48 protein-coding genes (1 of these 48 running past the window's edge) are annotated in these 57,671 nt (G+C 46.1%); 24 read left to right on the top strand and 24 right to left on the bottom strand.

Going from position 1 to position 57,671, the window contains the following annotated elements; all coding sequences use genetic code 11:
• The 7 genes from P3T48_RS09930 to P3T48_RS09900 form a co-directional block, all read right to left on the bottom strand.
• Nucleotides 1-128: the 5' end (the start) of a CinA family protein gene (locus P3T48_RS09930; protein WP_022253095.1), read on the bottom strand. The gene continues 385 nt to the left of window position 1, outside the view; the window shows 128 of its 513 coding nt (coding positions 1-128); the start codon lies at nucleotides 126-128; the stop codon falls past the left edge of the window.
• A gap of 25 nt (nucleotides 129-153) precedes the next feature.
• On the bottom strand, nucleotides 154-1,179 hold the full coding sequence (tsaD, locus tag P3T48_RS09925) for a tRNA (adenosine(37)-N6)-threonylcarbamoyltransferase complex transferase subunit TsaD (RefSeq protein WP_022253096.1): 1,026 nt from the start codon (nucleotides 1,177-1,179) through the stop codon (nucleotides 154-156).
• Between the two features lie 6 nt (nucleotides 1,180-1,185).
• On the bottom strand, nucleotides 1,186-2,049 hold the full coding sequence (map, locus tag P3T48_RS09920) for a type I methionyl aminopeptidase (RefSeq protein WP_158462757.1): 864 nt from the start codon (nucleotides 2,047-2,049) through the stop codon (nucleotides 1,186-1,188).
• 107 nt (nucleotides 2,050-2,156) lie between these two features.
• Nucleotides 2,157-2,789: an HAD family hydrolase gene (locus tag P3T48_RS09915; protein ID WP_276506580.1), complete on the bottom strand. Its 633-nt coding sequence runs from the start codon at nucleotides 2,787-2,789 to the stop codon at nucleotides 2,157-2,159.
• 47 nt (nucleotides 2,790-2,836) lie between these two features.
• Nucleotides 2,837-5,623: a methionine synthase gene (gene metH / locus P3T48_RS09910; protein WP_276506579.1), complete on the bottom strand. Its 2,787-nt coding sequence runs from the start codon at nucleotides 5,621-5,623 to the stop codon at nucleotides 2,837-2,839.
• 69 nt (nucleotides 5,624-5,692) lie between these two features.
• Nucleotides 5,693-6,172, bottom strand: a complete 480-nt coding sequence (smpB, locus tag P3T48_RS09905) for an SsrA-binding protein SmpB (RefSeq protein WP_022253100.1) — start codon at nucleotides 6,170-6,172, stop codon at nucleotides 5,693-5,695.
• A 41-nt stretch (nucleotides 6,173-6,213) separates the two neighbouring features.
• Nucleotides 6,214-6,723 (bottom strand): DMP19 family protein, encoded by a 510-nt coding sequence (locus P3T48_RS09900; protein ID WP_158462759.1) that lies wholly within the window; start codon nucleotides 6,721-6,723, stop codon nucleotides 6,214-6,216.
• Between the two features lie 230 nt (nucleotides 6,724-6,953).
• Between P3T48_RS09900 and P3T48_RS09895 the strand changes: the two genes are divergently transcribed.
• Together P3T48_RS09895 and P3T48_RS09890 are read left to right on the top strand one after the other, a co-directional pair.
• On the top strand, nucleotides 6,954-7,655 hold the full coding sequence (locus P3T48_RS09895; RefSeq protein ID WP_158462760.1) for an iron-sulfur cluster assembly scaffold protein: 702 nt from the start codon (nucleotides 6,954-6,956) through the stop codon (nucleotides 7,653-7,655).
• Between the two features lie 15 nt (nucleotides 7,656-7,670).
• A complete protein-coding gene (locus tag P3T48_RS09890) occupies nucleotides 7,671-8,684 on the top strand; it encodes a GGGtGRT protein (RefSeq protein WP_118080037.1) in 1,014 nt (337 codons plus the stop codon).
• Nucleotides 8,685-8,824: 140 nt separating this feature from the next.
• Here the strand turns inward: P3T48_RS09890 and P3T48_RS09885 are convergent, their stop codons facing one another.
• The 3 genes from P3T48_RS09885 to P3T48_RS09875 form a co-directional block, all read right to left on the bottom strand.
• Entirely contained in the window at nucleotides 8,825-9,862 is a 1,038-nt protein-coding gene (locus tag P3T48_RS09885) for a glycosyltransferase (protein WP_276506578.1), read from the bottom strand.
• A gap of 112 nt (nucleotides 9,863-9,974) precedes the next feature.
• Nucleotides 9,975-11,483: an oligosaccharide flippase family protein gene (locus P3T48_RS09880; RefSeq protein ID WP_276506577.1), complete on the bottom strand. Its 1,509-nt coding sequence runs from the start codon at nucleotides 11,481-11,483 to the stop codon at nucleotides 9,975-9,977.
• 369 nt (nucleotides 11,484-11,852) lie between these two features.
• Entirely contained in the window at nucleotides 11,853-12,560 is a 708-nt protein-coding gene (locus P3T48_RS09875) for an SIMPL domain-containing protein (RefSeq protein WP_276506576.1), read from the bottom strand.
• A 244-nt stretch (nucleotides 12,561-12,804) separates the two neighbouring features.
• Here P3T48_RS09875 and P3T48_RS09870 point away from each other — a divergent pair, with 244 nt between their 5' ends.
• The 4 genes from P3T48_RS09870 (at nucleotide 12,805) to glyA (ending at nucleotide 16,451) form a co-directional block, all read left to right on the top strand.
• Entirely contained in the window at nucleotides 12,805-13,356 is a 552-nt protein-coding gene (locus P3T48_RS09870; RefSeq protein WP_276506575.1) for a nitroreductase family protein, read from the top strand.
• 200 nt (nucleotides 13,357-13,556) lie between these two features.
• A complete protein-coding gene (gene pyrB / locus P3T48_RS09865) occupies nucleotides 13,557-14,504 on the top strand; it encodes an aspartate carbamoyltransferase (protein WP_158462713.1) in 948 nt (315 codons plus the stop codon).
• A 16-nt stretch (nucleotides 14,505-14,520) separates the two neighbouring features.
• The gene (gene pyrI / locus P3T48_RS09860; protein WP_158462712.1) at nucleotides 14,521-14,985 is read left to right on the top strand and encodes an aspartate carbamoyltransferase regulatory subunit; all 465 of its coding nucleotides are present in this window, start codon (nucleotides 14,521-14,523) and stop codon (nucleotides 14,983-14,985) included.
• 185 nt (nucleotides 14,986-15,170) lie between these two features.
• On the top strand, nucleotides 15,171-16,451 hold the full coding sequence (glyA, locus tag P3T48_RS09855) for a serine hydroxymethyltransferase (RefSeq protein WP_217757767.1): 1,281 nt from the start codon (nucleotides 15,171-15,173) through the stop codon (nucleotides 16,449-16,451).
• Nucleotides 16,452-16,685: 234 nt separating this feature from the next.
• Here glyA and P3T48_RS09850 read toward each other — a convergent pair whose 3' ends face one another.
• From P3T48_RS09850 to rpsF, 5 genes are all read right to left on the bottom strand, one after another.
• On the bottom strand, nucleotides 16,686-18,917 hold the full coding sequence (locus tag P3T48_RS09850) for an alpha-amylase family glycosyl hydrolase (protein WP_276506613.1): 2,232 nt from the start codon (nucleotides 18,915-18,917) through the stop codon (nucleotides 16,686-16,688).
• Between the two features lie 20 nt (nucleotides 18,918-18,937).
• Nucleotides 18,938-19,825: an ACP S-malonyltransferase gene (gene fabD / locus P3T48_RS09845; protein ID WP_276506574.1), complete on the bottom strand. Its 888-nt coding sequence runs from the start codon at nucleotides 19,823-19,825 to the stop codon at nucleotides 18,938-18,940.
• A 209-nt stretch (nucleotides 19,826-20,034) separates the two neighbouring features.
• A complete protein-coding gene (gene rplI, locus P3T48_RS09840) occupies nucleotides 20,035-20,559 on the bottom strand; it encodes a 50S ribosomal protein L9 (RefSeq protein WP_158462709.1) in 525 nt (174 codons plus the stop codon).
• 19 nt (nucleotides 20,560-20,578) lie between these two features.
• Complete coding sequence (gene rpsR / locus P3T48_RS09835) at nucleotides 20,579-20,848, bottom strand: 30S ribosomal protein S18 (protein WP_158462708.1); 270 nt, start codon at nucleotides 20,846-20,848, stop codon at nucleotides 20,579-20,581.
• Between the two features lie 2 nt (nucleotides 20,849-20,850).
• Nucleotides 20,851-21,195, bottom strand: coding sequence for a 30S ribosomal protein S6 (rpsF, locus tag P3T48_RS09830; protein WP_022251931.1), 345 nt, complete (start codon nucleotides 21,193-21,195; stop codon nucleotides 20,851-20,853).
• 190 nt (nucleotides 21,196-21,385) lie between these two features.
• Between rpsF and P3T48_RS09825 the strand changes: the two genes are divergently transcribed.
• On the top strand, nucleotides 21,386-21,580 hold the full coding sequence (locus tag P3T48_RS09825; protein WP_217757771.1) for a hypothetical protein: 195 nt from the start codon (nucleotides 21,386-21,388) through the stop codon (nucleotides 21,578-21,580).
• 20 nt (nucleotides 21,581-21,600) lie between these two features.
• Here P3T48_RS09825 and rprY read toward each other — a convergent pair whose 3' ends face one another.
• The 3 genes from rprY to fusA2 form a co-directional block, all read right to left on the bottom strand.
• On the bottom strand, nucleotides 21,601-22,299 hold the full coding sequence (gene rprY, locus P3T48_RS09820; RefSeq protein ID WP_158462706.1) for a response regulator transcription factor RprY: 699 nt from the start codon (nucleotides 22,297-22,299) through the stop codon (nucleotides 21,601-21,603).
• Nucleotides 22,300-22,361: 62 nt separating this feature from the next.
• A complete protein-coding gene (locus P3T48_RS09815) occupies nucleotides 22,362-23,921 on the bottom strand; it encodes a sensor histidine kinase (RefSeq protein ID WP_217757772.1) in 1,560 nt (519 codons plus the stop codon).
• 233 nt (nucleotides 23,922-24,154) lie between these two features.
• A complete protein-coding gene (gene fusA2, locus P3T48_RS09810; protein ID WP_276506573.1) occupies nucleotides 24,155-26,317 on the bottom strand; it encodes an elongation factor G2 in 2,163 nt (720 codons plus the stop codon).
• A gap of 208 nt (nucleotides 26,318-26,525) precedes the next feature.
• Here fusA2 and hemW point away from each other — a divergent pair, with 208 nt between their 5' ends.
• Nucleotides 26,526-27,677: a radical SAM family heme chaperone HemW gene (gene hemW / locus P3T48_RS09805; protein ID WP_276506572.1), complete on the top strand. Its 1,152-nt coding sequence runs from the start codon at nucleotides 26,526-26,528 to the stop codon at nucleotides 27,675-27,677.
• Between the two features lie 35 nt (nucleotides 27,678-27,712).
• On the opposite strand, the gene P3T48_RS09800 is transcribed toward hemW, so the two are convergent.
• The 4 genes from P3T48_RS09800 to P3T48_RS09785 form a co-directional block, all read right to left on the bottom strand.
• Entirely contained in the window at nucleotides 27,713-28,099 is a 387-nt protein-coding gene (locus P3T48_RS09800; protein ID WP_022251937.1) for a hypothetical protein, read from the bottom strand.
• Nucleotides 28,100-28,256: 157 nt separating this feature from the next.
• The gene (gene pflA / locus P3T48_RS09795; protein ID WP_276506571.1) at nucleotides 28,257-28,988 is read right to left on the bottom strand and encodes a pyruvate formate-lyase-activating protein; all 732 of its coding nucleotides are present in this window, start codon (nucleotides 28,986-28,988) and stop codon (nucleotides 28,257-28,259) included.
• Nucleotides 28,989-29,435: 447 nt separating this feature from the next.
• On the bottom strand, nucleotides 29,436-31,682 hold the full coding sequence (gene pflB / locus P3T48_RS09790; RefSeq protein ID WP_276506570.1) for a formate C-acetyltransferase: 2,247 nt from the start codon (nucleotides 31,680-31,682) through the stop codon (nucleotides 29,436-29,438).
• A gap of 377 nt (nucleotides 31,683-32,059) precedes the next feature.
• Nucleotides 32,060-32,836 carry a DUF5715 family protein gene (locus tag P3T48_RS09785; RefSeq protein WP_276506569.1) on the bottom strand — a complete coding sequence of 259 codons (777 nt, stop codon included), beginning with the start codon at nucleotides 32,834-32,836 and terminating at the stop codon, nucleotides 32,060-32,062.
• 246 nt (nucleotides 32,837-33,082) lie between these two features.
• Here P3T48_RS09785 and P3T48_RS09780 point away from each other — a divergent pair, with 246 nt between their 5' ends.
• The 13 genes from P3T48_RS09780 (at nucleotide 33,083) to P3T48_RS09720 (ending at nucleotide 49,022) form a co-directional block, all read left to right on the top strand.
• Nucleotides 33,083-34,069, top strand: coding sequence for a PhoH family protein (locus tag P3T48_RS09780; RefSeq protein WP_158462698.1), 987 nt, complete (start codon nucleotides 33,083-33,085; stop codon nucleotides 34,067-34,069).
• 80 nt (nucleotides 34,070-34,149) lie between these two features.
• A complete protein-coding gene (locus P3T48_RS09775) occupies nucleotides 34,150-35,103 on the top strand; it encodes a phosphoribosylaminoimidazolesuccinocarboxamide synthase (RefSeq protein ID WP_217758413.1) in 954 nt (317 codons plus the stop codon).
• Nucleotides 35,104-35,209: 106 nt separating this feature from the next.
• Complete coding sequence (gene ubiE / locus P3T48_RS09770) at nucleotides 35,210-35,944, top strand: bifunctional demethylmenaquinone methyltransferase/2-methoxy-6-polyprenyl-1,4-benzoquinol methylase UbiE (RefSeq protein ID WP_276506568.1); 735 nt, start codon at nucleotides 35,210-35,212, stop codon at nucleotides 35,942-35,944.
• A gap of 41 nt (nucleotides 35,945-35,985) precedes the next feature.
• Nucleotides 35,986-36,729, top strand: a complete 744-nt coding sequence (locus tag P3T48_RS09765; protein WP_276506567.1) for a shikimate dehydrogenase family protein — start codon at nucleotides 35,986-35,988, stop codon at nucleotides 36,727-36,729.
• Nucleotides 36,730-36,807: 78 nt separating this feature from the next.
• Entirely contained in the window at nucleotides 36,808-37,956 is a 1,149-nt protein-coding gene (locus P3T48_RS09760; protein ID WP_443217186.1) for an AIR synthase-related protein, read from the top strand.
• Between the two features lie 14 nt (nucleotides 37,957-37,970).
• A complete protein-coding gene (gene prfA / locus P3T48_RS09755; RefSeq protein WP_158462695.1) occupies nucleotides 37,971-39,080 on the top strand; it encodes a peptide chain release factor 1 in 1,110 nt (369 codons plus the stop codon).
• 4 nt (nucleotides 39,081-39,084) lie between these two features.
• On the top strand, nucleotides 39,085-39,921 hold the full coding sequence (pyrF, locus tag P3T48_RS09750; RefSeq protein ID WP_217758415.1) for an orotidine-5'-phosphate decarboxylase: 837 nt from the start codon (nucleotides 39,085-39,087) through the stop codon (nucleotides 39,919-39,921).
• Between the two features lie 184 nt (nucleotides 39,922-40,105).
• Nucleotides 40,106-41,137 carry a UDP-3-O-(3-hydroxymyristoyl)glucosamine N-acyltransferase gene (gene lpxD / locus P3T48_RS09745; RefSeq protein ID WP_276506565.1) on the top strand — a complete coding sequence of 344 codons (1,032 nt, stop codon included), beginning with the start codon at nucleotides 40,106-40,108 and terminating at the stop codon, nucleotides 41,135-41,137.
• 106 nt (nucleotides 41,138-41,243) lie between these two features.
• Entirely contained in the window at nucleotides 41,244-42,626 is a 1,383-nt protein-coding gene (locus P3T48_RS09740) for a bifunctional UDP-3-O-[3-hydroxymyristoyl] N-acetylglucosamine deacetylase/3-hydroxyacyl-ACP dehydratase (protein ID WP_254880153.1), read from the top strand.
• A gap of 108 nt (nucleotides 42,627-42,734) precedes the next feature.
• Nucleotides 42,735-43,505, top strand: a complete 771-nt coding sequence (lpxA, locus tag P3T48_RS09735) for an acyl-ACP--UDP-N-acetylglucosamine O-acyltransferase (protein ID WP_022251529.1) — start codon at nucleotides 42,735-42,737, stop codon at nucleotides 43,503-43,505.
• Nucleotides 43,506-43,618: 113 nt separating this feature from the next.
• Nucleotides 43,619-44,527 (top strand): tRNA (adenosine(37)-N6)-dimethylallyltransferase MiaA, encoded by a 909-nt coding sequence (gene miaA / locus P3T48_RS09730; protein WP_276506564.1) that lies wholly within the window; start codon nucleotides 43,619-43,621, stop codon nucleotides 44,525-44,527.
• Between the two features lie 51 nt (nucleotides 44,528-44,578).
• Nucleotides 44,579-47,137: a transglycosylase domain-containing protein gene (locus tag P3T48_RS09725; RefSeq protein WP_276506563.1), complete on the top strand. Its 2,559-nt coding sequence runs from the start codon at nucleotides 44,579-44,581 to the stop codon at nucleotides 47,135-47,137.
• Nucleotides 47,138-47,243: 106 nt separating this feature from the next.
• Nucleotides 47,244-49,022 carry an AAA family ATPase gene (locus P3T48_RS09720; protein ID WP_276506562.1) on the top strand — a complete coding sequence of 593 codons (1,779 nt, stop codon included), beginning with the start codon at nucleotides 47,244-47,246 and terminating at the stop codon, nucleotides 49,020-49,022.
• A 56-nt stretch (nucleotides 49,023-49,078) separates the two neighbouring features.
• Here P3T48_RS09720 and P3T48_RS09715 read toward each other — a convergent pair whose 3' ends face one another.
• Nucleotides 49,079-49,969: a YitT family protein gene (locus P3T48_RS09715; RefSeq protein WP_022251525.1), complete on the bottom strand. Its 891-nt coding sequence runs from the start codon at nucleotides 49,967-49,969 to the stop codon at nucleotides 49,079-49,081.
• A gap of 38 nt (nucleotides 49,970-50,007) precedes the next feature.
• Nucleotides 50,008-51,228, bottom strand: a complete 1,221-nt coding sequence (locus P3T48_RS09710; protein WP_022251524.1) for an L-serine ammonia-lyase — start codon at nucleotides 51,226-51,228, stop codon at nucleotides 50,008-50,010.
• A gap of 477 nt (nucleotides 51,229-51,705) precedes the next feature.
• On the opposite strand from P3T48_RS09710, the gene P3T48_RS09705 reads away from it, so the two are divergent.
• The 3 genes from P3T48_RS09705 to P3T48_RS09695 all read left to right on the top strand — a co-directional run bounded on the left by P3T48_RS09705 (nucleotide 51,706) and on the right by P3T48_RS09695 (nucleotide 57,224).
• A complete protein-coding gene (locus tag P3T48_RS09705; RefSeq protein ID WP_276506561.1) occupies nucleotides 51,706-52,956 on the top strand; it encodes an ATP-binding protein in 1,251 nt (416 codons plus the stop codon).
• A 429-nt stretch (nucleotides 52,957-53,385) separates the two neighbouring features.
• Entirely contained in the window at nucleotides 53,386-55,131 is a 1,746-nt protein-coding gene (locus tag P3T48_RS09700) for a hypothetical protein (RefSeq protein WP_276506560.1), read from the top strand.
• Between the two features lie 851 nt (nucleotides 55,132-55,982).
• The gene (locus tag P3T48_RS09695) at nucleotides 55,983-57,224 is read left to right on the top strand and encodes an ATP-binding protein (RefSeq protein ID WP_276506559.1); all 1,242 of its coding nucleotides are present in this window, start codon (nucleotides 55,983-55,985) and stop codon (nucleotides 57,222-57,224) included.
• The last annotated feature ends 447 nt before the right edge of the window (nucleotides 57,225-57,671 follow it).

Genomic DNA, 57,671 nt, shown 5'->3' with positions numbered 1-57,671 from the left:
CCTGGCACAGAGATGATTGCCTCAGCGATTCTACCGCCAGTGCAACTCTCTGCCGTACCCAATGTTTTCTCACTATTATAGAGCAATTCAGAAATATTCTTGCTCAAAATTTTGCTTTCAAATTCCATTTATATCAGTGTTAAGTGTTTGCTGCTATTTGAATGTCACCTTAGAGTATGCAGGCAGGTCGATGCTGGCAAAATCGCCGTCACGATACTTGAATGTACCTACGCAGGCTATCATGGCTGCATTGTCCGTGGTATAGCTGAACTTAGGAATATAAATCGTCCAGCCGAAACGCTGAGCATGATCACGGAAGGCATTGCGCAAGCCGTTGTTGGCAGAAACTCCTCCCGCCACAGCCACGTATTTGATGCCTGTCTGTTTTACTGCCATACGCAACTTCTTCATCAGGATATCCACGATGGTGTACTCGATGCTGGCTGCCAGGTCGTACTTGTTCTTCTCGACGAAGTCGGGATCCTCTGCCACCCATTTGCGCAAGCTATAGAGGAAACTGGTCTTGAAACCAGAGAAACTGTAGTCCATACCCTGTATATGAGGCTCGGCAAAGGTGAAGGCCTTAGGATTTCCCTGTCGCGCATACTTGTCGACTACAGGTCCGCCGGGATAGCCCCACTCCAACACCTTAGCACACTTGTCTATCGCCTCGCCTGCCGCGTCGTCGATGGTCTGTCCCAACACCTGCATATCATTATAGGCATTCACCTTTACTATCTGCGAGTTTCCTCCACTCACCAAGAGACAGATGAAGGGGAATGGAGGCGCACTCTGGTCGTCGTCCGACTCCTTGATGAAGTGTGCCATGACATGTCCCTGCAGATGGTTGACATCAATGAGAGGGATATTAAGCGAGCGAGCAAAACCCTTGGCAAAGCTCACACCAACAAGCAACGAACCCATCAGACCTGGTCCACGTGTGAAAGCCACGGCACTGAGGTCTTCCTTCTTTATACCTGCACGCGCTATGGCCTGATCAACAACAGGCACCACGTTCTGCTGATGTGCACGCGAAGCCAACTCGGGCACTACGCCACCATAGGCTTTGTGCACCTCCTGTGAGGCTGTGACATTGCTCAACAGCACTCCATTCTTGAGCACAGCGGCTGAGGTATCGTCGCAACTGCTCTCTATACCTAATATATATATATCCTTCATAGTTCTTTAATGTGTAAGAATCTCCACACCTGTCTCGGTCATGACGAGTGTATGCTCCCACTGAGCCGATGGCTTCTCGTCGCCAGTGATAACTTCCCATCCGTATGGGTCGTCAGCATCAATAAACACCTTCCATGTACCCATGTTGATCATAGGCTCAATGGTGAACACCATACCAGGTACCAGAAGCATGCCTGTGCCCTTGTGTCCATAGTGCAACACCTCGGGCTCCTCGTGGAACTGAAGTCCCACACCATGTCCGCAGAGATCGCGCACTACACCATATCCATATTTCTTGCAATGATTCTCGATGGCATGACCGATGTCGCCCACAAAACTGTAAGGCTTAGCCACCTCCATACCTATCTCGAGACATTCCTTTGCCACGCGTACCAACTGTTCTTTCTCGGGAGTTGTCTTTCCACCAACGATAAACATACGGCTGGCATCGGCATAATATCCGTCAACGATGGTAGTCATATCCACATTCACGATATCACCCTCCTGGAGAACATCTTCCTCCTTTGGAATGCCATGGCACACCACCTCGTTGATGCTGGTGCACACACTCTTAGGGTAGCCCTCATAGTTGAGGCAGGCAGGAATGGCATCGTGGTCCTTGCAGTACTGCATACAGATATCATCTATCTCCTGGGTGTTCATACCCGGACGAATAGCCTCTGCCACAGCGTCGAGACAACCCGTATTCACTACTCCGCTCTTGCGGATGCCTTCTATCTGTTCTGGAGTCTTGATCAACTCGCGTGTAGGAACTAACTTTCCCTTACTCTCCCAATACATGACTTGCTTGTCGAGATCGGTAAGTGGCTGACCTGGCAGGCAATGCCATCTTTTCTTTTTGATTGCCATTTTCTTGTTTTTGTTATTTTCTTATTTTGCAAATGCAAAAGTACAATCTTTTTTTTAAATTGCCCAACATTTTGCCATAAAACTTACTTTCTTGACCTTCGAAGTCATTATCGTAAGCCGGCAGTCAGAAATTTGTATATCTCATCTGTCCAGTCGGCACCATTGGCAGGACAATAGGTATTTATCCCCAACTCGCTTGCTGCCGCACAGTTGCGTGGACCATCGTCGACGAAGAGTGTCTCTTCGGGAAGGATGTGCTCCTGAGCCAACACACGACGGAAGAACATCTCGTCGGGCTTCATACAGCCCATCTCATAACTGCGATACATAGAATCGAAATAATAATCGACAGAATGGCCATCGCCAGAGAACTCCGGACTCTCAGCCCAATCCATGACATAAGGATTGGTATTGGAGAGCATAACGACACGAAAACCCTTACGACGCAACTTCTTCAGGGCATCCAACTTATAGAACGGAAGCTCTTTCATATAGCCCAGCCAACAATGCCTCACCTCATCGAAGGTAAGTTCGCGACCACACATCTCGCCCAACTTTCGGCGAAATTCCTCCTCTCCTATCTTGCCTTCTTCCAAATCGCCAAAGAAGCCTTGCTGGCGATAGGGGTCGAGTACGCGGTCTACATCAGCGACTCCTAAGTCGCTAAAACGTTTCTTGGCTTCATCGCCGTCGAGGGTAGCGATCACGCCACCGAAGTCGAAAATAATTGTCTGTATCATTTATCCTGATATGTTATTGTTGTTTCAAAACTGCTGTTTCCTCTCTTTCAAAACAGGTTAAGCTTATTCTCGCGGGCTTCCTGCAGACTTCCCAAACGGGCCTGCTGCTCATGATATTTCTGTCTGAGCTGCTCGTATCGCCGCTTCAGTTCCGCCTCATAGGCTGCACCGTCTTTACCGAACAAACGGGCACAGATACCGGCATTCAGACTGGCATCCTTCACCCATACCACGGGGCCGTCGTACACGGGAGCTATCTTCAGAGCCACATGCATCTCGCTGGTAGTGGCTCCTCCCACCATGATGGGAAGCCGCAATCCTGCATTCTGCATCTGTTGAGCCACATGCACCATTTCCTCGAGCGAGGGAGTGATGAGTCCGCTCAGTCCGACGGCATCTGCTTTTTCCTCAACAGCTTTTCTTACTATCTGCTCGGCAGGCACCATCACCCCGAGATCTACCACATCGTAGTTGTTGCACGACATCACCACTGCCACGATATTCTTTCCGATATCATGTACGTCGCCTTTCACCGTTGCCAAGACCACCTTGCCAGCCTTCGACGATCCGCCTTCCTTCTCTGCCTCTATATGCGGCTGAAGTATAGACACGGCAGCCTTCATGGTACGGGCAGTCTTCACCACCTGTGGCAGGAACATCTTGCCCTCGCCAAAGAGTTCGCCCACCTCGTTCATGCCATCCATCAGCGGCCCTTCTATCACATTGACGGCATGAGGATATTTACCCAATGCCTCGTCGATATCGACCTGCAGGAAGTCGGATATGCCTTTGCGCAAGGCATACTTCAAGCGGTTCTCTACGCTGTCCTTTCTCCACTCTGGCGCAGCAGGCTTAGGTGCGGTTGCTCCCCCAGCCTTGGCAGCTTTTGCAGCATCGGCTTTCTCCTTGATCTCGGCAGCCAGTTCGATGAGGTCTTCGTAAGCGCCCTTACGGCGGTTGAGCACCACATCCTCGATGATGTCCAGCTGTTCCTTGGGAATCTTGTGATAGTCCATCCGCGCCTTGGCATTGACGATACCGAAGTCCATACCCTTCTGCTGAGCATAATGCAGGAACACAGAGTGGATAGCCTCACGTATATAGGTGTTTCCGCGGAAAGAGAACGACAGGTTGCTCACACCTCCGCTGACATGAGCTCCGGGCAGATGAGTTGTTATCCACTCGGTGGCCCGTATGAAGTCGACAGCGTAGTTGTCGTGCTCCTCCATACCTGTGGCAATGGCGAGCACGTTAGGATCGAAGATGATATCAAGCGGGTTCATCCCCACCTGATCCACCAATATATGGTAAGCCCTCTCGGCTATCTCTATTCTGCGCTCAAAGGTTGTGGCCTGTCCTACCTCGTCAAAGCACATCACTACACAGGCGGCTCCGTATCTGAGCACATCCTTGGCATGAGCGACAAACACTTCCTCGCCCTCCTTGAGCGATATGGAGTTGACGATACACTTGCCCTGACAACACTTCAGACCGTCAGTGATGACATCCCATTTGGACGAGTCGATCATGATAGGCACTTTGGCAATCTCGGGCTCGGCAGCTATCATATTGAGGAAATTCACCATCTCGGCCTTGGCATCAAGCAATCCGTCGTCCATATTGACGTCTACCACAGCGGCCCCGTCAGCTACTTGCTTGCGGGCTATACCGAGGGCTTCCTCATAACTCTTCTCATTGATAAGTCGCAGGAACTTCCGGCTTCCTGCCACATTGCACCGTTCACCCACATTGACAAAACGTGAGCTGTCTATCGGCGCATGTACATGATCATCCACCTGCAGCAGGTCGAGACCTGATAGCCACATATACTGTGGTCGCTGGGTTACGACATGAGGTTTCTTTCCCTCTGCCATCTGCGCATATCGGGCTATGAAATCGGGCGTAGTACCACAGCATCCACCAATGATATTGACCAGTCCTTCGTCGATAAACTCGGCAATCTGGGGCGCCATACTTTCAGGTGTCTCGTCGTAGGCACCCATCTCGTTGGGCAGTCCGGCATTGGGATGCGCACTAATATAATAAGGTGCAATCTTTCCCATACGCTCTATGAAAGGCTTCATCTGCGGGGCGCCGAAGGCACAGTTCATGCCTACCGAGAAGATAGGATAAGGCGACAGACTGGCAAGGAAAGCCTCTATCGTCTGTCCGCTGAGGGTTCTTCCTGCCAAGTCGCTAACGGTGAGACTCACCATCACAGGCAACTCCACGCCACGTTTCTTCATCATCGTGAAGGCTGCGTCTATCATTGCCTTGCAGTTGAGCGTATCGAAAACCGTCTCGATGAGGATCACATCCACCCCTCCCTCTATCAGGCCGTCTATCTGTTCGCAGCAGTCGTCGAAGAGTTCGTCGTAAGTGATGTCGCGCGCAGCAGGATTGCTCACATCAGGACTCATGGAACACGTCTTGTTGGTGGGTCCCACATCGCCTGCCACAAATCTTGGTTTATCGGGTGTAGAGAACTGATCTGCCTGTATCCTTGCCAACCTTGCGCCCTGGTAAGCCATCTCGCGGGCATAGTCCTCCAGATGATAGTCGGCTTGCGAGATACGCTGCGAAGAGAAGGTGTTGGCAGAGATGATGTCGGCTCCTGCCTCTAAATAGCGCCTGTATATGTCAGAGATGACATCAGGACGAGTCAGGTTCAGCACGTCATTATTGCCTTTCATCTGTCCGGGCACGTCGGCAAACCTCTCTCCCCTGAAGTCTTCCTCAGTAAGATTGTATTTCTGTATCTCCGTGCCCATGGCACCGTCGAGAATCAGTATTTTCCTGCCACATTGCTCCTTCAGTCTGTTGATATGCCCCATATATAATAATGTGTTACCCTCTTATACTATTGGATTTTTCACTTGTCGTTATTTACGCTTCACTAAATGTTAGAAGTGCTTGATAGCCCTGTCCATTTCTCTTCTGTCTTCCTTCTCCTTCAGGGTCTGACGCTTGTCATACTCCTTCTTACCCTTGCACAGAGCGATGTCGACCTTGGCACGGCCATGGTCGTCGATGAAGATGAGGGTAGGTACAATGGTGAAGCCTGGCTGTTTGGCATCTTCTTCCAGACGGCGCAACTCACGCTTGTTGAGAAGCAACTTGCGGTCACGACGTGCCTCATGGTTACCGAACGAACCATAGAAATAAGGTGAAATATTCATGCCCTTAGCCCACAGCTCTCCATTATAGAAATCGCAGTAACAGTCTACCAAAGAAGCTTTACCACCTCTTATCGACTTGATTTCTGTACCAGTGAGCACGATGCCAGCAGTATAGGTGTCGACAAAAAAATACTCAAACGACGCCTTCTTGTTTCTTATCTGCACAGGGCTCTTCTTGCGGAGCTCTTGTTCTTGCTTATTCATTATATCCTCTCCTTTTTCAAAAATATATTCACGCAGGCGCACTACTTCTCCTCCACGGTGGCGAAAAGTTCAATATGCTCGTCGATATAACAAGCCACCTGAGCAGTCCACTGCTCCTCGTTCTCAACGAAATCATCGTCGAAATCATCAAAGAACGGATACTTCTCATAGAGAGCCATGAACTCCTCGTCGCTCATGTCGCGCTCTATGTCCTCGTGGGCCAAGTTATAACACTTGTGGGCCTTGTTGATAAGTTTGTACAGTCCTGCGACCCCCCAGTTACGGAACGCCTTGTCGGTAGGATTCTTGAAGATAAAACCTCCATAACCATTGTGTATGAGCTGTACCATTCCTCCGTCCATCATCTCCTGATGCAGCACGTCCCATGCCAAGAGTGTAATCTGGTCACTGTTGAGCTCAGCCATGTTCTGCGCATTGAGCTCACCGCCCAAAGCGTTTCTGATGGCATCCACAAAAGCCTGCACAAACTCGTCCATACCTGCCTCTGCCGCTTTGCGCAGCACACTGTCATTTATCTTAACCTGCGTCATATAATCATTAAAAATTGCAATTTTCAGTTTGCAAAGATACACCAAAAAGCGCACAAACCAAAGAAAATCCGAAAAAATGAGTTTAAAGAGTTAAAAAGAATATATAATTTGCCCCTTTTCGTAAAAAAAATCGTACTTTTGTGGTCGGAATTCTGTGTCTTACGTCAGACATTCCGTCATAATGAATGTATTCAAACATTTTATATACTAATATAAAAAATTTAGCGAATATGATCTATTCTAAAGAAGTAGACAACATGTGCGTTGTCGCTAAGGGTCCTAACCACGGACCAGCTCCAATTCCTGAGGAGGGAAAATGGATTCAGGCAAAAGAGATCAAGGACATCTCTGGTTACACCCACGGTGTGGGTTGGTGTGCACCTCAGCAGGGTGCTTGTAAATTGTCACTCAACATCAAGGACGGTATCATCCAGGAGGCTCTCGTTGAGACTATCGGTTGTACTGGTATGACTCACTCAGCAGCTATGGCTTCTGAGATTCTTCCAGGTAAGACTATCCTTGAAGCATTGAACACCGACCTCGTTTGCGACGCTATCAACACAGCTATGCGCGAGCTCTTCCTCCAGATTGTTTACGGTCGTAGCCAGAGCGCTTTCTCTGAGGGCGGTCTTGTTATCGGCGCTGGTCTTGAGGACTTGGGTAAGGGTCTTCGTTCACAGACTGGTACTCTCTATGGTACAGTAGCTAAGGGTACACGTTACCTTGAGTTGACAGAGGGTTACATCACAAAGCAGTTCCTCGACAAGGACAGCCAGGTTTGTGGTTATGAGTATGTACACCTCGGCAAGATGATGGAGGCTATCAAGAACGGTATGGACGCCAACGAGGCTGTCAAGAAGTTCACTGGCAGCTATGGTCGTACAACTGCTGAGCAGGGTGTTGTTAAAGCAATTGATCCACGTAAAGAATAATAAGGAGATACAGATATGATTAGAAAAGTAAGTTACGAAAGTCAGGAACGTCGCGAAAAGCAAGTTCTTGCAGCTCTGAATGCTAACGGTATCAAGAGCTTGGAAGAGGCTAATCAAATCTGCGAGGACGCAGGTGTTGATCCTTATCAGATGTGTGAAGACACTCAGCGTATCTGCTTCGAGAACGCTAAGTGGGCGTATGTAGCCGGTGCTGCTATCGCCATCAAGAAAGGTGCCAAGACAGCTGCCGACGCTGCTGAGGCTATCGGTATCGGTCTGCAGGCTTTCTGCATCCCTGGTTCTGTTGCCGATGACCGTAAGGTAGGTCTCGGTCATGGTAACTTGGCTGCCCGTCTGCTCCGCGAGGAGACACAGTGCTTCGCTTTCTTGGCAGGTCACGAGTCTTTCGCTGCTGCTGAGGGTGCTATCAAGATCGCTGAGATGGCTAACAAGGTTCGTAAGAACCCATTGCGCGTTATCCTCAACGGTTTGGGTAAGGACGCTGCTCAGATTATCAGCCGTATCAACGGTTTCACATACGTACAGACCAAGTTCGACTACTACACAGGTGAGTTGAAGGTTGTTAACCGTATCGCTTACAGCGATGGCCCACGTGCTAAGGTTAACTGCTATGGTGCTGACGACGTACGTGAGGGTGTTGCTATCAACTGGAGCGAGGACGTAGACGTATCTATCACAGGTAACTCTACCAACCCTACACGTTTCCAGCACCCAGTAGCCGGTACTTATAAGAAGGAGCGTATTGCCGCTGGCAAGCCATATTTCTCAGTAGCTTCTGGTGGTGGTACAGGTCGTACTTTGCACCCAGACAACATGGCTGCTGGTCCTGCTTCATACGGTATGACTGATACTATGGGCCGTATGCACTCTGATGCTCAGTTTGCAGGTTCTTCTTCAGTTCCTGCTCACGTAGAGATGATGGGCTTCCTCGGTATGGGTAACAACCCAATGGTAGGTGCTACTGTAGCTATCGCCGTAGCTATCGACCTCGCTATCAACAAGAAGTAATTTCTTTGAGATAACAAAATAAATAAAGCCTTGGGATTCAATTTGAATTCCAAGGTTTTTTTTATTTAGCTTCTTTTCCGATATATTTTCCAAAGAGATTGCTCTGGGAAAATGACGCTTCCAGTTTATGAAGATATTTCTTATAGTTTTCCCGAAAACTTTTTTAATACGAAATAGAGATTTGCCTGAAGACGGAAGAGATGCCAGCAGATTGCTTCGGGAAGCAAGGAACTTCTGCAGGATAAAAAACCCAACTTGTTCTTATTATTCGGAAATATCATTCTGAAATCGATAGACTTCCAAGAGTTGCGGATGATTCGAAGTCCTTCCCTCCTATCCTCTTCCGGCAACTCGTGCGCATGCTGCCAATAAAAGAGGTAAACACCAACCACATTCTTCCAGCGTTCGTTCTCATAAACATCCAGCAGATGAGAAGAGACTTTCTGTCTGCGCAACTCCGCCATCATACTGGTGTTCGCCTTCAGATAATCGAAACGGCGAGATGAAACCTGATGAGTCACAGAGGCTGCATGCTGACGATAAAAATACTCTCCGCCACATGCCACCACCTTGCGAGAAGCAAGATAGTGAAGACGGGTGGTATTGTCATCACTGTAGGTGCGTGCTGAATCGTCGTACGGGAATTTCTGATGGATGGAAGTCTTTACCGCATAGACACCGTGAATCTTCCAGGTAAGACTCAGTTCGAAAGCCTGTTCGCCCGATAAGGCTATCGGGCTTGCTTCATCGGAAGATTCAGAAGATGAAGGTCCCGTTCCTTTCTTCTCAAAAACCGGCATAGGATACTCCTCTATCCTATCCGCTGAATAATAATAGCGACATCTGAAGAGAACACTATCTATGGTATCATCCTTCTCAAAGGCTGATACAATCTGCTGCAAGGCATCCTTTCCCAACCAATCATCACTATCCAGGAAACAAATATAGCTTCCCTGGGCACACTTTAATCCCTGGTTGCGGGCAAATGCCTGTCCATGATTCTCGGCAAGAGAAATTACTTCGATACGGGAGTCACGACGCGCATAGGATTCCAAAACTTTCAGGGAATCATCGGTAGAAGCATCATCCACGCAAATTACTTGAAAGTCACCCATGGTCTGGTTCAATAAGGAATCCAGACTCTGAGGCAAATATGGGGCAGTATTGTAAACCGCCATTAATATTGAAACCTTTACCGCCATATATCATCAAATCTTAAATTTCAGTTCTAACTTTTATACTTCTTCGCAAAAGACTCTGAAAAAAAATCTTCGCAAATCCTCCTTCCTATTATTTCTTCTTCAATTTACTCTTTACCTTGAGCACCAGACTGTTCCAAAGCTTGGTCTTGGAATGCAGAACCTTCAGGGAGAAGGCAAGACTGGCCAGACAAGCCAGACCGCCGATGCCCCAGCTCATGACCGGATTTTCAAGGCAAGAAGCCCAATAGATGAAAATGCCAAGAAGCATCTGTGCTGCGAAATAAACTACTACCTGACGGGATGGGCGGTAATGATAACGGTAATGCATGAACCCCAATACCACTACGAGATTGATAATGCCGAGTAAAAACAGGGCAATTCCCGTTCCCTCAAGAGACCAGAGTCTGAAACCCAAAATAACCAGAGCAATGAGCAGTACATCGTACAGCGCCTCCAGGAAGAGATAGGATTTCGAATCACCTTTCGAAAGCGTGATGTATTCTATCGGGAGGGTGATGGCACGGAAATACATCGCCATCAGCGCTATCTTCATCATGCCTACTACCGGCAGGAACTTGGCACTGAAAAGCAAATGAAGAATCAAGGGACTCGCCAGGATAAAGACGGAAAGCAATGGAGAAGCCAATAGTAACGAAACCTCTATCTGCTTATTAACCAAGGAATTAAGCTCAATACCAGTGCCTTCTATGGCTGAAAGACGAGGGAAATAATCAGTCTCCATTGCCTGAAAAACCATTCCGGCATAAGTCATGGTCATCATAAATCCCGTATTGTAAAATCCCACCATATCCAGTCCGCCAGTATAGCTTAGGTAGGAACGTACGGCAAACTCAGCCCCACTGCCCAGGATTCCTGCCAGGATGAAGGCAATGCCCAAGCGAACCATGCCGAGACCTTCGCCTAAGAGCAACTTGATGCGCGAAAACCTCATGGCGAAGAATGCAGGAAAAAGACGGAACGAATAGCAGCAGGTGAGCACCATCTGCAACAGAGCCACGAAAGCAATGGATGGAACAATGGCCGATTCTCCCCAGATGTAGAACAGCGGGATGGAGGTAATCAGCGCCCCTATCACACCATATACGGAAATTACCGCCAGCGATTTCAGGCGACGGGTTCCTTTGAGGATGGCCAATTCGCTTCCGGTTATCGCCATCATGGCAACCACTGGAGAAAGGAGGATAAAATGAAGTGTATGATCGCCCCAGGAAAAGGTAAAGCGATTGAGAAACGGACTGAAGATAATGCAAATCAGCATACCGAACAATGCTGTGAGGAAACTCCACAAGCGTACCAGACTTACGATGTGATTGAGTCTTTCCTCATCCCCATGTTCGTAAGCCTCCGAAACCTCGCGCACTGCACTCATGCTAAGCCCCAGGTTAGTAGAATCAGACACCAGTTTGATGCTGGAATTGAAAAGCGAAATCAATCCCATACCCTCCGGACAAAGGATGATGGCCACCAGTTTGTTGCGCACCACGCTCATGAGGATATTCAATCCCTGCACCCCGCCAAAGATGCCTGTATATTTTAGTATATGTGAATAACTATCGTCTTTCTTTTCTTTTATCATATATTAAAAACGCAATCGTCTCCGTTTTATTGCTTGAAAGAGAAGAACAATATAGAATCATTAGAGGGTGTGTCATAAGTCTGTGACGCACCCTCCTAATTTATTTTGTATGAAAAGTTTTAGCGGACAGCAATATTTTTTATAGCAATACGTCGATAACAAGAATCTTATGGCATTACGCCTGCGGAATCAATATTATCCAGAACTTAGGTATTGAATTACAACTAACTTTAATGAATGAAAAAAATAAACATAATGTACGCGCACGCATGTGTACATTCAAAATATAATATAAATGAGTCATCATTGATGACCAATGCCTGACATCAATGATGACTAAGGAAGGAAGCAACAGATGCTGTTGCTTCGTTAATCTTTCAGCGAATAGGTGACAGTAGTCACAACCCTTACCTTTTTAATATAAGGAGTATTCGAGTCGCGGTCGTCGATGGAGAACTGTCCCTGGTCTGCATTCATAATCTTGTCGATCTTACTCTTGCTGTTCTTGGCAAACTGCTCGGCGGTCTGCTCAGCATTCTCTATCGCCTCCTGCATCATCTTGGGCTTCATCTTGCGGAAAGCCACAAACTCATATTTCACAGGATTGTCGTAACCTCCATCCACAATGGCGATTCCCTTCTGGAGCAATTCCCCCTGACGGGCTATAAGACAGCGGACAAGCTTCACATTATTCGACGTAACAGTGATGATGGAAGTTATGTTGTAACGATAAGGATTCTTGTTTTCTCCATATCGCTCGGCATTCAGGTCGATCACCACAGGAGCATTGACATTGATCTCTTCTGCCTTCACGCCATTAGCCAACAGGAACTGGCGAATGGTACTCGTCGTATGGTTGATGGTCTGATACAACTGGGGCAGGTCATTGCCTATCTCCTTCGACAGGATAGGCCATGTCACCTTGTCGGCTTCCACCTCCTTTTCTGCCAAACCCTTAACCACTACTTTGCGGTCCTTACCTGCCAGACCCTCCAAGCCCGACTTGATACAAAATCCAAGCGCAATGATGCCGATGGCTAAGATTGCTGCTTGCTTGATACCTGCATTGACATTCATGTTTTCTTTGTTATTAAGTTTTACTTACTGTTTCCTAACGCCTCAAGAAGCTGCGACAGTTTTTGAGGCACTCACTTTATTTTCACAAAATTACACAAAACAACTGATATCCAAGTATTTTAATGTGTTATAATAATCTAAAATCTGCATCTTAGATGAAAACCATCAGAAAAAACAGCAGCAACCGCCTACTATATCGATTATTCTGTGTAACTTTGCAAAAGGAATTCTAAACACTGAGAAAATGAATCAAAAAGAAATATTCGACAATATCATGAGCCGTACTTCCGTGCGAAGCTTTCTCGACCAACCTGTTGAGTCGGAGAAAGTAGAGATGTTGTTGCATGCAGCCATGGCAGCACCCTCGGCTTGTAACAAACAGCCCTGGCACTTTGCTGTGATAGACGACAGGAAGTTACTCGATCAGATTCCTCATTTCAGTCCATATGCCAGCATGGCAAAGGAAGCTCCACTTGCCATTGTTGTCTGTGGCGACTTAAACAAAACCCTTGAAGGTACGGAACAGGAGTTCTGGATCCAGGACTGTTCTGCAGCTACAGAGAACCTCCTCCTGATGGCAAATGCCCTCGATCTGGGTGCTGTATGGACCGCCCTCTACCCTCTTGAGGAACGTTACAGGGGAATGCAAGAGCTGTTGGCACTGCCCAGCAACTTGATACCGCTGAACACTATCATTATCGGTTATCCCAAGAAGAAAACGGCAGCCAAAGACAAATGGGACGAAGCGAATATCTCGCTGAACGGATACAACCATCAGCCCAAATCATTTCTATAAGAATCTAACAACATTACGTCAGAAAGTGGGAGAAGAATGTCCTACACAGAAAGGCATCTACATCCACAACGGAAAGAAAATGGTAGTAGAATAATAAAGGTTTGTGCAAAATAACCTAAAACTTTTTAGGTGAATAGCACATAAATAAAAAAATATATGTAACTTTGGAGGCGATTTCAGAACATTCAAACAAAATTCAAATGGAAAAACATAATTTTGTGACGATTGCAGACCTGTCGAAGGAGAAGATAGAATACCTCCTGCAGATGGCGCAAGAGTTCGAAAAGCATCCCAACAGGGAACTGTTGAAGGGAAAGGTTGTTGCAACCCTTTTCTTCGAACCATCCACCCGTACACAACTTAGTTTTCAAACTGCAGCCAACCGCCTCGGTGCCCGTGTCATAGGCTTCTCTGATGCCAAGACATCAAGTACCACCAAGGGCGAGACACTGAAAGACACCATCCTCATGGTGAGCAACTATGCCGACATCATTGCCATGCGCCACTACATAGAGGGAGCTGCACAGTATGCCAGCGAGGTGGCACCAGTGCCTATTGTCAATGCTGGAGACGGAGCCCACATGCATCCATCACAGTGCCTGCTCGACCTCTACTCCATCTACAAGACACAGGGAACACTCGAGAATCTGAATATCTATCTCGTGGGCGACTTGAAATATGGCAGAACAGTACACTCGCTCATCACTGCCATGCGCCACTTCAACCCAACCTTCCACTTCATCGCACCAAAGGAGCTGGCCATGCCACAAGAGTACAAACTCTACTGCGACCATCATGGAATCAAATATGTGGAGCACGAAGACTTCAACGAAGACGTGATAGCAGGAGCCGACATCCTCTATATGACACGCGTCCAGAAGGAACGCTTCAGCGACCTGATGGAATACGAGCGCGTAAAGAACGTGTATATTCTGAAACGCAGTATGCTCGCCAAGGCCAAGGAGAACATGAAAATCATGCACCCGCTGCCACGTGTCAACGAGATAGCATACGATGTGGATGACGACCCACACGCTTACTACATACAGCAGGCACAGAACGGACTCTATGCACGAGAGGCCATCTTCTGCCATTGCCTCGGCATCACGCTCGACGACATCAAGAACGACAAGACTATTATTGAATAATGTTTAGAGTTTAATTATGGGAAACAATAAGAATCAACTTGTGGTTGCCGCTATCGAGAACGGAACCGTTATCGACCATATACCAGCCGAAAAAACCTATCAGGTAGTCAACCTCCTGCAATTAGAGAAAATGGAGACACCTGTCACCATCGGCTACAACCTCCCTTCCAAGAAAATCGGCAAGAAGGGCATTATCAAGGTTGCCAACAAATTCTTTACCGACGAAGAGATCAACCGTCTCTCGGTAGTAGCTCCAAACATCGGTCTGAGTATTATCAAGGACTACGAAATCGTTGAAAAGAAGACAGTGAAGACTCCTGATACACTGAAGGGAATCGTGAAATGCAACAACCCCAAGTGCATCACCAACAACGAGCCTATGGCTACAGTCTTCCACACCGTGGATGCCGCATTGGGCATAATACGCTGCCACTACTGCGACAAGGAGCAGCAACTCGGAAAGGTAGAACTTTGCAAATAACATAAAACAGGCTTCTAACATAACAGTTAGAAGCCTGTTTTTGTATAAAAACGACAAAAAGTAAGCAAATAGACTCAAAATAGCTTTTATTATTTGGCTATTACAACTATATTGCTTATTTTTGCAGTACAAATCTAAAATATAAGCTGAATCAAGCATAAAACGACTAATAATATAGAGATTCAATGGAAAAAGACCAAGAGATTTTCGACTTGATCGAAAGAGAACATCAGCGTCAGCTGAAAGGTATGGAGCTGATTGCTTCCGAGAACTTTGTGAGTGAAGAGGTAATGAACGCTATGGGTTCTTACCTTACCAACAAGTATGCTGAGGGACTCCCTGGCAAACGTTACTATGGCGGTTGCCAAGTGGTAGATATCGTAGAGAACCTTGCCATCGAGCGCGTAAAGAAAGTCTTCGGTGCAGAGTATGCCAATGTTCAGCCTCACTCTGGAGCACAGGCCAATGCTGCCGTACTGCTCGCTGTGCTGAAGCCCGGCGACACATTCATGGGACTGAACCTTGACCACGGCGGACACCTTTCACATGGCAGCCACGTTAATACATCTGGTATCCTCTATCGCCCTATCGGCTACAACCTCAACAAGGAAACTGGTCGTGTAGACTATGACGAGATGGAGAAGTTGGCTCTCGAAAACAAACCTAAGTTGATTATCGGTGGCGGCAGTGCCTATAGCCGTGAGTGGGATTATGCCCGCATGCGCAAGATTGCCGACGAGGTGGGTGCCTTGTTAATGATCGACATGGCTCACCCTGCTGGTCTTATCGCAGCAGGATTGCTCGACAACCCATTGAAATATGCACACATCGTAACTTCTACCACACACAAGACTCTCCGTGGTCCTCGTGGAGGTATCATTCTCATGGGTAAGGACTTCGACAATCCTTGGGGCTATACCACCAAGAAGGGCGAGGTAAAGAAAATGAGTATGTTGCTCAACTCTGCCGTATTCCCAGGTCAGCAGGGTGGTCCATTGGAGCACGTTATCGCTGCCAAGGCTGTAGCCTTCAACGAGAACCTCCAGCCTTCATGGAAAGAATATGCCACACAGGTGAAAAAGAATGCTGCAGTATTGGCCGACGACCTCATCGGACGTGGTTTCGGAATCGTTAGTGGTGGTACCGACAACCACTCTATGCTGGTAGACCTGAGAAGCAAGTATCCTGACTTGACAGGTAAGGTGGCAGAGAATGCCCTTGTTGCTGCTGATATTACCGTCAACAAGAACATGGTACCATTCGACACTCGCTCTGCCTTCCAGACAAGTGGTATCCGCCTGGGTACTGCAGCCATGACAACCCGTGGCGCCAAAGAGGATATGATGCACCTCATTGCCGAGCTCATCGAAGAGGTTCTGAATGCTCCTGAGGACGAGAAGGTAATTGCTCGTGTACGCGAGAAGGTAAATGCAACCATGAAGGACTATCCTCTGTTTGCATACTAATCAAAGAATCAAATATACTAAAAGATAAAAAAGTTGCGAGATTACCCTCGCAACTTTTTTTATTTGCTTTTTATAAAATGAGTGCCGGTACCTGCACGGACTTATACCCCAAGAACGTAAGTACCTTCGTTGGGCAACGAAGCCCATTGCGTTGGGCAACGAAGCCCATTGCGTTGGACAACGAAGCCTATTGTGTTTCTACACACAGGCCAATGTATTTTATCACACTCCGAATTACTGTACAATCTTGAAGCGGATACGCAAGGAATGAGATGCCTCGTCCCAATTGGTACCGAGCATCACAAACTTACCTATCTGTGCCGTAGAGCGTACATGCTTGCCTATGCAAGGACACACATCGTAATCGCCTATACGCACCAGACGCAAAGTCTCGCTGGCATCCTCTGGCAATCGGTCGAGTTTCACATCGGCAGGAATATGGTCGCGATCAACAAACTCATAGGTCACTGGCATATCAAGCGCTATCAACCGATTCATCTCGGTTTCTATCGCCTTCTCTTCCTGACGCGAAGGTTTGTGGTCAACGACAAAGGTCATCTTGCTTTTCTTTCGCTCAATATGAGCATTGCGACTGCGCTCGCATGAGAACATACGAACCATCAACTGATTGAGCAGATGCTCTGCCGTATGAGCAGGAGGAAACTCTTCCTTGTGATGCTCATTCAAAATAAACTCACTCTCTTCCATCTTGACATTGAATTTATAGATTCTTACTCCATAAGGCTCAACAGCCACTGGGAAACGTCCGTCTTTCTTAAGTTCTACCTTCTTCTTGTCACCAGTCCAGAGCTCTGTAGCCATCACCTCTTCCTCTGTGATATGGAAGAAGTCGAAGGCATGAGCCGGAATGGTAACACCCAACAGGCATGACTCTGTCGAGAAGTTGAGTACCACCAAGAGCACTTCCTCATCCTTCTTGCGGAGAAAGGCAAACTGAGAACGAGGGTCGAAATGCTCGGAAATGGCATTGACATACATGAGATCGAAAGTATCTCCCTCACGGATGGCACGTTCCTCATTGGCAAGTCTGAGCATCTTGCGATAATGCAAGGCAAGCTCCTTCTGCTCTGCTGTACACCATTCCTTATGAGGTGTGGCAGGCTTGCAGCCTCTTGGTTTCGAGGCAACGAGCGTGTCGTAGGCATGCGACAAAGTCGCGGGCGACCAATAGTCGAAGATGGTCGTTCTGCCATCTACCCCACTGAATCCCTCTTTGTCCATTCCCTTTTCTCCAAACTCCTGTCCACTATAGACCATAAAAGGATTCTTCTGGAAGAAAAGACTCATAGCTGCTGCCGGCAGCGCCTTACGTGCATCACCACAGAAGAAATCGCTGGCAATACGCTGCTCGTCATGATTTTCCAGGAAATAGAGCATATGCTCACGTATATCGTCGACCACCTGCCATTCGTGGGTGATACTGGCAGCAGGACGTTCTCCACGGATTACAGCACGCAGACAGTCATACATACCCACCTTGTCATAGAGGTAATCAAAACCAGCCTTCACGTAGTTGCGATACTGGTTGGGATCGTACACCTCACCTATGACAATCACTTCCGGGTAACGGGCTTTCAGTATCTGAGTGGCATACGACCAGAAGGCGCAAGGCACCATCTCAGCCATGTCACAACGGAATCCGTCGACACCCTTGCTTGCCCAGAACAACAAGATGTCAGTCATCTTGCCCCAGGTACTGGGCACTGGCTCATAATGATAGCTGCGGCCGCCGGCATCACAATAATCCACTCCATAGTTGAGTTTCACCGTCTCATACCAGTCGTTTCTACCCGGATGGTTGTCAAAGCGGCCGTTGCCTGTTGCCTTGGCTGGACTCTCATGATAGGGTTCGTATATCTTGGCTTCTTTGGAAGAGAAAGCCTTGAACTCGGGTTTGGAGCAACGAACATCGTTCAGGTCCAGATCACCCCAAGTATAATAGAAATTATTGCGCGTAGAGAAGTGCATGTTCTTGTCATCATCTTCTCCAAGATCTCGTACACCTGCTGGTTTGCGAATGGAATGATACTCACGAGCCACATGATTGGGCACAAAGTCCATGATGACCTTCATACCAGCCTTGTGAGTGCGCTCGATAAGACTCTCCCATTCCGTCATTCTCATGCTGACATTCTCTGCCAGATCAGGATCGACGTCATAATAGTCGGTAATGGCATAAGGTGAACCAGCCTTTCCTTTCACCACCTCGGCATGCTGTACTGGAATGCCGAAAGAAGAGTAATCGGTCTGTGTGGCATGGCGAATGACTCCCGTATACCAAATATGAGTAAAGCCCATATCATGGATACGGGCTAATACTGCGTCATTGAAGTTGTTAAGTTTTCCACATCCATTCTCATCTATCGTACCATTTTCCTTACGGGTAATATTGGCATTGCGGAAAAGACGTGGAAGAACTTGATAAATAACGACTTTTTCTTTCATCACGCGGCTATGACCTGATATTAAGCAATACCGTGAGAAGCTACTGTCTTATTGATACGGCCAATCATGCCCTGCAAAGCCTTGCCAGGACCACACTCAGTAAAGTCATCAGCACCATCAGCAATCATTGCCTGAACAGAAGAAGTCCAACGAACAGAGCTGGTAAGCTGGGCAATGAGGTTCTGCTGAATCTCAGCAGGATCGGTATGAGGCTTGCCGTCTACATTCTGGTAAACAGGACACTTAGGAGCCGAGAAAGTTGTTTTCTCGATAGCAGCCTGAAGCTCGTCCTTGGCAGGCTGCATCAATGGAGAGTGGAAAGCGCCACCTACCTTCAAAGGCAGAGCTCGCTTGGCACCAGCAGCCTTCAACTTCTCGCAGGCTGCATTGATAGCGTCTACATTACCTGAAATAACAAGCTGACCAGGACAGTTATAGTTGGCAGCAACTACCACATTACCCTCAGTGCTTACCTCTGCACAGACCTCCTCAACCTTCTCATCTGGCAAACCGATGATAGCAGCCATGGTACCGGGATTGGCCTCGCAAGCTTTCTGCATCGCATTGGCACGAGCAGCAACCAACTTCAAACCATCCTCAAAAGCCATAGCACCTGCAGCAACGAGGGCAGAGAACTCACCCAGAGAGTGACCAGCCACCATAGCAGGCTGGAACTCATCACCCAAGCAGAGGGCTGAGATAACAGAATGGAGGAACACGGCAGGCTGAGTAACCTTGGTCTCCTTCAACTGGTCGTCGGTACCGGCAAACATAATATCAGTAATCTTGAAACCGAGAATCTCATCGGCCTTATCAAAGAGTTCTTTTGCCAAAGAATTGTTGTCATAAAGGTCCTTACCCATTCCTACGAACTGAGAACCCTGACCTGGGAAAACAAATGCTTTCATTTCTTGTTTTATCTATTTAGTTTGTTACAAATGTTACGATGATAATATCCTGCAAAATGCTGAATAATAATCGGGTGCAAAGATACAATAAAAAAATGACACTTAAAAGAGAAAAAACAAAAAAATCCCAAATGCCTGAGGGCAGATGGGATTTTTATATTAATATGCTTTACAGTGCGAAAAAATATCGTACTAAAAAGTCGGTGAGATTACTCAGCTGCAGGAGCCTCCTCCTCAGCAGGAGCAGCCTCAACAGCAGGAGCCTCCTCTACTGCAGGAGCAGCAACAGGAGCATTTTCTGCTACAACGATAACAGGAACCTTGATTTCAACTTCCTTGTGGAAGTGAACAGTTGCCTCGTACTCACCAATCTTCTTGGCATCCTTCATAGTGATGATCTTACGATCTACCTCGATACCCTTCTTTGCGAGCTCCTCAGCTACAGTAGCGGCGTTAACAGAACCATAAAGCTGACCTGTTGCGCTCACCTTAGCGGCAATAGTAAGAACTACGTCATTGAGAGCCTCACCCTTCTTAACAGCCTCAGCCTTGATAGCCTCGAGCTTGTGAGCCTGCTGCTTCAAATCCTCAGCCAACTGCTTTTTAGCAGATGCTGAAGCGATAACAGCCTTACCTGTAGGAATGAGGAAGTTACGACCGTAACCACTCTTTACATTCACGATATCGTTCTTGTATCCAAGACCGATAATATCTTGCTTAAGTATAATTTCCATTAATCTTTTCCTCCTTAAATTACTTCATCAAATCGGTTACGTAAGGAAGCAAAGCGATCTGGCGAGCACGCTTAACAGCCTGTGCTACACGGCGCTGATACTTCAAAGATGTACCTGTGATACGACGTGGAAGAATCTTACCCTGCTCGTTCAAGAATCTCTTCAAGAACTCTGGATCCTTATAGTCGATATACTTAATACCGCTCTTCTTGAAACGGCAATACTTCTTCTTCTTTGTGTCGATAGAAGGAGCGGTCAAATAACGGATTTCTGATTTCTGATCTGCCATGATTAAGCCTCCTCTTTTTTACCAAGCTTAGCACGACGCTTCTCGGCGTACTGTGCTGCATACTTTTCAAGTTTAACAGTCATGTAACGAATAACTTTCTCGTCGCGGCGATAGCCAGTCTCGAGCTTGTTAATCAAAGTTGGTTCAGCCTTGAACTCAATCAAGTTGTAGAAGCCTGATGTCTTCTTCTCAATGTTGTAAGCCAACTTCTTCAAACCCCAAGCCTCTTCATTCAAAATCTCAGCACCGTTATCGGTGAGCAGCTTCTTGAACTTAGCGACCGTTTCCTTCATCTGTTCATCAGACAAAACGGGAGTCAAAATGAAAACGGTTTCGTATTGATTCATACTACTTTTGATAATTAAAATGTTATTAAATAAATTGTTGCACCCACAGATTCCGTGTCTAAAAAACACCTCTTCCACGAAATGCGGTGCAAAATTACTACTTTTTATTCAAATAACCAAATATTTTTTGTAATTTTGCCGAAAATATTTAATTCATTGGTTATTAAATCATAAAAAGAGGACTGAAATAATGAAAATAAACAAAATCAAGCAACTTTTGCCTGCACTTTTATCCATGGGTATGACATTTATCGTACTGGGGGTACTCATGCTTGCTGCCAGTTTCGTCTTTGGTATCAAAAACAACATCCTGCTGTTCGCCGGACTCTTTTTCATTGTCGCAGGAACAGCAGGATATGTATATTCGCTCAAGCAAAAGCCTTAGCTTAGTGACTGAGAAATTACTTATTCCTCGTTAGGAGTAATCAGCTTATAACCCTTACCATGGATGTTGATAATCTCAATCTGTGGATCATCTTTCAGGTGCTTGCGCAACTTGGTGATATATACATCCATAGAGCGAGCATTGAAGTAGTTGTCGTCTATCCAGATTGTCTTCAGGGCAAAGTCACGCTGCAGAATCTCATTGGCATGAGAACAGAGCAATGCCAACAGTTCATTCTCCTTGGTGGTCAACTTAGTCTGCTTCTCACCTGCAGAAAGCAACTGCTTCTGGGTATCGAAAGTAAACTTACCAATGTGGTACAGAGTTGACTCCTTATTCTTCTTACCACGTACTCGACGAAGGATAGCCTCTACACGGAGCACCAACTCTTCCATAGAGAAAGGCTTAGTGATATAATCATCGGCACCAATCTTGAAACCTTCGAGGATATCTTCCTTCAGTGTCTTGGCTGTCAAGAAGATGATTGGAATATCGGCATTAGCCTGACGAATCTCCTGTGCCAAGGTGAAGCCGTCCTTCTTTGGCATCATCACGTCGAGCACGGCAATATCAAACTTGCCTTTGGTAAACTCTCTGTAACCAGCCTCACCATCGGGGCACAAAGTTGTATCATATCCCTTTGCCAATAAATACTCGCGAAGCAACATACCCAAGTTCTCATCGTCCTCGCAAAGCAAAATCTTAATTGTCTCTTCCATAATCTTATAGCTTTAATATTAATATTCTGTTTATTTTATCAATCATGAATCACATTATTTTATCAATCATGAATCACAGGCAGCTTGATAGTAAAGGTTGTTCCCTTTCCATACTCGCTATCCACCTTGATCTCACCATCATGAAGATCTACTATCTTCTTTACATAAGCCAGACCCAGACCGAAGCCCTTCACATCGTGGACATTACCTGTATGAACACGGTAGAACTTATCAAAAATCTTCTTCAGATTCTCTTTCTTCATACCCAAGCCCGTATCTGTGATGGAGAGATATAGATGCTGATCGTCGTTCCACGTCTTCATCGTGATATCGAGCGCCTCACCTGGTTTGCGATACTTCACAGCATTATCCATCAGGTTGAAGATTACATTTTGGAAATGTACCTCATCTACATAGATAGAGGAATCCACTGCCTCGATATCGGTATACACCTTTCCGCCCGTATGCTCTACACGCAATGAGAACGAATGGGCTATATTCTCCACCATCTCGTTAAGGTCAAGTTCCTTCTTCTTGAACACAGCCTTCTTGCGGTCGAACATACTCATCTGCAAAACCTTCTCTACCAGGAAGCGCAGTCGCTTTGACTCGTCATTGATGACCGTACCCAAGTGTTTCTGCATCTGTTCGCTCTTTGATACCGAAGAGTCGTTGAGCATTTGGGCAGCCAGACTGATGCTGGCTATAGGCGTCTTCAACTCATGTGTCATATTGTTGATAAAGTCGTTCTTTATCTCCGTATAACGCTTCTGTCGGAATATTACCACAATGGTGAAGATGAAGGTGATCAGCAACACCAATGTAAAGATGATACTTGGTATCATGAAGCGCACACTCGAGAAGATATAACTGTTCATGTCAGGGAAATGCACCTTCACAACTCCCATCTTAGACTGAGGATCATTGCGGAACAATACTTGCGAATAGCTGTATTCCTCACCCTCTTCTGAAAAGTCAGGACAACGATAAACCTCGCGTCCATCCTGTGTGCTCACCGTGAAATGATAAGGAATGTTGATACCATTATTCATCATTTCCGCCTTGAGGTCCTGGTCGAGCTGTTTGAAGTTGATGCGTTCCTTCAAAGGCTTGTCTGACGCCGAATAGAGAATGGAGTAAACCACTTCGTCGAGCAACGCCTTCTGGTAAACATATCTATTCTTGACAATCTCCTGCAAGGACTTCTGGGTCTCGTGCAAGGAGTTCTTGTCGCTTCGCAGAATCATGGCCTTTGGCATCTGAGCAGGATTGGTAGCTATGGTCTTCAGTTCGAAAGAAGAATAGACAGTGCCGTCCTTACCTGTCACCGAATACTGATGTGAATGCTGAACTGTACCATCAAGCTGCCCGCTCCTTGTACCCACAGAGTCTTTCCGAGTGGCTCTGCGCTCAGTCTCATTGACGTCTTTCTCCAAATAGCGCAACGTCTCGTTCAACTCCAAGTTTCTTGAAGCTTGATACAGGGCTCTGTTGACCGACTCGTCAAACTGTTCTTTCTTCATATTCACCATCTCCTGAATATAACTCAGTTGAAGGAAAAGCAAAGCCAAGAACGAAAAGCCCATGATGATGGCAATAGTCCAAATTGTTTTCTTCTTCATGGCAGCAAAGATAGACAAATTTCTTAAACGATTAACAAATTGTCGTTAATTATTTATTCGTAATTTAATATTATTAACAATATCAATATTTGATAATTACTGATAAGCACTTATCTGAACCAACAAAAGTGCCTATCGTAATTACAGATACTCTTTCGACAAGAAAGAACAAGAGGACATGCAACAATCCGCATGTCCTCTTTCTTCTTATTATTTATTTTCTCCACTAACTATTACTCAGCCTCTTTAGCCAATTCTGCCTCGTGTTCAGCTATCAACTTGCCCTGAATATCATTAGGAACAAGCTCGTAACTTGCAAACTTGGTAGTGAAAGAAGCACGTCCACCTGTGAGCGAACTCAGAGAGATAGAGTAGTTGGAAAGTTCCTTCAACGGAATCTTCGCACTCAACTTCTGATAACCAGCCTCGCTGTCCATACCCATGATAAGAGCACGGCGGCCCTGCAAGTCACTCATCACATCGCCCATGAAATCAGCAGGAACATAAACCTCCAAATCATATATTGGCTCAAGAATCTTAGGACCGGCCTGCTTGAAAGCATCGCTGAAAGCATGACGGGCTGCCAGCATGAACGACAACTCATTACTGTCTACTGGATGCATCTTGCCATCATAAACGATAACTCTCACATCGCGGGCATAGCTGCCTGTCAGAGGACCGTGCTCGATACAGTCCATAATACCCTTGAGGATAGCAGGCATGAAACGTGCATCAATGGCACCACCTACCACAGAATTGAGGAATACCAACTTACCACCCCACTCCAATGAGACTTCCTCGCGACTCTTGATGTTCATCTTGAACTCCTGTCCGTTGAAGGTGAATGAGGTTGGATCAGGCATACCCTCTGCATATGGCTCCACTATCAGGTGAACCTCACCAAACTGTCCGGCACCTCCACTCTGTTTCTTATGTCGATACTCGGCACGAGCCTTCTTGGTAATGGTCTCACGATAAGGAATACGAGGCTCACCGAAGACAATGTTCAACTTCTCATTGTTCTCCAGGCGCCACTTCAATGTACGCAAGTGGAACTCGCCCTGACCATGCACGATCACCTGGCGCAACTCCTTACTCTGCTCCACTACCCATGTAGGATCCTCCTGGCGCATCTTCAAGAGAGCAGCCATCAGTTTCTCTGTATCCTGAGCATTGACAGCCTTTACGGCACGGGAGTACTTGGAGTTAGGATACTTGATGAAGTCGAAACGCCACTCTGTATCCTTGCCATTCAGCGTATTGCCAGTCTTCACGTCCTTCAACTTCACGGTACAACCGATATCACCCGCCTCGAGTTTGTCGACAGGAACACGATTGGCTCCCGCACAAGCATACAGCTGTCCGATACGCTCCTTGCTTCCACGGTCAGCATTGGTCAGGTCATCACCCGACTTCACCGTACCACTCATTACCTTAAAGTAGCTTACCTCACCGATATGTGGCTCCATACCTGTCTTGAAGAAGTAAACGCTTTCAGGACCAGCAGCATCAGGAGTAATCTCCTCACCACGGGTATTGTGCAACTTTGGCATCTCGCTGACGAAAGGCACCACATTGCCCAAGAATTCCATCAAGCGGCGCACACCCATATCTTTTCCTGCACAAACGCAGAACACGGGGAAGATGCTGCGGGTTACCAATCCCTTACGGATGCCCTCGCGCAACTCGTCTTCGGTAAGACTTTCACTCTCGAAGAATTTCTCCATCAAGCCCTCATCATTCTCGGCAGCAGCCTCAACGAGGGCCTTGTGCAACTCCATGGCCTTGTCCATCTCCTCTTCAGGAATCTCCTCAATGACAGGAGCACCACCTTCTGGCTTCCAGGAATATTTCTTCATCAATAGCACGTCAATGAGAGCATTGAAGCCAGAACCGGTCTCGACAGGATACTGTATCTGTACACACTTAGAACCATAGATTTCGTGCATGGTAGCCACGATATTATCGAAGTCACATTTGTCAGAATCAAGCTGATTGACAAGGAAGATGACAGGCTTGCCCAACTTCTCTGTGTAGCGGAAGTTATTCTGGGTACCTACCTCAGGACCATACTGACCATTGATAAGAATCACAGCCTGATCGGTAACATTGAGCGAAGTAATAGCACCTCCCACGAAGTCATCACTTCCTGGACAGTCTATGATATTAAGCTTCTTGTTGTTCCATTCTACATGAAAAACAGTTGGGAATACCGAATAGCCGTATTCCAACTCAACTGGGAAGTAGTCACTCACCGTATTCTTCGCTTCTACAGAGCCTCTACGCTTGATAATGCCTGCTTCGAATAACATACTTTCGGCAAGTGTAGTCTTGCCGCTACCCGCACTGCCCAACAATGCGATGTTTTTGATCTCATTTGTCTGATATACTCTCATGACGCTATAGATTTAATAAGGGTTATACATTAAGTTGTCAAAAGGGCGAAGTGGTTTCTTCTCCGCTTTATGGCTACTAAGATAGTGAATTTTTCCCAAAAAACAAAAAGTTTAGCACACAAAACTCACTTCTTTTAAAACATATTAGTAATTTTGCACCAAATTAAAGCAAAAAAACTGGCTTACACCTTATTATATATAGAAAACAATGGCAGGACTTTACATACACATTCCCTTCTGCGAGAGCCGCTGCATCTACTGCGGTTTTTACAGCACCACATCCCTGAAGATGAGAGAGGCATACGTGGATGCTCTCTGCAAGGAAATGGCAATGAGAACCATCGACCGTGCCCTGGGCGAACCTGCACAGATAGAAACCATCTACTTAGGAGGAGGGACACCCAGTCAGCTCACCAGTCAGCAACTCTTGCAAATTTTCGAAGGCATCAGCCAGCATTATGGCTCCTGCATGGTTAGAGACATGGAAGTAACCATGGAGTGCAATCCCGACGACATCATCCCTTCTCTTTGCCATACTCTCAGCCAGTTGCCCGTCAACCGTATCAGCATGGGAGCCCAGACTTTCTCGGATGAGCGCCTTCGCTTTCTGCACAGAAGACACAATGCCCGAGAGGTTGAGAATGCCATACATTTGCTGCGGGAAGCCGGCATCGGCAACATCAGTATTGACCTAATGTTTGGATTCCCCAACGAAACCATCCAGGAATGGCAACAGGACATCGAGCACGCCATCTCGCTGAACGCCGAACACCTATCGGCATACAGCCTGATGTATGAGGAAGGCACAACCCTGTACCGCTTGCTGCAGCAAGAGAAGATAAAGGAAACCGACGAGGACACCTACCTGCGAATGTACGAGATGCTTATCGACAAAATGACCGCTGCCGGATATGAGCACTACGAGATAAGTAACTTTGCGAAACCAGGATTCCGCTCACGCCACAACAGCAGTTACTGGCATGAAGTGCCCTACATCGGACTGGGAGCTGCTGCCCACTCATACAGACGCAAGCCTGAGGTGATGAGGAGTTGGAATGCAGCCGACATCCACAAATACATCCAGACCATAACAGAAGGAAGAACAGAGCAGGAACATGAAATTCTAAACAAGGAGACAAGATACAATGACCTGATAACAACAGCTTTGCGTACTATCGACGGCATCACACTCGAAGATATTAAAAAAGAGTTCGGCGACTCTTTCTACCGAACCCTGATGACTGAAGCTGACAATCACATAGCCCGCCAGCTGATGGTAATAAAAGATGGACATCTGGTGCTTACCCGTAAAGGACTCTACATCTCAGACGACATCATGAGCGACTTCATGTTGGTGTGATACCCCTACCGTTCTTTGAAAGAACAGCCTACGGGTTAGCCCAGCCATGCCTTGAAGTTCTCCAAACTGCCCTGCTGCAGATACATCGAATAGTAATATTCCTTGATGCGTTCGACAACCTGAGCGGTAGACTCCTTCTTGCTGATGTAAGGCTTTACCATCTGCATCAAGGCAAACAGCACTACCACTATCACCACCATGATAAGCCACGACAGGATTTCACTCCCCAGCCTGATGTAAGGCTGAACAAGGATACCAATTCCCAAGGGCAGGATAAAGCACAACCAGTCCAAGGGAGAATTGAGCTGGGTCGACTCCACATACTCATCCCTCAGTTCCTTGGGTGCATTCAGTATGAGTTGCTTATGATGCTGCTCCCAAAATTGATTGAATTCAGTTTCTTTGTTTTTTTTCTCCATCATCGTTGTTGTATACAATTTATATATTAAAGATGCTCAGCTGCGTCACATTCTCCATTTCGGTTTTCTTTATTGCAAATTTATCACAAATTAGTGAATTCTCAAAGCTTTTTTCTCTTGTTTTACTGCTTTTTAACCGCATTTAACCTCCATTGCCCAGTTACAATGCCTGTTGCAGAATATCATTGGCATTCGCCACTCGCTCTGCCGCAGGAGGCTGCACGTCTTTCAGAGGATAATCGATACCTAATTTCTCGTACTTATAAACTCCTAATGTATGATAAGGAAGCACCTCAATACGCTCTATGTTATGAAGCGTAGACAGGAAATCGCGCAACCTGACAAGATACTCATCCTTATCCGTAATACCAGGAATGAGCACATGTCTGATCCATACAGGTTTGTCTATCTCACTCAGATATCGGGCACAATCCAGAATATTGGCGTTACTATGACGCGTCAGTTTGCGATGCTCCTCATCATCTATGTGCTTGATATCAAGCAGCACCGTATCGGTAAGTTCCATCAGACGCTCAAACTTCTCGAAGAAAGGTGCCTTACGAGTAAATAGCTGAGCCGATGTGTCCAAACAGGTTCCTATGCCTCGCTGTTTGGCCTTCTCGAAAAGCTCCAGCAAGAAGTCTATCTGCAACAGGGCCTCACCTCCACTAACGGTAATGCCTCCATTGTCGCCCCAATATGCACGAAAGCGCTCAGCCTGATCGAGCAACTCGTCAGCCGTACGCTCCTCACCGATTCCTGTCTTCCAGGAATCGGGGTTATGACAGAACTGACAGCGCATAGGACACCCTTGCAGGAATATCAAAAACCTGATGCCAGGACCGTCTACCGAGCCAAAACTTTCCACACTATGTACGAAACATTTTGTCATATCTTTTCTATTTTATGCAAAGTTAGTACTTTATTTCCATTTATACAACTTTTATGCAGCAATTTTATAATTTTTAGGATATTTATCGTATACTCAACTATCGATAGTACGAACATGAGAAACAAGAAAAAAACAGCACAAAAGCTTTTGCATATATATCCAAAAGCCTACTTCACTTAACTGCGAAAAAATATTTTCCCAGTTGGGAAAAAATATTTTTCCAGTTGGGCGGATTCTGTTTCCCAGTTAGAAAAGGATTTTTAGGCTATTATTGCATAAAAATACAGCATAAACATGCCCTTTAAATCTGTGGTCTGACGATTTCAAATGACCACTTCTTGCATGAATAATACCTGCACTTTCTTATGTTCGGAAGTCAGAGAAAAAAAGCCCAGACTCTCAGAGCCTGGGCTATATAGATGATTTCTTTTACAAAAAAACTTCTCATTAGAGTTTCTCGTGAGCCTGACGGGCAATCACGTCAAGCTGCTGCTCGCGAGTCAGGTCGATAAACTTGACTGCATAACCGCTCACACGGATTGTGAAGTTCTGATACTCTTCCTTCTCTGGATGTTCCATGGCATCCATCAACTTGTCTACGCCAAATACGTTGACATTCAGGTGATGAGCACCCTGGTTAAAGTAACCATCCATCACGCCAACCAAAGTCTGGGCACGCTCCTCGTCGTTATGACCGAGAGCACCAGGACTGATGGTCTGAGTATTGGAAATACCATCAAGAGCATACTCGTAAGGCAACTTAGCCACAGAGTTGAGCGAAGCCAACAGGCCGTTCTTCTCGGCACCGTAAGATGGGTTGGCACCAGGTGCCAAAGGAGCTCCAGCAGGACGACCATCAGGCATGTTGCTGGTAAACTTACCGTAAACCACGTTGGACGTGATGGTAAGGATAGAGGTAGTAGGCTCAGAATCACGATAAGTATGATACTTCTTGATCATGTTCATGAAGGTCTTCAGAAGCCATACTGCAATCTCGTCGGCACGCTCATCATCGTTACCATAACGTGGGAAGTCGCCCTCGGTCTTGAAGCTGAGTGGGAAACCCGTCTCATCACGAATAATATTCACCTTGGCATACTTGATGGCTGAGATAGAGTCTACCACATGACTGAAACCCGCAATACCTGTTGCAAATGTACGACGGACGTCAGTATCGATGAGCGCCATCTCGGCTGCCTCGTAGAAGTACTTGTCGTGCATGAAGTGGATCAGGTTCAAAGTCTTCACATAAACAGAAGCCAACCAGTCCATCATGTCCATAAAGCGAGGCATGAACTCTTCATAAGTAAGTACATCGCCCTCTACGGCACGGTATTTAGGACCACACTGCTCACGGGTCTTGGAATCAACGCCACCAGAAACAGCATAGGTCAAGCACTTGGCCAAGTTGGCACGAGCACCGAAGAACTGCATCTCCTTACCGGTCTGTGTGGCAGACACACAGCAGCAGATGCTATAATCGTCACCCCATACAGGGCGCATTACATCGTCATTTTCGTACTGGATAGAACTTGTCTTCACAGAAATCAAAGAAGCATAGTGCTTGAAGCCCTTAGGCAAACGAGAACTGTACAATACAGTCAGGTTAGGCTCTGGCGAAGGACCCATATTCTCCAATGTGTGAAGGAAACGGAAGTCGTTCTTGGTAACCATAGAACGGCCATCCTGTCCCATACCACCCACCTCAAGTGTAGCCCATACTGGGTCACCAGAGAAGAGCTGGTTATAAGAAGGAATACGGGCGAACTTCACCATACGGAACTTCATCACCAGATGGTCGATCAGCTCCTGCGCATCAGCCTCAGTAAGAGTTCCCTCCTTGAAATCGCGCTCGAAGTAGATGTCGAGGAAGGTAGAGATACGACCTACCGACATGGCAGCACCATTCTGGGTCTTCACAGCACCGAGGTAGCCGAAGTAGAGCCACTGCACAGCCTCACGTGCATTCTGAGCAGGCTGGCTGATATCAAAACCATAGCTGGCAGCCATCTCCTTCAAGCCCTTGAGAGCCTTGATCTGCATAGAAACTTCCTCACGAAGACGAATCACCTCGTCGATCATCTCATGGTCACCCATGTTGGCAAGGTCGTTCTGCTTCTCCTGAATCAGGAAGTCGATACCATAAAGAGCCACACGACGATAGTCACCTACGATACGGCCACGGCCGTATGTGTCTGGCAGACCAGTAAGAATATGATTGTGGCGAACGAGCTTCATCTCGGGAGTGTAAGCATCGAAGACACCATCATTGTGAGTCTTGCAATATTTGTGGAAGATCTCGTGCAGTTTCTCTGATGGCTCATAGCCGTATGTAGTACAAGCCTGCTCTGCCATCTTAATACCACCATAAGGCATAAAGGCACGCTTCAGAGGCTTGTCAGTCTGCAGACCTACCACCTTCTCCAAGTCCTTGGTACCCTCGCCGATATAAGCAGCACCATATGCTGTCAATCCAGATACTACCTCGGTCTCCATATCCAGCACACCACCCTTGGCACGCTCCTCTTTCTGGAGTTCCTTCAACATTCCCCAAAGGGTGTCTGTAGCTTGGGTAGGTTCTGCCAAGAACGACTCATCGCCGTCGTAGCTGGTGTAGTTGTTCTGAATGAAGTCACGCAAGTTGACTTCCGTTTGCCACTTGTTTCCTTTGAAACCTCTCCATTCTTTTCTCATAATCGGTAAATATTTAATAAATTAACAAATAAACAAAAAAAGCCCGAACACAAAAGTGCCCGGGTTTATATCCAACAAGTCGCAAAGCCGCCTTGCATGAAGCCTATAACGATACGATTATTGAACTTTTGTTTTATCATTCTTTCTTTTTATCCTTTATATTGTGATTAATACTATTTTTTATCTCTGCAAAAGACCGAAAAAGGTCTCTTTCCTGATTGAGGGTGCAAAGTTACGCATATTTTCTGAAATGACAATGAAAAGCCGCAAATATTTCTTTCTCTACTCACATTCTATACTGAAAATCATCATTTATAGGGAGATAATGAAGACCCGCCCTCACCACTTCATGGTAAGAAGCAAGCAACTCCACCTCATTAATTCACCGTAATATGGAAGCATCCCTGCTTCACCTCGTACTTCACCAAGCAGCGGTTGGCCTGTCGCATGTCACGCAACACCTCGCTGAGCACCCATTTCAAGGAGTCGTTGCGCACCTCACGCCGAGGTTCGCTTGCCGTCTGCACGGTCTTATACCTGTTGTAACACACATCAAAGGTTGTACCATAAAGATGACACGAGTTCTCGGTGGCATTACTGTTGCGTGTACGCAGTTTCGCCACATCGTCCTTGGTACGCAGGATACTGGTGACGATAATCTTATGGAGCGGAATGCCCTTGATCTGCAACGAGTCGAAATAAGCCTTGCCAATATCCTGAAGCAACACCGAGGCACGTGGCACAAGATAAGGAATGCTGTTGTTCAACTTATCAACATAGAAATAAGGGTTACTGCCCACATACACCAGTTTGCCCTTGCTGTGCTCAGCCTCTTCACGGTTTTGCACCGGACTTACTCCATACTTATTGGCAGCAAGAAGCTGCACATCATTCTGATCGGGAAAGGTATTGCCAAAATGAGGGACCGAGAAAATACGATGTTTCACCACCTGCCCCTTGGAATCGAAAAATACAGAAGGCTTCATCCTCTCTACCGCCGTGGTGTCGATACTGTCGACAACTGCCGTGTCGGCCTGCGCCACCGACTTGTGAGCCAAGGGTTGTGCCACACTCGGGAAGACAAGGCGTACCAGGGCAAGCAACAAAGTTGCTGCCACAAAAACTTTCAAAAACTTATTCTTGGATAGCTTCATTTTCTATGTGTCGTTCTTTATTTTCATGCAAAGGTAGTAAAAAGGAATGAATTAGAGCCATCGACATTCCGCAAAAAGACACTCACAATACATTTTTTTAATTATTTATCATTTAGCCTACTGTTTTTTGATATTTAAGGCTCGATTTTGGGAGTATTAATTTGCTCATGTCGTGGAAAATGATTACTTTTGCACCGTGTTATATATTACATATCTTTGAACAAAAAAAATTGATATAAAAAGGTTTTGATAGAGAAGCATATAGTACTCGAAGATGTAGACCCAGTGATGTTCTACGGAGTGAACAACGCTCACTTGCAGATGATCAAGTCGCTGTATCCTAAGTTGCGTATCGTGGCACGTGACAATGTGTTGCGTGTGCTCGGCGACGAAGAGGAAATGGCAAAAGCCGAAGAAGAGATAGAACGTATGAGGATACATCTGCTCAAGTACAACACCCTGACAGAGGAAGATATCCTCGACATCGTGAAGGGAAAACAGACCAAAGCCGACACCGTGAAGGGAGTATTGGTATATAGCATCAGCGGAAAGCCCATCAAGAGCCGAAGCGAGAACCAGCAAAAACTTATTGATGCCTACGAGAAGAACGACATGGTGTTTGCCGTAGGGCCTGCCGGTACAGGAAAGACCTACCTCAGCATCGCCCTTGCCGTAAGGGCCCTGAAGGACAAAGTGGCCAAGAAGATCATCCTTTCAAGACCTGCCGTCGAAGCTGGCGAGAAATTGGGATTCCTGCCAGGCGACATGAAGGACAAGATAGACCCATACCTACAACCACTCTATGATTCGCTCGAAGACATGATACCTGCCGTGAAACTGCAGGACATGATGGAGAAGCACATCATACAAATAGCACCCCTGGCTTTTATGCGTGGACGCACCCTAAGTGATGCTATAGTCATCCTCGACGAGGCGCAGAACACCACCTCACAGCAGATACGTATGTTCCTCACCCGAATGGGCACCAACACCAAGATGATCATCACGGGCGACATGACACAGATAGACTTGCCGCGCGACCAGAGAAGCGGACTGAAAGAAGCGCTCAAGATTCTGGAAGGAGTAGAAGGCATCGGAGTAGTGAACTTAGGCCAGAAAGACATCGTGCGCCACAAACTGGTTACCCGTATCGTCAACGCCTACGACAAGTATGACAAGGAACGGGCTGAGGCACGGGAAGCAAGATTAGCAGAAAAAGAGAATACAAAATAATTAGAATTTAAGAATGGACGAAATGAAATGGAAAACCATATCATCGAGTCTAAATTTCAAAGTTCAAATTTCAACGTAAAATGAAAGCTTTAACAAAGACAGATTTCCATTTTGATGGACAAAAGAGTGTTTACCACGGAAAAGTACGTGATGTGTATGACATTAACGACGATATCCTCGTGATGGTCGCCACTGACCGAATCTCGGCATTCGACGTTGTGTTGCCTAAAGGCATTCCTTTCAAGGGACAGGTGCTCAACCAGATTGCAGCCAAGTTCCTGGATACAACAACAGACATTTGTCCTAACTGGAAGCTGGCTACGCCCGACCCTATGGTGACCGTAGGACTGAAGTGCGAGGGTTTCCGTGTAGAGATGATCATCCGCTCTATCCTTACAGGTAGCGCATGGAGAGAATACCAGAAGGGCTGTCGCGAGATCTGTGGCGTAAAACTGCCAGAGGGTATGCGCGAGAACCAGCGTTTCCCAGAGCCAATCATCACACCTACAACCAAAGCTGACGAGGGACACGACATGAACATCTCTAAGGAAGAGATTATCGCACAGGGTATCGTTAGCGCAGAAGACTATGCAGTCATGGAAGACTACACACGCCGCATCTTCCAGCGCGGACAGGAGATTGCTGCCAAGCAGGGTCTCATCCTCGTAGATACAAAATACGAGTTTGGCAAGCGCGACGGCAAGGTGTATCTCATCGACGAGATTCACACTCCAGACTCAAGCCGCTATTTCTATGCTGACGGCTACGAGGAAAAGTTCGAGAAGGGCGAGCCTCAGCGCCAGCTCTCTAAGGAGTTCGTACGCCAGTGGCTCATCGAGCACAATTTCATGAACGAGCCAGGACAGACCATGCCTGAGATTACCGATGAGTATGCAGAGAGCGTAAGCGAGCGCTACATCGAATTGTACGAGCACATCACAGGCGAGAAGTTCGACAAAGCTACCGAGGAAGGCGACATTGCCGCACGAATCGAGAAGAACGTCAGCGAGTGGCTCGCTTCACACAAGAAGTAAGCTGAAGACAACAAGAAGAGTTACGGAACGACAGTCTTTCGACCGACATTCCGTAACTCATACTATACAGTAATATTCTATATATAATATAAGGTACGCGCGAGGCATGTACAAGCAAGAGAAAATAAAGCCCTACGAAGGACAAGGCGATAAAGGGAAACTGGTAGAGGAAATGTTCGACAACATCGCCCCCACCTACGACACCCTCAACCACAGACTCTCGTGGGACATAGACAAAGGCTGGAGGAAGAAGGCCATCAAACAGCTGGCACCTTTCAGACCTCAGAAAATGCTCGACATAGCCACAGGCACAGGCGACTTCGCTATCCTGTCGGCACAAATGCTGCACCCACTGCAACTCATCGGCACAGACATCTCGGAGGGCATGATGAAGATAGGCAAGGAAAAGGTGGCAAGAGAGAAGTTGGAACACATCATCTCCTTCCAGAAAGAAGACTGCCTGAACCTCTCGTTTCCCGACAACACCTTCGATGCCGTAACAGTTGCTTTCGGCATACGCAATTTCCAGAGTCTGGACCAAGGTCTCAGAGAGATGCACCGCGTACTGAAGAAGGGCGGACATCTGAGCATAGTGGAACTGACGTCACCCGTCCGCTTCCCTATGAAACAGCTTTTCCGCATCTATTCACACACCGTACTGCCCATTTATGGCAAGCTGATTTCCAAAGACCAAAGCGCCTACAGCTATCTTACAGCTACCATAGAGGCTTTCCCTCAGGGAGAGACTATGATGGAAGTGCTTAGGAAAGCAGGATTTGCCAAAACAGAATTCAAAAGACTGACTTTCGGAATCTGCACCATGTATTTCGCAACAAAATAAACAGAGTGCAACGATAAAGAACAATACAAAACAAGGATATTATGGACAAATATGGACTTATAGGTTATCCGCTGGGACATTCCTTCTCAAAAAACTACTTCAACGAGAAATTTGAGAACGAAGGAATTGATGCCAAGTACATCAACTTCGAGATACCACACATCGAAGACCTGACAGAAATCTTGGACACCACGCCCGAGTTGAAAGGACTCAATGTCACGATCCCCTACAAGGAAAAGGTTATCAGCTACCTCGACTTCATCAGCCCCGAGGCTACAGCCATCGGAGCTGTCAATGTCATCAAGGTGGAACACAAAGGAAATAACGTCAAGTTGAAAGGCTACAACAGCGATGTCATTGGATTCACCCGCAGCATTGAGCCATTCCTGGAGCCTTGCCATAAGAAAGCCCTTATCTTAGGTACTGGCGGCGCATCCAAAGCCATCAACTATGGACTGAAATCTCTTGGACTCGAGACCGTCTACGTAAGCAGATTCGAGCGCCCTGGAACCATACAGTATGACAAAATAACACCAGAGATTATCAAGGAGTACAACGTTATCGTAAACTGTACCCCTGTAGGAATGTATCCACATACAGACGAATGTCCCGAACTTCCCTACGAGGCTATGGACAGCCACACCCTGCTCTACGATCTCATCTACAACCCTGACGAGACCCTCTTCATGAAGAAAGGCAAAGAGCAAGGAGCCACCGTGAAGAACGGTTTGGAAATGTTGCTTCTGCAAGCCTTTGCATCGTGGGACTTCTGGCATCAGGAATAACATCCACTCTCTGCTGACAATATATAATTCAAAATTATTTTCTTTTTATATCAATTGATTATGAGCAACAACAGATATATGATGCGCGGTGTGAGTGCCGCCAAGGAAGATGTGCATAATGCCATCAAGAATATTGACAAGGGAATCTTCCCACAGGCTTTCTGCAAAATTATTCCCGACATTTTGGGAGGCGACCCTGAGTATTGCAACATCATGCATGCCGACGGCGCCGGCACAAAATCGAGCTTGGCATACATGTATTGGAAGGAGACTGGCGACCTTTCTGTATGGAAAGGTATTGCACAGGATGCTGTGGTAATGAATACCGACGACCTCCTCTGCGTGGGAGCCGTAGACAACATCTTGGTGTCTTCTACCATTGGACGCAACAAAATGCTCGTACCTGGAGAAGTCATCTCTGCCATTATCAATGGTACTGACGAACTCCTGAGCGAAATGCGCAACATGGGCATTGGCATCTATCCTACAGGAGGAGAGACAGCTGACGTAGGCGACTTGGTTCGCACCATCATAGTAGATTCAACAGTAACCTGCCGCATGAAGAGAAGTGAAGTCATCAACAATGCCAACATACAGCCAGGTGATGTCATCGTAGGTCTTTCTTCTACAGGTCAGGCTACCTACGAAAAGAAATACAATGGCGGAATGGGCAGCAACGGACTTACCTCTGCCCGCCATGATGTCTTCGCCAAGTATCTGGCAGAGAACTACCCAGAGAGCTACGACCATGCAGTACCAGAGGAACTGGTATACAGTGGCAAATACAAACTGACCGACGAGGTGGAAGGCGCTCCTGTCAATGCAGGCGAACTGGTTCTCTCTCCTACCCGCACCTATGCTCCTGTTATCAAGAAACTGTTGGACGAACTGCGTCCCGAAATACATGGTATGGTACACTGCACAGGCGGTGCACAGACCAAGGTACTACATTTCGTAAACGAGAACTGCAAGGTTGTGAAGGACAACATGTTCCCTGTTCCACCTCTCTTCAAGGCCATCCACGACTGCTCTGGTACCGACTGGAAGGAAATGTATCAGGTATTCAACATGGGTCACCGTATGGAAATCTATGTGCGTCCTGAGGTTGCAGAGAAGGTTATCGCCATCAGCAAGAGCTTCAATATCGATGCTCAGGTAGTGGGACATATCGAGGAAGGCAAACGCAGCCTGACTATCAAGAGCGAGTTCGGAACTTTCGAATACTAAGAGTTTAAATAACGATGGACAACAACAATATACTACAGAAATTAGAAGGCTTGGAGAGCCGATACGAGGAAGTCAGCACCCTCATTACCGACCCTGATGTGATAGCAGACCAGAGCCGATACGTGAAGTTGACCAAGGAATACAAAGACTTGGGCGACATCATGGCGGCACGCAAGCGCTACATCGACTGCCTCAACGCCATCAAGGAAGCCAAGGACATTCTCGCCAATGAGAGCGACCCTGACATGAAAGAGATGGCACGCGAGGAACTCAATGAGAACGAGACTCTACAGCCCCAGATTGAGGAAGAGATAAAGATTGCCCTTGTGCCAAAAGACCCAGAAGATGCCAAGAACGTACAAATGGAAATTCGTGGCGGAGCTGGTGGCGATGAAGCCGCACTCTTTGCTGGCGACCTCTTCAATATGTACAAGAAATACTGCGAGTCAAAGGGATGGACTGTCAGCGTGACTTCTGTATCAGAAGGTGCTGTTGGCGGATTCAAGGAAATCGACTTTGCTGTTAGCGGAGCTGACGTTTATGGCACGCTGAAATACGAATCAGGCGTACACCGTGTACAGCGAGTTCCTGCCACAGAAACTCAGGGCCGTATGCATACCAGTGCTGCTACAGTAGCCGTACTGCCCGAAGCTGACAAGTTTGAGGTAAACATCAACGAGGGTGATATTAAGTGGGATACATTCCGTTCGAGTGGTGCCGGTGGTCAGAATGTCAACAAGGTGGAGTCCGGTGTACGTCTTCGCTACCCTTGGAAGAACCCTAACACGGGTGAGGTGGAAGAAATCCTCATAGAGTGTACCGAAACTCGCGACCAGCCTAAAAACAAGGAACGTGCCTTGAGCCGTCTGTACACCTTCATTCACGACCGCGAACACCAGAAGTACATCGACGATATTGCCAGCCGACGCAAGAGTCTGGTGTCGACAGGAGACCGTAGCGCCAAGATTCGTACATACAACTTCCCTCAAGGACGTGTCACCGACCACCGTATCGGTTATACCACCCATGACCTGAGTGGATTCCTCGGAGGCGACATACAAGGCATGATAGATGCCCTGACCGTAGCCGAGAATGCAGAAAAACTGAAAGAAACAGAATTGTAGAATTATGAACAGAAAAGAACTTGTAGAACAGATATTCGCCAAGAAAAGTTTCTTGTGCGTAGGTCTCGACACCGATATCAAGAAAGTGCCTGAGCACCTTACCAAACAGTATGAAAAGACTGAAGATGTTATCTTCGCCTTCAACAAGGCCATCATTGATGCCACAGCACCCTACTGTGTTTCTTACAAACCCAACCTGGCTTTCTATGAGAGCATGGGACTGGCAGGCATGATAGCTTTCGATAAGACCATCGCTTATCTGAACGAGCACTATCCTCATCACTTTATCATCGCCGACGCCAAAAGAGGTGACATCGGCAACACATCAAAGATGTACGCCCGCACATTCTTCGAAGAGTATAAGCTCGACGCTCTCACAGTAGCTCCCTATATGGGCGAAGACTCTGTGAAACCATTCTTGGAATATGAGGGAAAATGGGTCATCCTGCTGGCGTTGACAAGCAACAAGGGCAGCCACGACTTCCAGCTCACAGAAGACAAGGACGGTCAGCGTCTTTTCGAGAAAGTGTTGACAAAGAGTCAGGAATGGGGAAACGACGAGAACATGATGTATGTCGTAGGAGCCACACAAGGCAGCATGTTCACCGATATCCGCAAATGCGCTCCTAACCACTTCCTCCTTGTTCCTGGCGTAGGTGCACAGGGAGGCAGTCTGCAGGAAGTGTGCAAGTATGGCATCATCAAGGACTGCGGTCTGCTGGTCAACTCTTCACGTGGCATTATCTATGCCAGCAACGGTGAGGACTTTGCCGAGACAGCTGGCATCAAGGCCAAGGAATTGCAAGAGCAGATGGCAGAAGAATTAGCCAAGCTTTCATAAAAAACGACTACCTTTTATGGCGCAAAGTACCTCTTTTCAGGGCACTTTGCGCCTAAAAAGTGTATGTTTGCAAGCCAAAAAGCAAAATATTACGATTTAATTACAAGTTTATAAATCTTTTTTGCTATATTTGCAAGCAATAAGGAGCTAACTGGCTAATAACAATCATTGAAAACAAACAAATATGGAGTTTACCGCAAAACAAATAGCCCAGTTTGTACAAGGGCACGTAGAAGGTGACGAGAATGCAATCGTCAATACCTTTGCAAAAATTGAAGAAGGTAAGAAAGGTGCTATTTCTTTCCTCTCAAATCCCAAATATACGCATTATGTATACGACACTCAGTCGTCTGTCGTATTGATAGACGAGAGTGTAGAACTGGAAAAGCCCGTTTCCACAACATTGATTCGCGTAAAGAATGCCTACGAATGCGTGGCAAAACTTCTGCAGATGTATGAATCAATGAAGCCTAAGAAGACTGGCATAGATCCATTGGCTTTCATTTCTCCTAAGGCTAAGGTAGCCGAGGGTGTTTACGTAGGAGCTTTTGCTTATATCAGCGATGGAGCTGAGGTGGGCGAAGGCAGCCAGATTTATCCTCATGCTTACATTGGCGAAGGTGTCAAGGTAGGAAAGAACGCACTCATCTATCCTAACGTGACTGTTTATCATGGCTGCAAGTTGGGCGACAACGTAACTCTTCATGCAGGCTGTGTAATAGGTGCCGATGGATTCGGATTTGCACCTGGTCCCGACGGTTACGACAAGATTCCTCAGATAGGTATTGTCACCATTGAGGACGATGTAGAGATAGGTGCCAACACTTGTGTTGACCGTTCTACTATGGGAAGTACCTATATCCGTAAGGGTGTGAAACTCGACAACCTCGTTCAGATAGCTCACAACACTGATATTGGCGAGAACACCGTGATGTCTTCTCAGGTAGGTATCGCAGGAAGCACCAAGGTGGGCCAGTGGTGTATGTTTGGCGGTCAGGTAGGTATTGCTGGTCACATCACTATTGGCGACAAGGTGTTCCTCGGTGCACAGAGTGGTGTTCCAGGAAGTCTGAAGAGCGGACAGCAGCTCATCGGCACACCTCCTATGGAGCAGCGTTCATACTTCAAGTCACAGGCCATCTTCCGTCGCCTGCCCGATATGTACAAGGAACTCAACGACCTGAAGAAGCAGGTGGAAGAACTGAAAAAGAAGTAATAGAAATAACAAGGCACGAATGATACGGATGACACACAGAGTGTAACGCCACTAAGGCATCCGAAAAAAGAATCCGTGTAATCCGTGCCTAAAAAATAATATAATTATGTCAAAACAAAAGACTCTGAAAGGCAGTTTCTCACTTTGTGGAAAAGGCTTGCACACAGGATTAAGCCTCACTGTAACTTTCAATCCTGCAGCAGAGAATACCGGTTATAAAATACAGCGTATCGATCTCGAAGACCAGCCAGTCATCCAGGCAGTAGCTGAGAACGTAGTAGAAACACAGCGTGGAACAGTGCTTGGCAAAGGTGATGTGCGAGTAAGCACCATAGAGCATGGTATGTCTGCTCTTTATGCGCTCGGCATCGACAACTGTCTGATTCAGGTAAATGGTCCAGAATTCCCTATTCTCGATGGCTCAGCTGCTTTGTACGTAGAAAAGATTCAGAGCGTGGGCATACAGGAGCAGAATGCAGAGAAAGACTACTATATCATCCGTCATAAGATAGAGGTGAAAGACGAAAGCGGTTCGGTCATCACTATCCTGCCAGACGAAGACTTCAGTATCACAGCCATGTGCTCGTTCGAGAGCAAGTTCATCAACAGTCAGTTTGCTACACTCGACAAGATGGAGACCTATGCAGAGGAGATTGCTTCTGCCCGTACCTTTGTTTTCGTACGTGACATCATGCCATTGCTGCAAGCCAACCTGATCAAAGGTGGCGACCTCGACAATGCCATTGTGATCTATGAGCGCCAGGTAGAGCAGGCTCAGCTTGACCAACTCGCCGACCATCTTAAGGTTCCTCGCATGGATGCCAACAAGTTGGGCTATATCCAGCACCGACCTCTGCAGTGGGAGAACGAATGCACACGTCATAAGCTTCTCGACATTATCGGCGACATGGCTCTTATCGGTAAGCCTATCAAGGGTCGCATCATCGCAACCCGTCCTGGTCATACCATCAACAATAAGTTTGCCCGCCTGATGCGCAAGGAGATTCGCAAGCACGAGATTCAGGCTCCTATCTACAATCCTAACGAGGAGCCGGTTATGGACAACATACGCATCCGTCAGCTTCTACCCCACCGTTACCCAATGCAGTTGGTAGACAAGGTGATAGCCATGGGTCCAACCAGCATCGTTGGTGTCAAGAGCGTAACAAGCAATGAGCCATTCTTCCAGGGTCACTTCCCTGAAGAGCCAGTCATGCCTGGTGTGCTGCAGGTAGAAGCCATGGCACAATGTGGAGGCTTGTTGGTGCTCAACCAGTTGGAAGAGCCTGAACGCTGGAGCACTTACTTCATGAAGATAGACGACGTGAAGTTCCGCAAGAAGGTAGTACCTGGCGACACTCTCCTGTTCCGTGTAGAGCTGCTGGCTCCTGTACGCCATGGCATCAGCTCAATGAAGGGCTATATGTTTGTTGGAGACCAGGTAGTGGCTGAGGCAACCTTCACTGCACAGATTGTTAAGAATAAGTAAGAAAACTATCCTTTGACATGCAACACAGGCAAGAAAAAAATATATAAAAAGCCTCTCTGCATGTGAGACTTGAATCAACAATAGTTAATTAAATTGTAAACAAGAAATATGAATCAGATTAGTCCTTTAGCATTTGTTCATCCTGAGGCAAAACTCGGAGATAACAACATCATCGGTCCTTTCTGCTATATTGACAAAGACACCGTTCTGGGTGACAACAACGTGATGCAGAATTCTGTAACCATCCATGTGGGAGCACGAATCGGCAACAACAACGAGTTCTTCCCAGGTGCCAGCATCTCTACCAAGCCACAGGATCTGAAGTTCCGCGGTGAGCAGACAACCTGCGAGGTTGGCGACAACAACAGTATTCGTGAGAATGTAACCATTTCCCGTGGTACTGCCTCAAAGGGCAAGACTGTTGTCGGAAGCAACAACCTCCTCATGGAGTGTGTGCACGTGGCTCACGACTGTGAGTTGGGCAGCGGTTTGATCATAGGCAACTCTACAAAATTTGCCGGAGAGGTGGTAGTAGACGACAACGCTATCGTCAGCGCCAATGTTCTCGTTCACCAGTTCTGCCACATTGCAGGATACGTGATGATTCAGGGTGGATGCCGATTCTCACAGGACATTCCTCCATATATCATTGCCGGTAAGGAGCCAACAAGATACTGCGCACTCAACCTGGTAGGCCTTCGCCGCCGCGGTTTCAGCAACGAACTCATTCAGCAGATTCATGAGGCTTACCGCCTTCTCTACTCTAAGGGCGTGCTGAAAGAAGGTATCGAGGAAATCAAGAAGAACCTGCAGATTACCCCTGAAATACAGTATATCATCGACTTCGTTGAGAACTCCAAGAGAGGTATCATTCGATAAAAGTAAAAGGGTAAAAAAGTAAAAAGGTAAAAAGAGCATTCTTGCTTAAGTTTATGAAACGAGCAAGGATGCTTTTTTCTTGAATATAATGAATGATTCAACTTTCGCATGATATGAAGACATTGATTGTGGTCTTAGGTCCTACGGGTGTTGGCAAAACGGAGCTTTGCCTTTCGCTGGCAGAGCATTTAGGCACGCCTATTGTCAATGCAGACTCCCGTCAGATATTCGCCGAGCTCCCTATAGGAACTGCAGCCCCTACTGCCGAACAGCAGAAGCGCGTGAAGCATTATTTTGTAGGCAACCGCCACATCGAGGACTATTACAGTGCTGCCCAATACGAGGCTGACGTGATGAAACTCCTAAAAGAGGATATCTTCAAGAATCACGACGTAGCCCTGCTCACAGGAGGAAGCATGATGTACATTGATGCTGTATGCAATGGCATCGACGACATACCCACCGTACGTGATGACATCAGAGAATGGATGAAAGCACGTCTTGCCAATGAAGGGCTCGACACTTTGGTGGAGGAACTGAAAAACCTCGACCCAGAACACTGGGCCATAGTAGACAAGAAGAATCCACGTCGCGTGGTTCATGCCCTGGAGATATGTCACCAGACAGGAAAGACCTACACATCCTTCCGTACCAACAAAAAGAAGAGCCGTCCTTTCCGCATTGTCAAGATAGGACTGAACAGAGACCGTTCCGAACTGTACGACCGTATCAACCAACGAGTTCACGTCATGATGCAGGAAGGTTTAGAGGCAGAGGCAAGAGGCGTTTATGCCTATCGTGATCAGACAGCCCTGCGTACTGTGGGCTACAAAGAGATGTTTGCCTATTTCGACGGCACCATCGACCTGCATGAAGCGGTACGCCAGATACAGTCACACAGCAGAGAATACATGCGCAAGCAGCTAACATGGTTCAAACGTGACGAGACGATACAATGGTTTCACCCCGATAATATTAAAGAAATCATAAAATATGTAGATAGCTGCTTGAAGATGGAATAATTTTACTACTTTTGCAAAGAAGTTTAAAAGAGTATTCAATATACAACAACAATGAACAAAATCAAGAACTTAGCAGCATGGCTGTGGCGCAAGTTCCGCGCTTTCTGGCCATGGTACAAGAATCTGTATCGAGGCAAGGCATGGTATTCCAAAACTCTCATTGGCATAGCAAGCTGCATCGTGGCTTTCATACTGTATTTAGGTGCAGTGGATATTAACTTCCTCTGGCTGTTTGGTAAATCGCCAGGTTTCTTCTCTGGCATTACGAATCCTCAGACCAGCGAGGCTTCTGAGATTTACAGCGCCGACGGCAAGCTGATAGGTAAGTATTTCAACGAAAACCGTACTCCCGTAAAATACGAAGAGGTAAACCCAGCCTTCTTCAAGGCTTTGGTCGACACCGAGGACGAGCGCTTCTACAAGCATTTGGGTATTGACCCCATCGGACTCTTTGGTGCCATGAAGGATGCCTTGCTGCATCACGATGCACGAGGAGCTTCTACCATCACCCAGCAGTTGGCAAAGAATATGTTCCGCGTCCGCTCCCAGTACTCTACAGGTTTGCTGGGCAAGGTGCCCGGTCTGCGCATTCTCATCATCAAGAGCAAGGAATGGATTATAGCAGCCAAGTTGGAGGCTGTCTACACCAAGAAGGAAATCATCACGATGTATGCCAACACTGTAGATTTCGGTTCCAACTCGTATGGCATCAAGACAGCGGCAAAGACCTACTTCAACGTAAGTCCTAAGGAACTGACTACCGATCAGGCTGCCGTACTCGTAGGTATGCTTAAGGCTACCACCTATTATAATCCACGCACCAACCCCGAACACAGTCTGGAACGACGCAACGTGGTGCTCAACAATATGGTACGCCATGGTGACCTGAGCCGCGAGGAATACAACACCCTCAGTCAGGAGCCTATCAAGCTCGACTTCAAGGTGGAGGAAAACTACGACGGACAAGCCAAATACTTCCGCGAGGCTGTGGCTGACTATCTGGCAGACTGGTGCAAGGACGAGGGTTACGACCTGTATACCAGCGGACTGAAGATATACACCACGATAGATACCCGCATGCAGAAGTATGCTGAAGATGCCGCACGCAAACAGATGCGACAGGTACAGCAGAACTTCAACAACCACTGGGATATCTACCGCAAACAGGATACCAACTGGCTTCGTCAGGAACCCTGGCAGGACGAGAAGCATCAGGTCATCCCCAACTTCATTCAGGGCATTGCCGAGCGCCAGCCTTTCTATAAAGCTTTGATTGCCCGCTTCCCCAACAATCCCGACTCTGTGAACTATTATTATAAGGAGTGGGTTCACCCAGTCAAGGTATTCGATTACGACAAGGGCACCATCACCAAGATGATGACATCCGAAGACTCCATCAAGTACATGACCACCTTCATGCATTGTGCCTTTGTGGCCATGGAACCACAGACGGGTGCCGTTAAGGCATGGGTGGGCGACATCGACTTCGACCATTGGAAATACGACAAAGTGACAGCCGAACGCCAGCCAGGTTCTACCTTTAAGCTCTTCGTCTACACCGAGGCCATGAACCAGGGTCTTACGCCTTGTGACAAGCGTCGCGATGAATATATCTCGATGGATGTCTACGACAAGAAGAAACATGAGATGGTGAAATGGACCCCATCCAATGCCAATGGTTCTTTCTCGGGCGACTCCATCCCACTGAAGAGTGCATTTGCCAAGAGTATCAACTCTGTAGCAGTGCGCTTGGGTCAGGAGATGGGTATCAAGCGCATCATAGAGACAGCACAGAAGATGGGTATTCAGAGTCCGCTCAACGATGAGCCTTCTCTGGCTCTTGGTTCGAGCGACGTCAACCTCTTGGAATTGGCAAACGCCTACTGTACGGTTGCCAACAACGGAAAGCATCATGACCCAGTCCTGGTGACAAGAATTGTAGACCGCGACGGCAAGGAGGTATATACTGCCCCATCAACCGAGGAACAGGTGATTCCTTACAAGTCTGCCTTCCTGATGCAGCAGTTGCTGCAGGGCGGTATGCGCGAACCAGGAGGAACCTCACAGAGTCTGTGGGGCTACGTGGGCAATGTTCGTGATACTGAGTTTGGTGGAAAGACCGGTACAACCAACAATCACTCCGACGCCTGGTTCATGGGTGTGAGCCCTAAGCTCGTAGTAGGTGCATGGGTAGGAGGAGAATACCGCTGCATCCACTTCAGGACGGGTGCTCTCGGACAAGGTTCCCGAACGGCATTGCCTATCTGCGGATACTTCTGGCAATACGTGATGAACGATCCTGCCTTCCAGAAATACCACGGCAAGTTTGACAAGCCTCACGACGAGGACATCACCCGCGACATGTACATCTGTGCAAGTTATGTGCCCAAGGCTAAGGTTGATACCACTCAGGTAGACAGCACTGCACTCAACGAAGAGATCATCCTCGACGAGAACGGCAACCCTGTCATCAAGGAGATACCTGCCGAAAAGAATGAGGCAACAACAGGAACTGCCACAGAGAAAAAGCCAGGCGAGGAACAGGGCGAGAAGAAAGAAAAGAAAAAGTCACGCCCCACAGAGCAGGCCATCAAGTTTGACGACTTGTAAACCGCGCCAGGCTCTATAGTGACAGAAAAGAATAAACACAACCTAACAAAAATCGGCGATTTTCTGAAAGATGGGAATCGCCGATTGTCATTTCAAAGAAACAGGTATGGCAGAAAAAGACCACTCAGCAAGCCAGTCTGCAGAAAATCATATCGACCTGGATAATCCTGAGTTGCAGAATGCACTCCAGATTATACAGTACACCCGACGCTCACTCTTCCTCACAGGAAAGGCAGGCACCGGCAAGTCCACCTTTCTGCGCTACATTGCTGCCCACACCAAAAAGAAACACATCATTCTTGCACCCACCGGTATTGCTGCCATCAATGCCGGAGGAAGCACCCTGCACAGTTTCTTCAAGATTCCCTTCCATCCGCTGCTGCCCAACGACAGTATGTTCAGCGTGCGCAATATCCGCAACACCCTGAAGTACAACTCCGAGAAAATTAAGATCATACGCGAGGTGGAACTCATCATCATCGACGAGATCAGTATGGTGCGTGCCGACATCATAGACTTCATAGATAAGGTGCTACGCATATACAGCCGCAACATGCGAGAGCCTTTCGGTGGCAAGCAACTGCTTCTCGTGGGAGATATCTATCAGCTGGAACCTGTCGTGAGAGAGGAAGACCGCAGGCTTCTCTCACCTTTCTACCGCAGCAGTTTCTTCTTCGATGCCAAGGTGTTCGAATACTTCCAGTTGGTGAGCATCGAGCTGAGAAAGGTTTACCGACAAAGCGACCCTGTGTTTATCAGCATACTCGACCACATTCGCACCAGTCAGGTTCCCATGAGCGACCTTCAGAAACTCAACCAGCGTGTGGGAGCCCGACTTGACGAAAGCGACAGCAAACTCGCCATCACCCTTTCCACACGCCGCGACACAGTAGACTACATCAACGACAGTCAACTCAAACTGTTGCCTGGCGAGCCTACCCTCTTCCGAGGCAATATCCAGGGCGAGTTCCCTGAAAGCAGCCTCCCCACCCCAATGGAACTATACCTGAAGACGGGCGCACAGATCATCTTTATCAAAAACGATATAGAGCATCAATGGGTCAACGGAACCCTGGGAACCATCATCGGTTTCGACGATGACGATGATGCCAAGATATACGTGCGAACAGAAAATGGACAGGATATCATGGTGGAGCCTGCCGCATGGAGCAACATGAGATATCACTTCAACGAGGTGGAGAAAAAGATAGAAGAGGAAGAGATTGGCCGTTACGAGCAATATCCCTTGCGGTTGGCGTGGGCGATTACTGTCCACAAAAGCCAGGGCCTTACCTTCAATCAGGTGAAGATAGATTTCACAGGGGGCGTCTTTGCTGGAGGACAGACCTATGTGGCACTGTCACGTTGTACCAGTCTGGAAGGCATCAGCCTGCAGGAACCCATCAGACAGAACGAGGTCTTTGTACGCAACGAGGTGAAGCAGTTTGCCCGTCACTACAACGACCAATCTACCATCAACACGGCTCTCTCCCAGAGCAAAGCCGACAAACAATACCATGATGCCGCCGCAGCATTCGACCAGGGCGACATGCAGGGAGCACTCGACAACTTCTTCCTTGCCATACACAGCAGATACGACATCGAGAAGCCAAGTGCCAAACGACTGATACGAAGAAAATTGGGAAAGGTCAACTCCCTGATAGCTGAGAACGAGCAGCTACGCGAAATCATCAGGCAGAAGGAGGAAGAGAAAAAGAAACAAGAGAAATTCCTGAAACGCCTGGCAGCAGAATACACTTTGCTGGGCAAAGAATGCGAGAAAGAAGGTATGTCGGCTGCTGCCATCGCCAACTACAAGAAAGCACTCGAACTGTGCCCCGAGCATCCCGAGGCTAAAAGAAGATTAAAAAAGTTGAACCCGTAAATGGATTCAACTTTTTTTCCTTTTTATCTTGTCCGCATTCTGATTCATGATCAGTTCTATTTTCCTATCAGTTTCTTATTGACCTTGAACCGGTCGAAGCCCAATCCATAGACACCGATAACAGCACTCTGGCTGACAAACGCAGAAGGGTCAATCTCATCTATCAGGCGGAATATCGTCTGCGACTCACGCTGACGGGCCAGCACAAAGAGCATGTGCACATCCTTGCCACTATAGCATCCATGACCGTCCATCACCGTACAGCCTCTGTCGGCAGCTGTATTGATGGCGGCACTCAGTTCCAGATACTTGTCCGAGATGATGAAGAACTGCACCGATCTGCGAAGTGTGTTCACCACATGGTCTACACAAACTGAACAGACAAAAAGGCACACATAGCCATAGATCACCATCTCCCAGTCTTTCAGTACCCAGTAGGAACTCGTGACAATACACAGGTCGCAAATCATGATGGCATGACCCAACGAGATGTTGTAATACTTGTTCACCATGGCTGCCACCGTATCAGAGCCACCCGTAGAACCATTGCTCGACAATCCCAATCCGGCACTGCATCCCATGAAGAAAGCTCCCACCACTGTTGCCATGAATGGCTGGTCGTGCAAGAGCGTAATCTCGTTTCCGCCATGACTCTCTATCAAGCGGGTGACTACGGCAAAGACTGCCACGGCATACACCGTCTTCAGGCAGAAGCGCCATCCCAATGCCCTATAGGCCAATACCAAAAGAAAAATATTGAGACCGAAATAAGAAAACGATACAGGAATACCGAAGCCCCAATACAGGATAGAGGCAATACCGCCTACACCGCCCATAGTGATGTGGTTGGGAAGCAGGAACACGTTAAGACCGATACTTCCGATAACCATGGCTAAGGCTATCACTATGTAATCACGTATCTCATGAATTTTTGTTTTCCTCGTCATGATGCAGTTTTGATTATTTTTTGATTTTGATGTGTATATTATTTGGTATATTTCTTGCCAAGTCCCTTGGCGAGTCCACCCTCACTGGTCTCCTTGTAGAGCGAAGGAAGATCATGACCCGTCTGACGCATCACCTCCACCACCTTGTCAAACGACACACTGTGATGACCGTCGGAGAAAGAGGCATACAAGTCGGCATCCAAGGCTCGGGCTGCAGCAAAGGCATTACGCTCGATACAAGGTATCTGAACCAGTCCGCATACCGGGTCGCAGGTCATACCCAAGTGATGTTCCAGACCCATCTCGGCAGCATACTCCACCTGGGCAGGACTTCCACCAAATAACTGGCAGGCTGCAGCCGAAGCCATCGCACAGGCCACGCCTACCTCACCCTGACAACCCACATCGGCACCACTTATCGAAGCATTGTGCTTGACGATGTTGCCCACAAGACCGGCAGTAGCCAAGGCTCTCAAAATGCGCTGTTCGCTCATGTCGTGAGCTTCCTGCATGTGATAGAGCACCGCTGGCAACACGCCACAGGCACCACAAGTAGGAGCCGTAACGATGGTTCCTCCAGATGCATTCTCCTCGCTCACTGCCAGGGCATAGGCATAAACCAAACCTCTCGACTGCAGCGAGGCACGATAGCCCTTGGCCTTGGTGTAATAAGTAGCAGCCTTACGAGGCAGATTCAGCGGACCAGGCAACACACCCTCATGGTCGAGACCGCGACGAATGGCTTCCTTCATGGTCTGCCATATCGTCTTGAGATAGTCCCAGATTTCCTTGTCCTCACATTTCTCCACATATTCCCAGAAAGAGCGGCCGTTATCGTAGCACCAGCTCTGTATATCGCTCATCTTGTTGAGGTCGTACACTTCGGAAGCTCCCAGTTCATCATGACCGTCAATGCCATCCGAAAGGGCTCCACCGCCAATGCTGTAAACCGTCCACTCGTCTATAATATCACCATTCACGTCCCTGCCAACAAACTTCATTCCGTTGGGGTGAAAGGGCAAGAACACCTGTGGCTTCCAGATAATGCTGACAGTGTGATGTGGATGAAGCACCTCCTCTATGGCGACATCCGTCATGTGTCCCTTGCCTGTGGCTGCCAGACTGCCATACAGAGTCACCTCATACGAAGATGCGTTGCTACAGCGTTCCAAAAAGAGTTGGGCAGCACGCTGGGGTCCCATCGTATGACTGCTCGACGGCCCCTTGCCTATTCTATAAAGCTCGCGTAATGATTTCATATTCTATACTAACTTTCTGCTTGTTTAAAACAACTATTTTCTGTTCTCGTTCTATCAAGTTGCAAAATTACAAATTTTAATAGAAATATCGGCAAGTTTAATCAGAAAAATCAGCAAAGGCAAATAGAAATAACTACTGATCTCTTCTAATCTTCAAATCAATCCACGACAAGCAAACTGTTTAAGAACGTCAAAGAGAAAACCCCAATAATTCAGCCTTTTCCTTCTTCATTATATTCTTCAGTATTATCATCTTCGGTAATAAGCAGAGAAGCTGCTGGCGGAACAAAACCAGAATCTATTCATTATGAATGAAAGATTTTAGACAAAAGCGTTCGTTCTGAGTGAAAGGTTTTTAATAAAAGTATTCATTCAGAATGAAAGATTTTTGGATTTTCTCTTGCTGCTTTCAGATATTTTTCTTATTTTTGCCCACGAATCATAAAATAGTGGAGCAATTCATAAAATAGTGGAGCAATGAAAGAACTGTTAAAACAAATTATATTTGAGCAGCAGGAAAACTGCAAGCATCTTATGCAGGATGCTATTCCTCGACACATAGAAGAGGAATGGCTTACCACCACGGAAATCCTTATCATAACTGGTGTAAGACGATGTGGAAAGTCGGTGTTGCTGCAGCAACTGCGTGATAAGTTGGAGGAGAAAGATTTCTTCTTCAATTTTGACGATGAGCGTCTCGTAAACTTTAAGCTTGAAGATTTTGCAACCTTGCAGGAATGCTTCTTTGAGCTTTTCGGTGAGCAGCACACCTATTACTTTGATGAGATTCAAAACATTGCGGGTTGGGAAACCTTTGTGAGACGCCTTTACAACGAAGGCAATAAGGTGGTGGTGACAGGATCCAATGCCCGGATGCTGAGCAAGGAGATGGGCACTCATCTCACAGGGCGTTATATCTCTGTAGAGGTTTATCCTTTCTCTTTTGCCGAATACCTGCAGCTGGAGCATATTGAGCATTCGCAGAAAGATTTCTATCTGATGGCGAGCCGTTCCAAACTGTTGGGGCATTTCCGTGATTTCTTGGAGAGGGGTGGTTTTCCGAAATATCTTCAGACGGGTTCCGTCAGTTACCTATCCTCACTTTATGAGAGCATTATCTTCCGGGATGTGATGGCTCGCAATGGTCTTACGAACGACAAGGAAATTAAAGAGCTTGCGTTTTATCTTGCCAGCAATGCCACCAAGCGTGTTACCTATAACTCGCTGGGAAAGATAGTGGGCATCCGTCATCCCGAAACCATCAAGAACTATCTGGAATATATTCAGCAAACCTACATGATATTCCAGCTGCTGAAGTATGCTCCATCGGTAAAGACCCAGATGCTGAGTCCGAAGAAGGTGTATTTTATAGATAATGCCATCATCAGCAGGATGGGGTTCAATGTCACGGATAACAATGGTGTAAAGCTGGAGAATGCCGTTTTCATCGAGTTGCTGCGAAGGGGTTATGACTTGTTCTATCATGCCGACAAGAAAGAGTGCGACTTTGTGGTGAGAGAAGGTGTAAGGATTACCCAGGCTTACCAGGTTACGGTGAAGATGGATGATGAGAAGACTCGCAAGCGTGAGATAGAGGGTCTGCAAGAGGCGATGGATATCTATGATTTATCAGAAGGCTACATTATTACGCTGAATGAGAAAGAGGAGCTTACCATAGATGGGAAGACGGTGCATATAATTCCTGCCTGGGAATGGATGCTGAAGTAAAGGCTGGATTAAGAAGGCCGACTTTCCCAAAAAGAAAGGGCGGAAAAACAGCTGGGGTTAACAGTTGTTTTTCCGCTCTTTCTTTGTTTTCGAGCATTCATTTTCCTTTCTTGTGTGCCCCCACATCTATCTTTTTTGCTTTTCTCTCTAAAAAGTTCCTGGAAAAGGAGAGGCATTTCAAATATTTTATATACCTTTGCACGCAGATACCCATTCTGCTCACGCCGAGTGCCGACACTTTGCTATGAGTCATGGCGATGGTTGAGGCGTGGTTTGGGGATGGGGCTCTAATAACAATTGAGTTTACTTGAGGTATTCTTAATTTATAAAGAAAACTTTGTGAATAGCAAGCAAAGTAATAGTAGATACACTTATTGAGTATTTCAATAGGGGTAGATGGGTGTGGTAATTTTAAGACAATAGTTTGCTATGGAAATTTTAGAGTTTAGTGATGTACTTTCTTCTGTTATGATTGAAGAAATAAAAAGAGCAGTTTTTTGTCGTCAGATTGCTTTTGGTAAGTTTATTAATGGATATTCTTGTATATATCTGCATGTTAATCAAGAACAATTAAACGACAGTGAAGACGAGTTTACTGCTTCCTATATAATAAATAAAAAAGGTTCTTTTTTAAATGTCAATATAGTTTCTGATTCAGAAAAAAAAACAGTTGATAGTGTAGTTCGTAACGATTTGTGTGGATTAGGACCAATAGATATAAAAAGAATAGTTACATATTCTTCAGAAAATGACTTCGTAGATTTAGATGCTTTTTTCGAAAATAGAAATGAATTTAAATTTGATTATACAGATTATATAATCTTGTCGCATTTAACTGATAAATGTGAGAGAGTTGGTTCTGTATTTCAAATTGATGAGAGTTTCCAATTGAAAGAGATATATTCTGGAAATCTTAATGGGATTACAAATTATGCCTTCAAGAATAGGTATCTATTCTTAAAAAGTGAGTTAGAAGATTATATTAATCCTAATGATTGTTATGATGAGTATTTTCTTGATGATATGGATTATAATCGCATTGAGCTCGAAGAAGAGGTTCAAAAAAATATATACGCCACAAAATATGGAATATTTGATTTAAATGCCAAAACGCATTTAATATATGCAGATGGTCATACTTCTTTTACAAATTCTGCAAATGGTTTCCCTAACGTTCGAATATGCAATGATGAAATTTCTTTTTGTAATAAATTGATTTCTTCTGAGTTTACTTATGAATGTGGACAAAAAAAAGGATACACCAAGAAAGTTTGGAGTCCTTTTACAATACTGGATAAAAGAAACTATAAGGTAGAGATTTTTGACCCATTTTCTTCATTCAGTAAAAATATATTCTATACAGATAATTATTATTCTTTCTGTAGATATAAAGAAAGTAAACTGTTTGGAAAAGATTATTATAATGAAAATAAATCTATAGCATTTGCATTGTATTTTGCAAAACCAACACCTTGTGTTGTTGTTGATTTGCGTGAGTACACATTAGAAGCAGAGACTGGTAGAGACTTCTTTGGGCGTGTTATACATGCTGTACCTGGTATCTTTTATACTATTTCACAGGGGAAGTATACGGGTATGAATATCTTGTGGATGTTAGAAAAATATCCGGAAAAAATAATAGAATTAATAAATTCCGGATATTTGTATCTTTTACATTTTGAACGCTTTTCAAATGAATTTTATATAGAAGAAGATTATAAAATGAAAATTCAAAGGGCATTAAGTCTTGCGATTAGTTATAGTGTCATAGAAAATATGACAGATCATTTGAAGCCTTTATTTGCGTTTAGTAATTATTATGAGCCAGAGTTTCTTGAATACGATAATAGTAATAAAACGTTTGAGAATATGGTTCTATTTAAGAGCTCTTTTATTATTGAATTGTTACAAAATCATTCTTTGTACATAGAGTCTCAAGTTATTGAACAGATGAAACAAAAATATAATGGTAAGAAAAGGATTATGACAATATTGGCAAAAATCGAAAAAGAAAATGTTTCGTCTAAGGGTTTTATAAATAGAGAATTAGAACGTCTAGAAGAACAAGATGAAAACTGGCGGCAAGAAAGTCTGTACGAGGAAGAAAACGATTTTTATGAGAATGATACAACATGGTATGAAGGTGATTCTGATGCACAGTGGAATATAGATTAAATCCCCCCTAGTTCGGACAAATTGCTTTTGTTAAAAGTAGTTTTTGTAGTTCAAATAAGGACATAGAGTCTCTGCTGCCACCACGGTAAGGATGGTTGCTTAGACGTAGATAGTTTATACGATAAATGCGTTGTAGTAATAAAGCCTCAGCATTTTCGTATCTTCGACAACGTATCCTGTAAGAATTTTAGGTTCGTTGTCGAAAGATACTGTATGTTTTCCATGCAGAAATCAGATATAATGAATAATTGTAACAGACCAATGGTATGAGTGTATAATCTATACCATATCATTCTGTAGTTAGGTAATGTGTCTTTTGCGCTTATACTATTCTCACCCTAAGCTGAATTCTAGTATATTCTGCGTAAAAAATGTTAAACTCGTCAATTGTACAAAAAAAAATTGTAACTTTGTCCCGAACTTAGAAATATTGATGCCTTATCAAAAAGATTAGTTTGGTTATAATATGCTGAACTATAGATGAATCTAAGATTCGCAGATGAATATTTTTAATAACTTAAAAAATTAAAATTATGATAGAAAAAATTCTTCTAGCATTAGTTTTAATGGTATGTGTCAGAGTACACATATTTATTAAGCATTAAAAGCATTCTTTGCTATTTGCTACGGCAAATAAAATGTTTTAGATATTGATGTGGTTTTCTGCATCTCATCGATTAGGCAACGATGGCAGTACTTGCCTTCTTAAAGATTTCTGCTATTGGGCACGAGCAATCGTGCCCTTTTATGTTTCTGAAGAGTTAAATCGATGAAAAAGTTTGGCGTTATCGAGTAAAAAACGCATATTTGCGACCGAAAACCGTGTCTTGACACAAAAAACGTCATAAGCTATGTATTTTGAACGTAAAGCATACTTGAAAGAACTCATTTTGGCAGAAGGCAATGGGATGATCAAGATTATCACCGGCATTCTCCGTTGTGGTAAATCCTTCCTTCTCTTCAACATCTTCCGCAAGCATTTGCTTGAAAGAGGTGTTGCGGAAGATCATATCATACAGGTAAATCTTGAAGACCGTAGAAACAAAAAACTCCGTGACCCTGATGCTTTGCTGGAGCATATCGATGCTTTGATGAAAGATAAGGATAGGTATTACATTCTTCTTGATGAGGTTCAGATGGTAAAGGAGTTTGAGGATGTGCTCAACTCTTATCTCCATGTGGAGAATGCCGAAGTGTATGTTACAGGTTCCAATGCCCGATTTTTATCGAAGGATGTGATAACAGAATTTCGTGGTCGAGGATGGGAAATCCGAATCCATCCGCTGAGTTTTTCTGAATATTATGAAGTAGTAGGAGGCGAGGAGCATCAAGCCCTGGAGACATATTATCTTTATGGTGGATTGCCTGCTGTGGCGCAGATAGAAACTCCTGAAGCGAAACAGAATTATCTTCGTGAGATTTATGAGACGGTTTATCTGAAGGATGTTTTGGAGCGTAATCGCCTGAAGAATTCTGATGGAATGCGCGAGTTGGTGCGCCTTCTGGCTTCTACGATTGGTTCCTGTACGAATGTGCAGAGAATCTCAAATACGTTCAAATCTGTTGGAGGAGTGGAAATCGGTACTAAAACCATTGGCAGGTATCTGGAGAACCTTCAGGATTCCTTTATCATCAGCGAGGCTTTGCGCTATGATGTGAAGGGGCGCAAATATATTGGTACTGGTACCAAGTATTACTTCGAGGACATCGGTATCAGAAATGCCGTGGTAGATTTCCGGCAGATAGAATTCACTCATATCATGGAAAACGTGGTTTATAACGAGTTGCGGAAGCAGGGTTATACTGTAGATGTGGGGGCAGTGGAGAGTTTCAAACGAGATGAGAATGGTAAGTTACAGCGTAGGAATCTTGAGATTAATTTCGTGGTGAACCGTCATGATGAACGCCTCTATATACAGTCGGCTTACGCCTTGCCAGATAAGGAGAAGGTAGAACAGGAGCAGGCTTCTCTTTTGAATATAAACGATGGCTTTCGCAAACTGATTATCGTTGGGGATAGGTATCGTTCGGGTTATAATGAAGAGGGCATTCTGATGATGAGCCTCTCCGATTTCCTCTTGGGAAAAGAATAGATTGTCTTGAAGAAAATATCAAGAGCGGAAGAACAACTGTTAATCCAAGTTGTTGTTCTTCCACTCTTTGCTTTTGTTTCTGAGTACCTCGCTTACAGGCTTCCATTCCTTCCTACATATTTAAAATGTGCATTTTTGCCGAAGAATCATATTAATGGGAGTTTTCAACTATTGCCGTAAATGTTCTGCTTAGCCTATAAAAGTTCTATTCAAAGCCTTGTATTTGTTCTGTTTTGCGGACTAAAATTGTTAAACCACAGATAAATCTATGTTCGATACTTTAGAACACAAGTTCGAAACTTTAGAACATAAGTTCGATACTTTAGAACCAGGGCAAACGCATCAAACTTTTTACCTTTTAACATATAGATATTAATGTTGTATCTTATTGAATATTAACTATTTATATTTGCTTATACCAAAAATATTTTGTATCTTTGTAAAGAA

The sequence above is a fragment of the Segatella intestinalis genome, assembly GCF_029348455.1.
GTDB lineage: Bacteria > Bacteroidota > Bacteroidia > Bacteroidales > Bacteroidaceae > Prevotella.
This window is presented reverse-complemented; position numbering and strand designations above follow the sequence as displayed.

Coding starts and splice junctions, on each gene's coding strand:
- lpxA (WP_022251529.1), top strand. CDS start 42,735: ATGAATCAGATTAGTCCTTTAGCATTTGTTCATCCTGAGGCAAAACTC.
- ubiE (WP_276506568.1), top strand. CDS start 35,210: ATGTACAAGCAAGAGAAAATAAAGCCCTACGAAGGACAAGGCGATAAA.
- P3T48_RS09775 (WP_217758413.1), top strand. CDS start 34,150: ATGAAAGCTTTAACAAAGACAGATTTCCATTTTGATGGACAAAAGAGT.
- P3T48_RS09890 (WP_118080037.1), top strand. CDS start 7,671: ATGATTAGAAAAGTAAGTTACGAAAGTCAGGAACGTCGCGAAAAGCAA.
- P3T48_RS09880 (WP_276506577.1), bottom strand. CDS start 11,483: ATGATAAAAGAAAAGAAAGACGATAGTTATTCACATATACTAAAATAT.
- map (WP_158462757.1), bottom strand. CDS start 2,049: ATGGCAATCAAAAAGAAAAGATGGCATTGCCTGCCAGGTCAGCCACTT.
- P3T48_RS09705 (WP_276506561.1), top strand. CDS start 51,706: ATGAAAGAACTGTTAAAACAAATTATATTTGAGCAGCAGGAAAACTGC.
- P3T48_RS09700 (WP_276506560.1), top strand. CDS start 53,386: ATGGAAATTTTAGAGTTTAGTGATGTACTTTCTTCTGTTATGATTGAA.
- pyrB (WP_158462713.1), top strand. CDS start 13,557: ATGGAAAAACATAATTTTGTGACGATTGCAGACCTGTCGAAGGAGAAG.
- P3T48_RS09915 (WP_276506580.1), bottom strand. CDS start 2,789: ATGATACAGACAATTATTTTCGACTTCGGTGGCGTGATCGCTACCCTC.
- tsaD (WP_022253096.1), bottom strand. CDS start 1,179: ATGAAGGATATATATATATTAGGTATAGAGAGCAGTTGCGACGATACC.
- prfA (WP_158462695.1), top strand. CDS start 37,971: ATGGACAACAACAATATACTACAGAAATTAGAAGGCTTGGAGAGCCGA.
- fabD (WP_276506574.1), bottom strand. CDS start 19,825: ATGAAAGCATTTGTTTTCCCAGGTCAGGGTTCTCAGTTCGTAGGAATG.
- P3T48_RS09765 (WP_276506567.1), top strand. CDS start 35,986: ATGGACAAATATGGACTTATAGGTTATCCGCTGGGACATTCCTTCTCA.
- P3T48_RS09875 (WP_276506576.1), bottom strand. CDS start 12,560: ATGAATGTCAATGCAGGTATCAAGCAAGCAGCAATCTTAGCCATCGGC.
- P3T48_RS09695 (WP_276506559.1), top strand. CDS start 55,983: ATGTATTTTGAACGTAAAGCATACTTGAAAGAACTCATTTTGGCAGAA.
- P3T48_RS09870 (WP_276506575.1), top strand. CDS start 12,805: ATGAATCAAAAAGAAATATTCGACAATATCATGAGCCGTACTTCCGTG.
- pyrI (WP_158462712.1), top strand. CDS start 14,521: ATGGGAAACAATAAGAATCAACTTGTGGTTGCCGCTATCGAGAACGGA.
- metH (WP_276506579.1), bottom strand. CDS start 5,623: ATGGGGCATATCAACAGACTGAAGGAGCAATGTGGCAGGAAAATACTG.
- P3T48_RS09850 (WP_276506613.1), bottom strand. CDS start 18,917: ATGAAAGAAAAAGTCGTTATTTATCAAGTTCTTCCACGTCTTTTCCGC.
- P3T48_RS09825 (WP_217757771.1), top strand. CDS start 21,386: ATGAAAATAAACAAAATCAAGCAACTTTTGCCTGCACTTTTATCCATG.
- P3T48_RS09740 (WP_254880153.1), top strand. CDS start 41,244: ATGTCAAAACAAAAGACTCTGAAAGGCAGTTTCTCACTTTGTGGAAAA.
- P3T48_RS09900 (WP_158462759.1), bottom strand. CDS start 6,723: ATGACGCAGGTTAAGATAAATGACAGTGTGCTGCGCAAAGCGGCAGAG.
- pflA (WP_276506571.1), bottom strand. CDS start 28,988: ATGACAAAATGTTTCGTACATAGTGTGGAAAGTTTTGGCTCGGTAGAC.
- P3T48_RS09710 (WP_022251524.1), bottom strand. CDS start 51,228: ATGAAATCATTACGCGAGCTTTATAGAATAGGCAAGGGGCCGTCGAGC.
- pflB (WP_276506570.1), bottom strand. CDS start 31,682: ATGAGAAAAGAATGGAGAGGTTTCAAAGGAAACAAGTGGCAAACGGAA.
- rpsR (WP_158462708.1), bottom strand. CDS start 20,848: ATGGCAGATCAGAAATCAGAAATCCGTTATTTGACCGCTCCTTCTATC.
- P3T48_RS09725 (WP_276506563.1), top strand. CDS start 44,579: ATGAACAAAATCAAGAACTTAGCAGCATGGCTGTGGCGCAAGTTCCGC.
- rprY (WP_158462706.1), bottom strand. CDS start 22,299: ATGGAAGAGACAATTAAGATTTTGCTTTGCGAGGACGATGAGAACTTG.
- P3T48_RS09885 (WP_276506578.1), bottom strand. CDS start 9,862: ATGGCGGTTTACAATACTGCCCCATATTTGCCTCAGAGTCTGGATTCC.
- pyrF (WP_217758415.1), top strand. CDS start 39,085: ATGAACAGAAAAGAACTTGTAGAACAGATATTCGCCAAGAAAAGTTTC.
- miaA (WP_276506564.1), top strand. CDS start 43,619: ATGAAGACATTGATTGTGGTCTTAGGTCCTACGGGTGTTGGCAAAACG.
- glyA (WP_217757767.1), top strand. CDS start 15,171: ATGGAAAAAGACCAAGAGATTTTCGACTTGATCGAAAGAGAACATCAG.
- P3T48_RS09760 (WP_443217186.1), top strand. CDS start 36,808: ATGATGCGCGGTGTGAGTGCCGCCAAGGAAGATGTGCATAATGCCATC.
- rplI (WP_158462709.1), bottom strand. CDS start 20,559: ATGGAAATTATACTTAAGCAAGATATTATCGGTCTTGGATACAAGAAC.
- rpsF (WP_022251931.1), bottom strand. CDS start 21,195: ATGAATCAATACGAAACCGTTTTCATTTTGACTCCCGTTTTGTCTGAT.
- P3T48_RS09715 (WP_022251525.1), bottom strand. CDS start 49,969: ATGACGAGGAAAACAAAAATTCATGAGATACGTGATTACATAGTGATA.
- P3T48_RS09815 (WP_217757772.1), bottom strand. CDS start 23,921: ATGAAGAAGAAAACAATTTGGACTATTGCCATCATCATGGGCTTTTCG.
- P3T48_RS09720 (WP_276506562.1), top strand. CDS start 47,244: ATGGCAGAAAAAGACCACTCAGCAAGCCAGTCTGCAGAAAATCATATC.
- P3T48_RS09785 (WP_276506569.1), bottom strand. CDS start 32,836: ATGAAGCTATCCAAGAATAAGTTTTTGAAAGTTTTTGTGGCAGCAACT.
- lpxD (WP_276506565.1), top strand. CDS start 40,106: ATGGAGTTTACCGCAAAACAAATAGCCCAGTTTGTACAAGGGCACGTA.
- smpB (WP_022253100.1), bottom strand. CDS start 6,172: ATGAATAAGCAAGAACAAGAGCTCCGCAAGAAGAGCCCTGTGCAGATA.
- hemW (WP_276506572.1), top strand. CDS start 26,526: ATGGCAGGACTTTACATACACATTCCCTTCTGCGAGAGCCGCTGCATC.
- P3T48_RS09895 (WP_158462760.1), top strand. CDS start 6,954: ATGATCTATTCTAAAGAAGTAGACAACATGTGCGTTGTCGCTAAGGGT.
- P3T48_RS09800 (WP_022251937.1), bottom strand. CDS start 28,099: ATGATGGAGAAAAAAAACAAAGAAACTGAATTCAATCAATTTTGGGAG.
- fusA2 (WP_276506573.1), bottom strand. CDS start 26,317: ATGAGAGTATATCAGACAAATGAGATCAAAAACATCGCATTGTTGGGC.